Origin of the sequence: Rhizobium sp. Root1334, from assembly GCF_001426665.1 — a bacterium.
Classification (GTDB): domain Bacteria; phylum Pseudomonadota; class Alphaproteobacteria; order Rhizobiales; family Rhizobiaceae; genus Pararhizobium.
Map to the genome: position 1 here is coordinate 1,248,883 of NZ_LMEY01000001.1, position 53,962 is coordinate 1,302,844.

The window sequence follows — 53,962 nt, forward strand, 5'->3', positions numbered from 1 at the left end:
CGGCACATCGGCGATTGAATTCGCCCTTCTCGCCTTGCCATTCATGATGGTCATCTTCGCCTCGCTTGAGACATTTACGGCGTTCACGGCCGAACAACTCCTCGCCAATGCGACCGAAAACATGGCCCGCAAGGTGCGAACCGGCCAGATTACCGCCACCAACACCACCAAAGAAGATTTCCGCAAAGCCTTCTGCGCCGAGATTTCGGTGATCATGACCTGCTCGGCGACCGAGGCTAAGACGCCGTCAAAACTGTTCATTGATGTGCGAAGCTTTGCGGATTTCTCCAAAATTCCGAACGCTCTCCCGCGAAAGAACGGCGATCTCGACACATCCGGCTTCCAGTTTACACCGGGTGGGCCGACGACAATCACTATCGTCCGTGCCTATTATCGCTGGGAAGTCATCACCGATCTCGTCCGCCCCTACATCACCAATTTACGCCCCGCCGGAACCAGTATGCCGAACGACTACCTGATGGTGGCAACATCGGCCTTCCGCACCGAAAGCTACTGAGGAGCAGGCCATGCGTTACCATAAGGCATTGTTCTGCTGGAAACTGGAGGCCTTCAGGGCGCTTTGGCGAGACCGGAAGGGAACCGGTGCAATCGAATTCGCGATCATCGCGCCGTTGTTGATCATGGCCTATATCGGTTGCTTCGAAATCTCGGTCGGCTTTAATGTCTCCCGGAAAGTGGCGCGCGCCTCAAGCACCGTGGCCGACGTGCTGACTCAAATGCCAAGCGTCGACAAAACCACTCTCGAGGGCATGAAAGCCGTCGCGAATAGCGTCATGTCTCCTTTTGGAATGGCCAATTACAAACTGAAAATGACTGGTATCAAGATGACCGGCCCCGGCGTCGGCAAAGTGGCCTGGTCTTATGATCAGGCGGGCACTGCCCCTTACAAGAAGGACTCTGTCGTCACCATGCCGAGCGATATCTCTGCCGTAGATACCTTTATCGTGCGATCGGAACTGGTCGTTCCACATGAGATCCTGCTCTTTGCACCGGGGCTCTCCGCAAGCGCGGTCAATAGCATCGATATTTCCAGCACCGCCTATTTCCGCCAGCGCGTCGGTGCCGAGATAACATGCGGCGATTGCCCGGTCTTCAAGTAAAAACACGCCGCTCCAATCTTAACCGAAATCCGCCAGCGATCTGGCCAATTGCAATATGTGCCGCGCCGGAGTATTTCTGCGCGGTTTCAGTCCCGCTGTGATCGCGTGGAATGAAACCATATATTTGTTCTGTCTCTCCGGCAGCATATTGGGTGGTTTATGGCGCGTGCCTTTCTGTTCGTACTAGATTCCTTCGGCATTGGCGGGGCGCCGGACGCGGTCGAATTTGGTGACGATGGCGCCGATACGCTCGGCCATATCGCCGAGTTCTGCGCGGCTGGCGCCGGTGACCGCGAGGGCCTGCGCGAAGGGCCACTGACGCTCCCCAACATGTCGGCGCTCGGCCTGCTGCATGCGGCAAAGCTCGCCAACAAACGCCTGCCTGCCGGCATGCCGTTGCCGGAGCGCGTGTTCGGACTTTACGGTGCTGCAAGCGAAGTCTCGCGCGGCAAGGATACGCCCTCCGGCCACTGGGAAATTGCCGGGACACCGGTGAGATTCGACTGGGGGTATTTCCCCGCCGAAGGTGACGCCTTCCCGGTCGAACTGGTCGAAGCGATCTGCCGCGAAGGCGGTGTCCCCAGTATTCTCGGCAATTGCCATGCCTCCGGCACCGACATCATCGAGCGATATGGCGAAGAGCATATGCGGACCGGCAAGCCGATCTGCTACACTTCGTCGGATTCCGTCTTCCAGATCGCCGCGCACGAACACTCCTTCGGCCTCGAACGGCTCCTGGAATTCTGCCAGGTCGTGCGCCGGCTGCTCGACGATTACAATATCGGCCGCGTCATAGCCCGGCCCTTCGTCGGCAGCACGCCAAAGGATTTCGTCCGCACCGGCAACCGCCGCGACTACTCCGTGCTGCCGCCCGAGCCGACCCTCCTCGATCGCCTGAAGGAAGCCGGGCGTACCGTGCACGCTGTCGGCAAGATCGCCGATATCTTCGCCCATCAGGGCATTGGCCGCACGATCAAGGCCAATGGCAATATGGAGCTGTTCGAGGCGACACTGAAAGCCATGGATGAAGCTGAGGACGGCGATCTGGTTTTCACCAATTTCGTCGATTTCGACATGCTCTACGGCCATCGCCGCGATGTGCCGGGTTATGCCGCCGCCCTTGAAGCCTTCGACCAGCGGCTGCCGGATCTGGACCGCAAGCTGAAACCCGGCGACATCGTCATCCTGACCGCCGACCATGGTTGTGATCCGACCTGGCGCGGCACCGATCATACGCGTGAACGCGTGCCGATCCTCGTCTTCGGCCCCGGCATCCGCACCCGCTCGATCGGCGTTCTGCCGAGCTTTGCCGGGATTGGAGAGACGATCGCCAAACATCTGGGCCTTGCCCCGGGTCTGCATGGGAGAAGTTTTCTGTGACCGCATATCTGAAGAAGGCCGAACTGCATTGCCATATCGAAGGCGCCGCGCAGCCGGCACTCGCTTTGATCATGGCGAAAAAATACAATGTCGACATCAGCGGCATCATCAAGGACGGGGCCTATGTCTGGGCCAATTTCAGCGAATTCCTGAAATGCTATGACGCCGTTGCCGAACTTTTCCGCACGGAAGAGGATTATGCGCTTCTGGCCGAGACCTATCTGACCGAGCTTGCACAGGCGGGCACGATCTACAGCGAGATCATCGTTTCGCCCGATCACGGCAACACGATCGGCATCGGCAGCGATGCCTATATCCGCGGGCTTGCCGCCGGTATTGCCGCAGCCAAGGAAAAGACAGGCATCGAAGGCCGGATGATCATCACCATCATCCGCCACATGGGGCCGGAGGCCGCCGAGCGGACAGCGCTCTATGCGGCCAAGCGCGAACATCCGCTAGTCACCGGCTTCAACCTCGCCGGCGACGAGCGCATGCACACGGTCGCCGATTTCTCTCGCGCCTTCGATATTGCCCGAGATTGCGGTCTCGGCCTGACCATTCATGCCGGCGAAATGGCGGGCGCCTTCAGCGTGCGCGATGCGCTCGATCATGTCCGCCCATCGCGCATCAGCCACGGCGTCCGCGCCATCGAGGATGCAGATTTGGTCAGGCGGATCGCAGACGAAGGCGTGGTGCTGGAGACCTGCCCGGGCTCCAACGTGTCGCTGCAGGTCTTCCCGGATTTTGCCGCGCATCCGTTGCGCGCACTTCATGAGGCCGGATGCCGGGTGACGCTCAACTCCGACGACCCGCCGTTTTTCCATACATCGCTGAAGCAGGAATACGAGATCGCCTCGCAGGTGATGAGCTTTAGCGACGAGCAGATCAATGGCATGACCCGCACGGCGATCGAGGCGGCTTTTGTCGATGAGCCGACACGCGCGCGTCTCCTGGCTTCTCTTTAAAGCCCCGCGCCGCTCTTTGGACCGCTCGGGCTGGGGATGACGCCGTAAAGCGCCGTTCTGGCCTTGCGGCGTCTCGCCTTTCCGTGAAAAAAGGATTTAAAATCCAGATCCCGCAGGAGGGCTTGGCCATGGACGGCGTTACAGTCATCAATCACCCGCTTGTGCAGCACAAGCTGACCATCATGCGCAAGAAGGAAACCTCGACAGCGGGGTTCCGCCGCTTGCTGCGCGAAATATCCACGTTGCTCTGCTACGAGGTTACCCGCGACCTCGAGCTGACGATGGAAACCATCGAAACGCCGATGCAGACCATCCAGGCGCCGGTTCTCGAAGGTAAGAAGCTGGTTTTTGCGTCCATCCTGCGCGCCGGAAACGGCCTGCTCGAAGGCATGCTGGAACTGGTCCCCTCCGCCCGCGTCTCGCATGTCGGCGTCTACCGCGATCATGAAACGCTGGAAGCGGTCGAATATTACTTCAAGGCGCCGGAAGCGATGTCCGAACGTCTGGTGATCGTCGTCGATCCGATGCTGGCGACAGGCAACTCGTCGATTGCAGCCATCGACAAGCTGAAGGAGCGCGGCGCGAAAAACCTGCGGTTCCTCTGCCTGCTGGCGGCCCCTGAAGGCATCAAGAATTTCCAGACCGCGCACCCGGATGTGCCGATCTTCACCGCGTCGATCGACAGCCACCTCAACGAGCAGGGCTATATCGTGCCGGGTCTCGGTGATGCCGGTGACCGGATGTACGGCACGAAGTAAGCCAAACGGCCGGTCTGACACAAACTCGGCAGACGGCAGGGCTGACCGGGCATTGCGGATTCCTTAACCAGATTCAAAACTCGACAGGCGGCCGCCGGAAAACCCGGCGGCTTTTTGCATCCTGTTAGCGAGCTTCGTGCTTAGCTGTGGAGAGGTTTCACTTACGGGGGTCGATCGATGCTGGTTCGTATGGCTGTCTTTGCAGGAGGCATCGCTGCCGCCGCCATGATAGTGCCGAACCTTGCCACGTCCTATCTCGATCGACCGCAAACCGGCACCGCCGTTAAACCGGCCCAGGTAAGCCCGGCGAAGTATGCCGGTGGCAAAGGTGTGATCCTGCAGCCGGGTCCCGGCGGGCATTTTTCAGGAACATTCACCATCAATGGCCGCAAGGCGGACGGACTGGTCGATACGGGCGCCAGCGTCGTTGCCATCAATGTATCGACGGCACGGAGGCTGGGCGTCTCCACAGCTTCATTGTCCTTTGACGCCAGGGTTAATACCGCCAATGGCATCGTCAAGGCTGCCGTCGTCATGCTGGATCGTGTCGAGATCGGCACGATTGCGGTCAAGGACGTCCAGGCGATGGTCCTGCCCGACAAATCGCTGTCAGGCATGCTGGTGGGCATGAGTTTTCTTACCAAGCTCTCGTCCTACAAGGTCGAGGACGGTGCGCTGCACCTTACCCGCTGATCTTGGAAACAATCACCGGCCGTTCCGGCAACGCGTCGCTGCCGATCCTGTAGATCTCCTGTAGCCGGGCACGCGCCTTCAATGCCTGATCTTCGCTGGCCGCATGAACAAAGGCGAAAGGTTCACGCTTCTCAACCCTTGTCCCAAGCGGTTTCAAGCCGCTGAAACCGACACGATGATCGACCGCCTCGTCCGGCCGTGTCCGGCCTCCCCCGAGTGCAATGACCTCCATCCCGACATCGCGGGCATTGCAGGATTGAAGATACCCCTCAATTGGCGCTTCGACGGGCAGAATGACCGGCGCTTTCACCAGGTAAGCATGCGGCCGGCCGATGAAATCAGCCGGACCGCCGAGCAAGTGAACCATTTGGCCAAACCGCTCCAGCGCTGCACCGGTGCCCAGCGCCTGGCGAGCAAGATCAGTGCCCTCTGCGGGACTGGCCGCGAAACCGGATGTCATCAGCATCTCCGCCGCGAAGGCCATCACCACCGCCTCAAGGCGGGTCCCGGCTTTTTCGCCGCGCAGGAAGGCGACGCAATTTTCGATTTCCACCGCGTTTCCAGCGGCATCGGCCAGGGGTTCGTTCATATCGGTGATCAGCGCCGTCGTCTTGACGCCAGCGCCATTGGCGACACCCACCAGCGAGCGGGCCAGCGTCTCCGCCTCCTCCTGCCCGACCATGAAGGCGCCATTGCCGATCTTGACGTCCAGCACCAGCGACTGCAGTCCCGCTGCCAGCTTCTTTGACAGTATGGAGGCGGTGATCAGCGGCACGGAATCAACCGTCGCCGTTACATCGCGGATGGCGTAGAGCCGCCGGTCGGCCGGTGCCAGATCGGCCGTCTGGCCGATGATGGCGCAACCGGCCTGCTGAACGGTCCGGCGGAAAAGTGCTTCCGAGGGCTTGATATCGTAGCCCGAAATCGATTCCAGCTTGTCGAGCGTGCCGCCGGTATGGCCAAGGCCGCGCCCGGAAATCATCGGCACGGCCAGTCCGCAGGCGGCGACGATCGGTGCCAGCATCAGCGATACGTTATCGCCAACACCACCTGTCGAGTGTTTGTCGGCAACCGGCCGGCCGATATCGACCCAGGACAGCACGTCGCCGCTGTCGCGCATGGCAAGGGTCAGCGCCACCGTTTCCTCAAGGTTCATGCCGGAGAACCAGGTGGCCATGGCAAAGGCCGCTACCTGTCCTTCGGAGATCGATCCGTTCGTGAGGCCACGGATAAAACCGGCGATATCGGCTTTGTCGAGCGTCTCGCCGTTCCGCTTTCGCCGTATGACCTCCTGCGGGATCATGATCAATAGGCCGTCGCGCCGGCCACCGGCTCGCGACCGTCCAGTACCGAGAGGATATCACCGAGCAGGCCGGAGGCACCGAAGCGGAACGTCGAGGGCATCGGCCAGTCCGGGCTGTGAATCGTCGCAGCAAGATTGAGGTAGAGGCGGGCATCGCCAACGGTGCGAACCCCACCGGCCGGCTTGAAGCCAACCTTGCGGCCGCTTTCGCGGATGCAGGTGAGCATGATATCCGCCGCCTCGAGCGTTGCGTTGACAGCAACCTTGCCGGTCGATGTCTTGATGAAATCAGCGCCCTCCTGGATGGCGATATGGGATGCGTTGCGGATCAGACCGCGATCCTTCAACTCGCCGGTTTCAAGGATAGTCTTGAGCACGACAGGCGCCGGGCAAGCTTTCCGCACGGCGGATATCATCGTGCGGACGGCCTGTTCGTCGCCCGCCATGAAGGCGCGGTAGGGGATGACCAGATCGATCTCGTCGGCGCCATCGGCAATCGCCTGCTGCGTTTCGGCGACAACGGTTTCGACAGGCAATTCACCCGAAGGGAAATTGACGACCGTTGCGATCTTAACAGCGCTGCTGGACCCAAGAATTTCTCGCGCCTGGGCAACAAAGCGCGGCCAGATGCAGATTGCTGCCGTATGTCCATGCGGCGTACGGGCAGAGGCGCAGAGCTTTTCAATCGCCTCGGGTGTGCAGTCGTCCGTCAGGTCGGTGAGATCCAACAGGGACAGCGCTAGTGCGGCTATCTGGCGATTGGAAGCTTCAAGCATCATGGTGTCCGTCCATTTCTAGATCGCGATCAATCGTGAGCGGAGCTGCGACCGGTCACGAATGGTTGTTCTATACGCTTGAGACGGCCGCGCAAACCCGTCTTGCGCGCCACTGCAACTGTGAAAGCCTGGTCAGGCTAAGCGGAGATCATTTCCGCAAGGATTGAAGCCAGCCGTTTGCCGCCGATGGGGGCCATGTCCTTGGTCTCGTGATGGCTGAGTTCGCCGCCCGTCATGCCCGCTCCGAAATTGGTGATAACCGAGGCGGCTGCAACCTTCAGACCGAAAAACCGGGCAAGAATGACTTCCGGTACGGTCGACATGCCGACGGCATCCGCACCAAGAATACGGGCCATGCGGATTTCGGCCGGCGTTTCGAAATTGGGGCCGGAAAACCACATATAAACCCCTGAGCCCAACGGAATATCCAGTTTGATCGCCGCAGCGCGCATGCGCTCGACAAGGCCCGGATCGTAAGCCGACGTGAGGCCGACGAAGCGATCATCGCTGTCGATACCAATCAGCGGGCTGGTGCCGGAGAAATTGATATGGTCGGTGATCTGCATCACCGAGCCCGGCGGCAAGTCTTCCCGCAGAGATCCGGCCGAATTGGTGAGGATCAACGTTTCGACGCCGAGCGCCTTCAATGTCTCGATCGGCGTGCGCATCGCATTGGCATCGCCACGCTCGTAGAAATGCACCCGGCCTGAGAGGACGATAACCGGAACGCCGCCGATCCTGCCAGCAACCAGCTCGCCGGCATGGCCCGATACGGCGCTGATCGGAAAGCCCGGTATATCGGCATAGGATATCCGCACGGGATCCGTGACCGCATCAACCAGCGATCCAAGGCCCGAGCCGAGCACGATGCCGTAGCGTGGCGACAGGCCGGCAAGCCTGGCCTTCAGCATATCTGCAGCGGCCGTCATCCAAAAACCTCGGTCTCGAAGGAGTGCGGCAGAAGATCCGACATCGACAAGGTCTTCTTCACACCCGTTTCATCGCAAAGGAAAATAAGGGTGCTGGCCCCGGAAAACTCCGCAAGCCGCTGGCGGCAGCCGCCGCAGGGGGGGCAAAGTGCCAGCTTCTCGGCGATGACAGCGACTTCGACGATCTTGCGCTGTCCGGCCATCACCATGTGGCTGATCGCAGTCGTCTCGGCGCACCAGCCCTCCGGAAAGGACAGGTTCTCGATATTGGCGCCGGTATAGATCCGGCCATCCTCGGCGCGGATGGCAGCGCCGACGGGGAACTTCGAATAGGGCGCATGGGCTTTTTCCATCGCCTCGCGGGCTGCCTCGAAAAGTTCGTTCTCCATGGTCAGCGCTCCTTCACATAGGGTACACCACCTGCCTTGGGCGGGATGGCCTTGCCGATGAAACCGGCAAGCAGGATGACCGTGAGGATATAGGGCAGCGCCTGCATCAATTGTACCGGTACCTGACCGATCAACGGCAGCGGATTTCCCTGCAGGCGAATCGACAGCGCATCGAGGAAACCGAACAGCAGGCAGGCAAGCATGATGTTGACCGGCCGCCACTTGGCAAAGATCAGCGCCGCAAGCGCGATATAGCCCTTGCCCGCCGTCATACCCTTGACGAAGCCCGCACTCATCGCCAGCGACAGATAGGCCCCTGCGAAGCCGCAGAGAATGCCGCAGCAGATGACGGCGCGGTAGCGCAGCCAGATCACGGAAATACCGGCAGTATCGACGGCACTCGGGTTTTCGCCGACGGCACGCAGGCGAAGGCCGAAGCGGGTGCGATAGAGCACCCACCAGCTGAACGGAACCAGGGCGAAGGCGACATAGGTCAGGATGAAATGGCCGGACAACAGTTCGGAATAGATCGGCCCAAGAAACGGCACGTCCCTGACCGCATCGGCAAACGGCAGTGTTATCGTCTGGAAGCGGGCATCGCCTGACAGTGCGGGTGTGCGGCCGCCCTGCCGGAACCAGGCTTCGCCGAGAATGACCGTGGACCCGGCAACGATGAAGTTGATGGCGACGCCGGAAACGATCTGGCTGCCGCGCTGGGTGATCGAGGCATACCCATGCACCAATGACAACAGGACAGAGATGAGGACGGCGGCCATCAGGCCCATCATCACATTGCCGGTGACCGCAGCAACCGCACCGGCGGCAAAAGCGGCACCGAGCATCTTGCCTTCAAGGCCGATGTCGAACACCCCTGCCCGCTCGGTGAACAAGCCGGCCAGCGCCGCAAAGATCAAGGGTACGGAAACACGGATGGTCGATTCAAGGATCGCGATGATCGTGTGGAAAAAATCCATGGCTCAGGCTCCCCTTGTCTGGGCTGCAACTGCGGAGCGGCGGCCGATACCGGCAAATGCTCGGCCGATGGCCGGGCGGAACATGTTTTCGAGCGCGCCGGCAAAGAGAATGACCAGGCCCTGGATGATGACGATCATGTCCCGCGAAATGGACGGCATTTCGAAGGCGATTTCGGCTCCGCCCTGATAAAGCATGCCGAACAGGACGGCTGCCGGAATGATCCCGGCCGGATGCGACCGGCCCATCAGCGCCACTGCGATGCCGACGAAGCCGGCGCCCTGCACGAAATCCAGCTGCATGCGATACTGCTCGCCCATGATCGGGTTCAGCGCCATCATACCGGCCAGACCACCCGAGATCATCATGACGATGACGGTGATGCGCGCCTCGCCAATGCCGGCATAGCGCGCCGCCGAGGGGCTATGGCCCATGGTGCGCATCTCGTAGCCGAGCTTGGTGCGCCAGATCAGCACCCAGACCCCGAACGCGGCCAGAAGCGCCAAAAGGAAGGAGACGTTGAACGGCGAATTGCCGAGATTGAGCCCGAAGATCGACATAAGCCAGTCCAGCTTCGGCAGCTGCCCGCCCGCCTCAAAAGTACGGGTCTGTGGCGCCATCTGGCCGAGAGGCTTCAGAACGCGGGTCAGCAGATAGACCATCAGGCTGGCGGCGATGAAATTGAACATGATGGTGGTAATAACCACGTGGCTGCCGCGCTTGGCCTGCAGCCAGCCGGGCAGGAAGGCCCACATGGCGCCAAAAGCGGCCGAACCGATGATCGCCAACGGAAAGACCACGAACCAGGGCATGGTCTTGTCGAGCCAGAGGCAGGCAAGCGCCACGCCGATGCCGCCGATATAGGCCTGGCCTTCACTGCCGATATTGAACAGCCCGGCATGGAAGGCGACTGCGACCGAGAGGCCGGTGAAGATGAAGGTCGTGGCATAATACAGCGTGAAGCCGATATATTCGCCGCGGCCGAAGGCGCCGTTGATCATATGGTAGGCGGCATTCAGCGGGTTTTCGCCGACCAGAAGCACGACGAGACCGGCCACCAGAAAGGCGACGACAAGGTTGATCAGCGGGATCAGGCCATATTCGGCCCAGGCCGGCAGTTTTGCGTATGGATTGCTCATTCGGCGGCCTCCTTGCGGCCTTCGACACCGGCCATCAACAGGCCGAGCTCCCCTTCGGTCGCATCCGGATCGCGCTCGCCAACCACACCGCCGGCGAACATGACGATGATACGGTCGGACAGGGCACGGATTTCATCGAGTTCGACAGAGACGAGCAAAACAGCCATGCCCTGGTCGCGCATCTCGATGATCCGCTTGTGGATGAATTCGATGGCGCCGACATCGACACCGCGTGTCGGCTGGCCGATGATCAGCACATCCGGGCCGCGCTCCATTTCGCGCGCCAGCACGATCTTCTGCTGGTTCCCGCCAGAAAAATTGGCGGTCTTCAGCCGTGGATTGGGCGGCCGGATGTCGTATTTCTTGATCTTCTCCTCAGCATCCGCCTGGATCGCCTTGGTGTTGAGAAACACCCCGTTCAGGAAGCGCTTTTCATGGTGATAGCCGAGAATGCCGTTTTCGGCCTCCTCGAACTTCAACACCAGCCCGACATGATGGCGATCTTCCGGAACATGGCCGAGGCCGCGGTCGCGCAGTTCGCGCGGGTCGACATGGCCGGTCACGTCGATCGGTTTGCCGTTCAGCAGCACCTTGCCGCTGACCGCCCTGCGGATGCCCGAGATTGCTTCCAGAAGTTCCGACTGGCCATTGCCGGCAACACCGGCAATGCCGACGATTTCACCGGCGCGCAAATTGAAGGAAACGTTGTCGACCATGGTGACGCCGCGACCGTCACGCACCGTCAGGTTTTCCACCGCGAGTTTCACCTCACCCGGATTGGCCGCGCCCTTTTCGACGCGAAGCAGCACGCGGCGGCCAACCATCAGTTCGGCCAGTTCCTCGACCGAGGTTTCCTTGGTCTTGCGCGTCGCCACCATCTCGCCGCGGCGCATGACGGAGACTTCGTCAGTGATCGCCATGATCTCGCGCAGCTTGTGGGTGATGAAGATGATCGTCTTGCCCTGGTCCTTCAGCTGGCCAAGGATGCGGAACAGATGGTCGGCTTCCGGCGGCGTCAAAACGCCCGTCGGCTCATCGAGAATGAGGATATCGGCCTTGCGATAGAGGGCCTTGAGGATTTCGACGCGCTGCTGCAGGCCGACCGGCAACTGCTCGATCAGCGCATCCGGATTGACCTCCAGCGCATATTCCTTTTCCAGCCGCTTCAGCTCGACGCGGGCCTTGGAAATACTGGTGTTGAGGATCTGGCTTTCTTCGGCGCCGAGCATGACATTCTCGAGCACGGTGAAATTTTCGACCAGCATGAAATGCTGGTGCACCATGCCGATACCGCTGGCAATCGCCGCGTTCGGATCCTTGATCGTCACGGTCTTGCCATCAATGATGATATCGCCCTTGTCGGCCTGGTAGAAGCCGTAAAGGATCGACATCAGCGTCGATTTACCGGCGCCGTTTTCACCGATAATGCCGTGAATGGTGCCCTTGCGGACGGTCAGGTTGATATTCTTGTTGGCATGGACAAGGCCGAAGCTCTTGTCGATACCACGCAACTCAATGGCAATATCGCTCATATTGACCCATGTTCCCCAAGTCGGCCCGGTTTCCTCCGCCTTGAGAGCGGTAGTCCGGGCATCGATTTTTTTACCAATTGGTATAAGTTTAGCATCGAATTCCCGACGCGTAAGTCAAAAAATCGAAAGCCCATCTACTCTTCCCAGTTCATTCGGGAGAGTCCAGCGCGATTTACGCACTTCCGGACGAAACGCAATATAGCCGGACCGCAGACTGTATCGATCATGTGGATATGATAGGGAATGCATCGAACACGAGGCTGCCTTAAGGAAAAACCATGAGCAACGACAGCGAACGTATCACCCGCCTTGAGGAGACGATCGCACACCAAGCGAAGACGATCGAAGAACTGTCCGATCAATTGACGCAGCAATGGACTGTGGTCGAGCAAATCCGGGCCAAACTCGACCGGCTGACCGAGCGCTTTCTCAGCCTTGAAGAGCAGAGCCTGGAAGCGCCGGCGAATACCCGGCCGCCGCATTACTGAGCCGGCTACTTACCTTCCTCATGACACGAAAAAGCCGCCAGCCCAAAGGACCGGCGGCTTCTTTCATTCAATCACACGAGATCAATAAGGGCAGGCTTCATCCGACATGTAGTCGTGAACCTGAACCGTGCCGGCAATGATATCAGCCTTGACCTTGTCGACCGCAGTCAGCATGTCCGGGGTGATCAACGCCTTGTTGTTGTCATCGAGCGCAAAGCCGACGCCATCTTCCTTGAGGCCGAGGTTCGACGTGCCGAACTCGAACTTGTCATCCTTGGCAGCCTTGAAGGCTTCATAGACGGCAACATCGACGCGCTTCAGCATCGAGGTCAGGACCTTGCCCGGCTGAAGGCCATTCTGGTTCGAATCGACGCCGATGCCGAGCTTGCCAGCATCTGCGGCCGCCTGCAGCACGCCAACGCCGGTACCGCCGGCAGCGTGATAGACAACATCAGAACCCTGATCCATCTGCGACTTGGCGATTTCGCCACCCTTGACCGGGTCGTTCCAGGCATCCGGCGTGGTGCCCGTATAGGCTTCGAGCACCTTGACATCAGCGCCGGTGGACTTGGCGCCACCGATGTAGCCGCAGGCGAACTTGTGGATCAACGGAACATCCATGCCGCCGACGAAGCTGACGGTCTTCGACTTGGAAGCGAGACCGGCGAGAACGCCGACGAGATACGAGCCTTCCTGCTCCTTGAAGACGATCGACTTGACGTTCGGCTTCTCAACGACGGTGTCGATGATGGCGAATTTGGTGTCCGGATATTCAGCCGACAGCTTTTCCAGCGGCGGCGCCCAGTTGAAGCCGACAACCACGATCGGGTTGTTGCCGTCGCCGGCGAAGCGGCGCAACGCCTGTTCGCGCTGGGCGTCGTTGCTGATTTCGAACTCGCGGTATTCAATGCCGGTTTCGGTCTTGAACTTTTCCGCGCCGTTGAAGGCTGCTTCGTTGAAGGATTTGTCGAACTTGCCGCCGAGATCGAAAATGAGCGCCGGCTTAACGTCGGCAGCAAGAGCCGTGGCCGACATCATCGAAAAGGCAAAGAGACCGAGGAGGGTTTTTTTCATTGTGCAGCCCTGTTGTTGCTATTGATCTTGTTGGGTCCTCCCGCAAGCTCCTCTTTCGGGAGCATGTCTGCGGAACCACCACTCCCTTTTTAGGGGATGTTTGGCTGGGGCGCATCCTTGCATGCCTCAAATCAAAATTCACCCGAAATTTTTCAATTGGTAAAAAAAGGTAAATGGCTCAAAAAACCGGCAAAATCATCAAATTGGCTGGTGGGCAATCTCCGTCCGTAGGCCGTCCACGCCTGCCGTAAACGAAAAAGCCGCGGCACCCAGGCGCCGCGACTTTCAATATTTTCTCTCTGGCCTGCGCTACCAGGACTTGCTGAGCTTCAGCGTCACTGTCCGCTGGTCGCCGTAGCCGCAGGTGAACAGGCCCTGGCAACCCTTGACGTATTCCTTGTCGAACAGGTTGGTGACGTTGAGGGCTGCACCCCAGCCGTTCTTTTCGTAGCGGATCGCAGCGTCCGCGACGACCGCGTCCGGAACCTTGGCGGTGTTTGCCATATCGGCGAAAGACTCGCCCTGATAGCGTAGGCCACCGCCGATGCTGACACCTTCCATCGCGCCATCGGTTACCAGATATTCGACCCAAAGAGCCGCCTGGTGTTCCGGGATCAGATACGGCCGGTTGCCGATCAGCGCCGGATTGAGATCTTCGGTGACCTCCAGATCGTTATAGGTATAGGAGCCGATCAGCCTCCAGTTCTGATTGAGATTGACCTTGCCTTCCAGTTCCAGACCGGTGGAGGTCACTTCGCCAAGCTGTTCCTGCAGGAAATCGGGACGGGTCAGCGCCACGTTCTTCTTGACGATATGATAGACGGAGGCCGTGAACAGGCCATCGATAAAGGTCGGCTCGTACTTGATGCCGCCTTCGATCTGGTGGCCATCTTCCGGCTCAAGCGCCCCGCCGGTGAATGCCGTTCCGACCAGAGGATTGAAGAAGGTAGCCGCCGAAACATACGGCGTCAGGCCGTTGTCGAACTCATAGGCAAGGCCGGCACGGCCGCTCACCGCGCTATCCGTGGTGCTGTAGGAACCTGTCGCAAGCCAGGAAGCATTGTCGATATCGACATAGTCGTAGCGGCCATTCAGCGTGACCAGCCAACCATCGCCAAACCGGATCTGATCCTGCGCATAGACGCCAGTCTGCTTCATCCGCGTGACACCGTCGAGATAGGTGAAGTACGCAGGCAGAGTGCCACCGTAGACCGGGTCGGTCGGGTCGAGGTCCGGGCCAGGAAATGCTGAAGCCTGGGTCTGGTCGATTTTGAAATTCTTGTAATCCAGGCCGAGTAGCAGCGAGTGATTGAGCGGTCCGGTCGAGAATTCCTTCTCAGCGCGGTTGTCAACACTGAAGCTATCGACTGACGTATCATGCTTGAAGCCAAGCCGGGCCAGATCATAGGTCGGGGTATAGGCGTAGGGATAGACCAGCTCCTCAGCCTTATCGAGATGGCTGTAGCGCAGGTTCTGCGAGACCTTCCATCCATTGTCGAACTCGTGGGAGAATTCGTAGCCGAACATCTGCTGGTCGTAACGGCCAAAATCGTGATCCGGCTCGCCGGTAAACAGGTCGCGGTCGATCTTGCCGAACGGCGCATTGGTCACCGTGCCCTCGTAGGGCAGAAAACCGTTGCCGACATGGGTCTGATCGAAGGCGGAGGCGATCGCATACACCGTCAGCGATGTCGCATCGTCCGGCGCATAGGTGATCTGCGGCATGATGAAGCCGCGCAAATCCTCGGAGAAATCCGAATAATTATCGCCACCAGCAATCTTGCCGGTAATGCGGTAAGTGATCGTTCCGTCGGCATTCACCTTGTCATTGGCATCGAAGCCGAAGAAGGCGTTGCCGAAATTGTTGATGCCGATCTCGGTGGAATAGGCAGGCTCCGCCTGCGGGCGCTTGCGCACGAGATCAACGATACCGCCGGGGTTCGAGCCGCCATAGAGAACGGAGGCCGGGCCTTTCAGGATCTCGACACGTTCCATCATGTAGGCATCCGTCTGGAAACCGCCGAAGCCGTAGGAATAGAGGTTCAGACCATCAAGAAAGACGCCGGTCTGGGTCGCATCGAAGCCGCGGATATAGAACCAGTCGGTGTCGGGGTCGCTGCCGAAGGGCTCGGTCGAAACGCCAGCGGTGTAGCGCAGCGCCTCGTCGATCTTGGTGACGACGCCGCGATCGTCCAGTTCCTTGCGTCCGATAATCGACACTGATTGCGGAATTTCCGAAACCGGCGTTGCGGTCTTCGATCCCGTACCCGTTGCCTTCGGCACGTAGCCATCAACGGGGCCGGTTGCCTCGCCCTCGCTGGGCTTGCCGCCCTTGCCGCCTTCAACGGTCAGTCGCTCCAACGCCGTGGCACTGCCCGTTGCCGCGTCCTGTGCATGTGCCGGCTGTACTCCGGTGATCGCCGCAACAGCCGCGCTCGCCATCAACACCCGATAGAGACCAGTCCCCTTGATCTGCATGAATTCGTCACCCCAGCTTGAAACCGGGCGTCTTCGCCCCCGTCGGCGGCACGTGATCCGGCATGTCCATGAATATAAGCGGAGTCTTTAGCTCAACTATGATGAGTTCGGATTGTCTCTGGCTGCGGTTCTTGAACGTTTCTGGTCCATATTCCGCATTATGCCCAGGCAAAGCGCAAATGCTCAAAACCGTTGGCTTTTTGCCCACATGGCGGGCGTCGCACCGACCGATTTGCGGAACACACGGGTAAAGTGCGCCTGATCGGCAAAGCCCGTTTCCGCAGCAACCCCGCTCATCGGCAATTCGCCTTTCAGCATCAACTGCTTGGCCCGCTCGATACGCGCCTTCATCTGCCATTGATACGGTGGCAGGCCGGTCGAAGCCTTGAAGGCATGGCTGAAATAGGACTGGGACAGGCCCGTGAGGGTTGCCAGTTCCTCCATCCGGATACCGCGCAGGCAATTTTCCTCGATATACTCGATGGAACGGCGCAACTGCCAGGATGCCAGTTCGCTGCGCTTGCGCGTTCGCACCGGGCCAAGCTTCATCACGTCGACGAACAGCGCAACGGACAGGCCATCGCCATAGAGATCGTGCAACGGTTGCGGGTTCGCGCATTCGGCAGCGATCAGCTCGGCCAGAACCAGGAAACGCGGTTCGGAAAACATCAAGCGCGGCGTATCCAGCTTGCGCGTATCGACGTCCTCCATCAGCCTGCGGCTGAGGACCTCCGCGTTAAAATGCAGATCGAGATGGCGGACGTAGTTCACATCGACCATCTCGGCCCACAACTCCATGCCGGCCGGAATATAGGAAATCATCTGCCGGCGGCTGTCTTCCGCGACAGCCTGATGCGCCTGACGCAGCCGGATATTACGCCGCCCGCCGCCCTTGGCATCAAGCACGATGAACAGCCGCGGATCATCTGCCACATAAAATCCGCCGGCGGCCGGCGCGCATTCGACGTCCCAGAGATCCGCAACAATACCGTTCCACTCGCGCCGGTTCAGGCCGCCAATGACGGAAAACCCGGAAATCCTGTTGTTCATGCGCGGTTGAAAGGTCATGAGGTCTCGGTAGAATCGGCTGTCGCTACAGGTCGGAGTAAAACCTACTTTTTATATTCAAGTTTTACTATTCGAAATCCAGCATCTTTGCAATTGCTGAAAAGCCCGCAACCCCATCGTTTGTCGGGCGTTGTGTCCTTTTCACCATGCCGGGCGGGGGATTAGAGGTGACAGACCGGCAGACGCACGCTCGGCGCGTAGAAAACAACGCTAGCGGAAAGAGAACTGACTTTTTTGCCGGTTCACACTCGGCTTTGCTTACTCAAGCCGAGAACCGGCCGGCAACGGACCGCCGCTTGTAGGCTATTACCCAAAGGATCAGCGCGATCAGCAGGAAGAAGGCAAAAGCCGGTTGCTGCAGAGACCAACGGATCAGCGGATCGAGAAACGCACCATTCGCATGCGGCCGCTCCAGGCTCTGCACCAGCGACTGCGTCGAGGACCCGCCTGCCGCAAGCGCCGCCGCCAATGGCGTCAACACCGGTTGCGATGCCGAGACCGACTGGATGGCATCGACAGATGCAACGAGAACCCCCATGACAAGCGCCAGAAAACTCGCAAACCGCAGCAAAAACCGCATTCCGCCTCCACTCTACCGCCGTATTGGCCGGGCTCAGCAAGCAATAAGCACAGGCTGGAGCAAGCGCAATCCCACCTTTTCGCAGGCGCGGATCGCAAGAAGTCAAAAAACTGTCAGAAATCAGTTGATCCCACCGAGTTCCTCGGTATATATCGCGCCGGTCCGCAGGTTTTCGCCCGCGGCTCACCCGGTTTGGCCCAGCCGAACGGGGTTCTCAGGAGAAAGCAAGCGCTTGTCTCTAATCCACCGGCCCCAACCGCCGGTGCGATTGACAAAACGGACAGGTGGCCGAGTGGTTGAAGGCGCACGCCTGGAAAGTGTGTATACGTGAGAGCGTATCGCGGGTTCGAATCCCGCTCTGTCCGCCATTCTCTTTTTCAAGTGATTGATTTTCCATCTTATTCACCTTCCTTTTGTCCAACTTTTTGGGATGGTTGGACAGAATTTGTTCTCTTTTTCTTCCCGGCAATGGCCTTGAGACCCTTCTCGGCAAGGGTCGCCTGATTGGCTGCGGCGGTGTAAACCGAAACCTGCTTCAGATCGGTGTGGCCGGTGACGGCCTTGATCACATCACCGCTCATGTTGCCTTCTGCCATGCGCCGCGCAGCCGCTTTGCGGAGCCCATGGGCTGAACAATTGACCAGCCCCGCCTCATTGCAGCGCTCACGGAACCAGTTGCCGAAACCGGCCGGTGTGAACGGCTTTCCGAAGTCGGTGGTGAGGAACGTGGGCTTGTCGCGTGGAAGCGGGCGAATTGCGTCCAAGAGTGCAGGGAGCATGAACAGATCAAGCTCCGCGTCAGTCTTGACCTGTTTGACCTGAATGTGTTTGCCCTTGATCTTTTCCCAGCCCATCGCAACCACATCGCTGCGGCGCTGCGCCGTGTAGAGAAGCAGCGCCAGCGCCAGCCGCGCACGGGAGCCTTCCGGGTGTCGCGCTTCATAGGCAGCGATTTCAACTTCCGACCAGGTGTGAAAGCCCTTCGTCTTTTTGGCGAAACCTTTGATACCCGTCGCCGGATTGGCCGAAACCCAGCCATTATCAAGCGAGTGATCAAGCATGATTTTGAGAAGGGAAAGGAGACGGTTTGCCGCCTGCGGCCGATCCGACATGTCGCCAATGATGGCTTTGACGTGCTCGCGCCGGAGATCGCGCATCATGCGCGTGCCATGCTTCTCACGAAACCTCTCGATAATGCGGCGATAGGTTTGCTTCGTACTGTCACGTAGCCCCTGAAACTCAGGAGAGCGGTAATACGAAACCGCCAGCGCATCGAAGGAGCCTGCCTTTGTGCGGCTCGCGCCGACATTCGCACGCCACTCGACTACGCCCGACAAGGCCTCCGCATAGGCCTTTTCAAACTCCACTCCGGTCGGAGGATAAGGCAGATAGGTATCAACACCTTTCACCCGAAAGCGGATGCGGCGTTTCTTATGCCGGTCAATGACCAGCGAACAATGCTTTGGCAGACCGTTGCGGCGCTTACCCTTCATTTCAGTACATCATCCCAGGTATTGCCGCCGTTCGTGTTGACGGCAGCTTCAGAAAATGAGGCGGTCGCTTCGATCCGCCCATCAGGGTGCAGCGTGATCTTCGCAGCCCCAAAGCCAGCATCGAGAGCGGCTTTGAAGAGACGTTTGGCGTCTGCCTGTTTTATTGCAGCGGCACGGTTCGCCATCGATCAATCCCCCGATTTCGCGGTGATTTCGATGAAGCGGCGACGGCCGTCGCGAGCTTCCTTGATGCCGTCGATGTTCCATTCGATGCCCTCATGGACAAGGGTGTCGGTATGAGAGAGCGTCCGGGCGATCTCGCTGGAGCGGATAACAAAACGCGAAAGCAGCACATTGCCAGTGGTGGCCGCTGCATAACGTTCGGCGTCTGACACATCGGTGCGGCTGGCCCATGCCGTCAGCAAATCGGCCACTTCATAAATCGGCTCATTGAAAGGATCGCGGCCGATTTCCATCATGCGGCGGATGGTAATGCGTCGGTCAAGGTCTCCGGTCGCGGTCATTCCTTCACCTCACCGGCCCCGGCCTCGGTCATGTTCAACGGCGAGAGGTATTCGTCGCCACCGTCGATCTTCGGCATGTTTTCCCAGCCGCGAATTTCGTTGACCGAGAGCCACCCGCCGTTACGGCCGACGCTGTAGGCATCGTAACGCGCCTTCATGTCGCCGCGCAGCAAGCCCGCCAGATCATGCTCCACGAACAACGTCTTGCGTCCTTCGGTGGTCAGCAGCGATGCGTTCATGGCCTGCTCGACGCGCCGCGCCATCGGTGCCAGGCACCGCACGACGAGAGCGCGGCTCTCCTGATCGGCGTTCGAATAGGTGGCGTTATCGGTGATACCCGCGACGGTGGGCGGCACGCCCCAAATCCGGCAGATATCCATGTTGGTGAGCTTGCGGCTTTCCAGAAACTCCGCATCTTTCGAAGAGAAGGAGAAAGATTTCCAGTCCGTCCCGCCGTCTAGCACCAACACGCCGCGTGTTGCGAGGTCGGAGTTGACCTTGGTTTCCAGCTTGTCGAGAACGGTCTGGCGCTGATCCTTTCCGATCACGTTCGGGAAAACCAGCGCTCCCTCCGGCAGGAAGCTTTTCGCGGCCTGCTTTCCGGCAGTGTCCTGCTGGGTCAAGGCGAGGTTGAACGTTTCGCGTGCGATCTGGATAGGCGAAAGGCCCATCACACCGTCGCGTGCGAGGCGATAGCGCAGATGAAGCATTTCTTCCTGCAGGTAGATGCGAACGCCGCCGGAGGAACCGGAAACCCGGTAGCGGAGCCGGCCGCTCTCCAGCTTCTCGACGGCCACGTTGCCGGGATCAAGCGGGAACAGTGCGGACACCTGCCCACGTCCGTTCCATTCGAGGCGGGCGAAGGCGTTACCTGCCACCATGAGCGAGGCCAGCAACGCCTCGCGGGCTTCGAAGGCCGTCATGCTCGGGTTAGCCATATCGTGCAAGACGCTGTAAAGCGGGTGATCGGTTGCCCGCTCGCGCCCACCGTCGTCGCTCCGGCGATAAAGGTTCAGCGGCATGGCCGCAAGGTTCTGGCTGACGATGGCGATACAGGCATGGGCCACCGCAATGCCAGTAGCGCGGCCCGGATCAACATAGCCGCCGATACCGCCGCGAAGGCCGAACCACTCCGCGAGATAGGGATCATCAGATTGGATGGCGGCACGCTTCTCGCGGCCAAGGATGCGATCAATCAAGCTCATTTGGAAAGCTCCAGCAGACGCAACGCACGATCCGCATAGCAACGGAACGGCGACGACAAGAGAAGGGAACGTGCCTGAATGACCGTGCCATCATAGGCGGGCCACGCCAGCACTACGCTGATTTCGTGAAGCTCAACGGCCCGCAGCTCGCGGCGGTCGCCGTCGCGCTTTTCATCAAGTGCCGTGAAGCCGAAGGACATACCGCCAAGGTCGCCGCGTTCGGCAAGCGCCAGTACATCGCGACCCGCCGCCGTGTCGGGAATGTCCAGGTCGAAGGCGAGACCCCGGCTGTCTTCGGAAAGACGCAAAGTGCCGGAGCGCGTGCGGGCCAACATGCGGCCCGGATCGTGATCGACCAGCGCCAGAACGTCGGTCTTGGAACGCAGCGAAACGGAGAAGGCACCCGGCGCGATGGTCTCGACAAACCGGCCGCCGATATCGGCGGATTTGGAGAAGGTCGCCGCATAGCCCTCAAGGCGACGGCCTTTCGCGCGGACTTCCATAACGAAGCCGCGTTTTTCAAAATTGCTCATATGCCGTGCTCCCGATGCGGGGCAATCAGCCGGTCCACGCCGAAATCGACAGCGGCATTCGTGGACGGTCCAGTTGCTTCGCGATTTTGATAGAAGTGGACAAGCAGGAAATACTGCGCCTGTTCGACCGATGGAGGCAGCGGCGCGGCTTCCATGTCCACGCCGATGGAGGTCAGGTGGTCGCTCGCCGCCGCGATAAGGCGTTCAACCACCGCGTCGTCATCATCGAAGTCGATATGGAGATACGCCTTTGCGTCAGCGAGCGAGACCATTTGCTTAAATCTCCGCGTAGGCGAAAGCCTTCGGATGGCGCACAGCCACGTCGGCATCGAGGAAGGCATGGAGGAGAGCGCCGCCGTTCGAAGCCACGTCGGGGTGGTACGGGTTGATCAGGATATCCACCGCGCTCCAGTAGCCCAGGTACAGCTCGCCCCACTGGCCGTAGATCAGGGCGGACTTGTCGTCGGTCGCGCCGATATCGGTCGGAACCTGCGTCGAAACATCGACGCGGCCGTTGTGGAAAAGCTCGGCGGCGGGGATCACATGTGCATCGGCGTCCTTCATCTTGCGAACCGCCTTCATCACCGTCGGATTGGTGAGGAACGCGGCCGTGCCGCTCACGTCATCCAACTCCAGCTCGGAAATGAGGTTCGCCGTGGTGTCGGAGAATGCCGTTTCCGTCGTGACCTTCGCCACGCCTGCGGTATTGAGGATGCCTTTCGGGATCGGCGCAACGCCGCTACCCGCGATAGCCGCTGCATCGAGCGACTGCGCCAGAAGGAAACCCAGATCGCGGCGAAGCAGGTCTTCGATAGCCGTGTTGGACTGGAGCATGAGACGGCGGGAGAGGCGATATTCCGCTGTAACTGTCTTCGGTGCCATCGAAACCTTTTCGAAAGTTGCGGCCGAGCGGGTGGCGTTGCCATTTTCCGCAACCCACGTCGCCGTGCCGCTGGTGGCAAGGTTCGGCAAGTCAAGGAAACCGGTCAGACCGCGCAGAACGGTTGCGCCCATGCCCTCGACCTTGAGGGCCGGGCGAAAGCGATCCGCAACGGCGGCAAGATTTGTCGCAACGGTGTAACCACCCGCCGCAGCCGTGCCGACAGTCTGGTTGCGCTGTTCGCGGCCACCAAGCAGGATTTCGGACGGAACAGCCAGGTGGATACCGGAAGCGCCCGAGCGGCTTTCGCGGCCGCGCTTCAGCTCCTGATCGATTTCGGCTTCGCGGCCGGTCAAACGGCCGGAGAGAGCGCCATTGATGGCAGCGGCCAGCGAATAGTTGCGCAACTCGCGGTCAAACTCGCCGCCGCTGACCGTTTCGCCGCGCTGTTCTTCGCGCTCGAAAGAGGCCATGCGCTCCTCGCGGGAAATCTGCCCGTCGATGTCGGTGACTTCGGTTTCCAGCGCCTTGAAGCGCTGTTCTTCCGTGTCCTCCATCTTGTCTTTCTGATGGAGGGTGCGCATTTCGGCCACCTTGGCAGCACGCTTTTCGCGCAGTTCGATAAGCTTTTTCATTTGTCGTTCCTTTGGGTTTGAAGCCGTCCGGAACCAAGTTCATGAGTAAGGTTGTATGCTTTAAAAGATGCCCTTGATGGGCGGGAATTTCGCCAGCGCACAGCCCTTGTCCGGTGGTTCTATCGGTCCCGCGCCCCGGAGAGCTGCTTGTCGTTATTGGCCCGCTGGCGGAGCCTCAATGAACGGCGCGGGGAATGGCGTTAGTGCTCGGTCGGGGCCTCCAAGCTATCGGAAGCATCGCGAAATGCCGAAGCGATCGCTTCGAACTGCATCGCACCGAAGAAACGTTCGAAACCGATGCCCCGCCCTGTGCACTCGGCGACGACGCGAATAGCGCCAGCGAAGCTTTCAATCTCGCGCTCATCACCTTTCTTCTGCGCTTCGATCAGAAGGGCAAAGAAGCGGTGTACGAACGTGATTTCCTTCTCCCCCAAAAGCGGCTCGACATCATGTCCTTCTGCCTTCAAACGATCCAAAATGGCGTGGGAAAGCATGAAGCGGATACCGGCCGCGGGGGTCGGCCCTTTGATGCGGGCTTCGATATGCGGCCCCTCATACACCACATCATCGCCGTGAAAGCCTTCTGGGTCGGGGCTGTAAAACACGACGCGATCAACTTCATTGCTGATATGGAGCGAAAGAAGCGCCGCAAGGAAGTCGAGGAACCCGGCATCTTTCGCCAGCCCCATCTCGCTCATGACGAGCTTTACCCACGGTTCGTCAATGATGTTCGGCGCAACCACCAAATTCGCGTAGTCGAGGAAGAAGCTTTCGACGCCGTTTTCACGGTTCGCCAGCTCGCTGGGACCGTTGGCGAGGATCGCAAGCAACAGCTTGGCGCCGTCCATAACAGAGCGCGGCGATGCGCCGCGACCGCGTTTGCTCGCACTCCACCAACCGAATTTGCTCAGAGCGAGGCCATATGCCTCGATGCTGGAGAATGGGCGATTGAGGCTTTCCGAAAGTTTTTCGAACATTTTTGCGGCCGTCGTCATTGGTGGGTCCTAACTACAACGCACATAACCTAACCTACAAGGTTATGTGCGTCAAGGATTTACCCAGCACGCCATGTTTATGGCAATCTATCCACATATTACCGCTGGCCGTCACGCCGTGGAAAATTTGGCAACAGGTTTTTCGTGGAGGTCGATAACGGCTTGAAGCTGCTTCTCGACAATTTCTGCTACGCGCCGGATCGCGGCTTGGTGAGCAGGTTCATCGAGATCGGCAGCCATCATCCAGATCGCACCAACCAAGTCGCGGGCGTCAGCTAAGTCATCAAAGACAGAAACGGGGATCATAGCACCGCCTCTTCAAGCTCTTCCGGCTCTGCGTCGCCGCCGTCCTCGTCATCAGCGGTATCAAGCTCGCGGTCGTACCCGTAAACGTAATGATGCAGATCGCCCGCCCCATAGCGGTCAAATCGCGCCTGCATTTCCGCCCAGCCGAGCGACGGTTCATCGTCTCCACCCGCTTCCGGGGCGTCATCCTCTTCAAGACTTTCGTCACCGTCGAAATGGTCGAGCACAGAAAGCAGGTGCTCAATCGTATGCTCGATCTGCTTCCGCATCGCGGGCGTCAGCTCCACAATGCGGACATAGCTGTCCTGTTCGCGAAAATGGTATCCCATCGCGTAGCTCCTTGATTGCATTCGATTACAATGATATATTCCGCTCAAGTTGAGCGCTTGTCAATAGATTGCTATCAAATTGAGTGAAACAGATCAAATTTCAGGACGACAAATCGCAGCTGCGCGAGCCCTTGCTGGCATCGGGCAAGAGGCCTTAGCGAAATCAGCAGACATCTCTGTGCCGACATTGCGTCGAATGGAAGCGAGCGACGGGCCTGCATCCGGGCTCCCCAACAACGTGCGCGCAGTCAAACAGGCGCTTGAAGCGGCGGGTTTAATTTTTGTTGCAGAAAACGGCGAAGGCCCAGGCGTAAGACTTAGGAAAACCTACAAATGATTTTAGGCAAAAAGGTCGAAATAGATCAGGAAATTTTCTTACGCGTAGTTCAACGAACTCCAGCCGCACTCAATCTAAAAATCCAACATGTCCAGCCTCGTTTTTTGAAAGGAAGTCTTTACACGGTAAGCTTCGATATTTTGCAGGCTGACGGCGAAACCACAAACTACGTTAATAGAGTTTATGTGCATGGACGTAGTATAGATGTCTATGGTTTCGATGATCAGCTATTGGCTATAGTTGGAGAAACCCACACAGACAGTTGGATAGATAAAATAACGTCTGCAAACTTCGTCTCAACATTTATCGCAGTCACTATGACAATATTTATAGCGGCGTCTTACATTATCAATTTTTTCGCTGATAGACAGATCGAAATCCCCGACTTTATTTCCAGCGGCTGGCTGCTGATTTTAGGTTTCTATTTCGGGAAAAGCACATCAAAGGGACCGGACGAATAGCGAAATAGTTTAGTCCAAAAGCTCCAAAAGGCATGAAGGCATCGCTTCCGGCTCATGACGGCCGGAAACCTGTAGTGCCATTGCCAAAGCCACCAGCCCATCAATGCGGCCGGTGGCCTTGCTCTTATCGAGCTTCCGGCTTCCGGCCGGATCGCGCGTCACCACGGCATTGGCGGCGCACATGTTGAGCACCGGATTGCCGCCATGCCGGAGGAGCCTTTCGGCCACGCTACGCTCCAGCATATCGACGGCAGGCGACATATCCTTAAAGCCCTGCCCGAAGGGCTCCAGCGGCACGTTGCCGCCGAACAGGCCCAGCTCGCGCTTCAAGTCCTCGATACGCCAGCGATCATAAGCGATGGTTCGCAAGTCATAGGTCTGCGTCGCGTTGAAGACGTTCATAGCGACGAAGCTCGGATCGATGGTCGAGCCGGGAATAAGGGTGATGAAACCCTGCTTCGCCCAGAGATCGTAAGGCACGCGGTCTTCGTTCGATCGCTCTCCAATGTTCGCCTCCGGCATGAAGAACTGGCAGACGATATCGAAGCTGCGGCCCTCGCCGGGGAACGCCAGGACGAACGCTGTCAGATCGCGCGAGCCGGAGAGGTCAAGGCCACCATAGCACTCGCGGCCAGCCAGGTACGCCAGATCGGGAGCCGCCTTGCAGCGGTCCCATTCGGCCTTGTGGATGAAGCGGGAGACCGCAGAAACGCGCTGATTGAGGATCAAGTTGCGGAAGGCGCTTTCCTTCGACGGTACAAGCCGCGCCTGTCCTGCCTGCCGCTGCACGTCATCCTGTGAACGGAAATCGCCAAGAGCGGGATTTGCCGCAATCCATGCCTCGCGGCTCCATGGGTCCGCGTCCTGCGGCGCGGCATAGAGGGTGAGGTGGAAGCTCGGATCATCGATATCGCCGGAGTTTACGCGCTCGCCATAGTCGATCAGCTCGGAAAAGACATGATGGTCGGCGGCGGCTTGTGTCGAAATACACATCATGAGCGGGTTGTCGCGAGCGCCGGTCGCTGTATCGAGGGCGTCGAAAAGATCGCGGTTCGGCGCGCTGCCCAGCTCGTCATAAACGACGAAGGAAGGCGAGAGGCCCATTTTCGAACCGGCATCAGACGACAGCGCGGCATAGATGGAACCCGCGCCGTCGCCGGTCAGGACTTCGATTTGCTTGTTGAACTGGATAACGTTCGCCCGGTCGTCAAGCTCCGGGTGCGCCGTCAGGATCGCCCGCATTTCCTGAAACAGCTTCGCCGCCTGATCGCGCGTAAGCGCGGCGGAATACACCTCGCCGCGCGGCTCCGCTTCCGGCCCCATCAGGTGGCAGAGCGCCAGACCGGCCGCGAGCTGGGTCTTGCCGTTCTTGCGGGCCATCGAAAGGACGGCCGTGCGGATCGGTCGCCGCCCTTCCGTATCCTCGGCGTAGACCGCCTCGAGGAATTTTCGCTGCCAAGGCCGGATTTCCATCGTGGTTCCGGCGAGCTTTCCGGCCGTGATCGGCAGATCCTGAAGGAAGGCGACGACACGGCCGGCGCGGGTCAATCCCGGCTCATCCCAGGGCATGACCGGGCGAACGTCAATCTTGCCGCGCTCCGAAAGAGCCTTAGCGCCTATGCCTCTTGTCGCCATTATGAAAATCCTAATTCATCATTTTCGTCAGACACTTGACTGCCTGAAACTAAGTATATTTTGTTCTCCCACATCGGTCCTGAAGAGAGGCGTTTCTCGTGATTTTGACCGCCCCCCCGGTGCCAGCCATCCGAATGATCGACCGGATTGCCCTGCGCATCGACGCCTTTGATCTTCCGAGCAAACGGCTTCTTGTGCTTCCTATCATTGGCTGCGGTCTTCTCGTTGTGGCATCGCTCGCACATCGACATGAGGCCATCGAGCGGCGGGAACGGATCACCGCCAGCGTTGACAGGCGTCATGTGATCGACGGCATTGGCAAGCGTGGCGTTGCCTCGCACGCGGCATGGTTCGCACATCGGGTCAGCCGCCAGCTTTGCCAGCCGGAGCTTCTGCCATGTGCTGGTGTTGTACGGCCAGTCAGCCATAGGCCCGCATCCTCTCGCTCTGCATGGTCGCCACGATGAACGCCAGTCCGGCGCCCTTTCGCTGCTTCTCGGCTTCAGTCGTGGCCTCCTGCCGATCCCACGTCATCCATTCCAGCACCTCTACCTCTGCCTTCAAGCCAAGAGCATGAACATCGGCATACCAGCGCCGTTCGGCTGCTGCGCGTGCTGCATCGCTATGGCTGGGGCTTCTGCCTCCATTGATGGGCAAGAGCATGGAACGCTGCGCTACCGGCTTGTTCCCTTTCCAGAGCCCATTCTGCCCTTTGGGCGGGCTCTGCTGTTGCGGCTTTTTCGCCTGCATTTCCACACGTTCACCTTCGACGGGTTTATTCGATGGGTTACTTCGAAGGGTTTGTGTCGCAGCGCTGCGACCTTTAACGTCGCATTCCTGCGACCTTGAACGTCGCACGCTTGCGACCTTGGGTGCCGGTGTGTCGGCAGGGGTGCCGGTGGACAGGCAGGGGGTACCGGGTGCATTGCCGGTCTTCATGCGTGCATCCCAATCTTCCACGATGGCGCGAAAACGGTCCCAGTTCGGCAGGTAGGCTGCACGATGAGCCTTGCCGCCGTGGCTGATCTTTTCGATGAAGCCGAGTTCATCAAGCTTGTCAGTGGCGCGCATGACCGTTGCTCGATCGATGCCTAGCATAGTCGCCAGCCGTTCAATGCTGGGATCGCATTGGCCGGTGCGCTTGTTGAAATGATCGATGATTGCCCCGGCTACGCGCTTCGTCGCCTCGGTAACGCCCGCCATGACGTTGAGCGCCTTGTGGGCGAACAGAATATCGTTCTCTTCGAGGATCGCCATGTCACGCCCCCGAATAGGCGAGCGCATGGGCCTGTTTCATGGCCTCGATTGCTTCGAGGTTGGAGAGGTCGAACAACTTGCGGAGAACGGGGATTGCAGAGCCGACGAGGTCAGAACGATGCTGGTGAAGCCAGAGCGCAGCACGATTTACAGGGTTGGGAACGCCGCCGATTTCGCCAATAGTTTCAATGGCGGGATTGGCCGCTGTGGACAAGCTAAGCGTTTGTTTCGATTGCCCAACCACAAAACCGCTCTGTCCGCCATTCATCCCTTTGACGTGACGTGACGTGACGTGATCGCCACCAGATTGGACACTGACTGATCCATCGTGGGATAGTTTCTCCGTAATCTTATGCACAGCCGGCGTGCGAGCCGTTTACAGCCGCTCCTTGCCGGAGCGCCCTCGACTGCATCCCGGCCACTCGCTCAAATGATGTTCCAGTACCGCTATTTCGGAAACAGGAATGTCACCGCGAGCCGGACACCCAAGCCTTCCGGTCCATTTTCAGGAGCTTCCGCCCAGTAGCGAAGTCCAGCGGTGAAGCTGATTGGCTGCTTGTCGATGGTGACAAGCTTGGAGACGGTGAAATTTATCGGAACCGACCACTGTTCAGCCTTCCAGTCATACGTTGACTCCGTATTCAGGGCGAACGTCCAGGCGTCGGATGTCGTGTAGGAAAGGAAGGGCTGCAGGAAGGTGCTGCTGACATCGCTGCGATCACTGTTGCCCGCGAACGACCAGATGTGGTTGGCAAGGATGCCGTAAGTCCATGGCCCATCTTGCCTGAGCGCTACGATTGTCGGGCCGGCTCCCCATTTTTCGCCGCCAAGCAGATCGTCTGTCGCTGTCGGAATCAGGAACACGGGACCGGCCCCCCATATGATGCCGCTTTCGGCCGGTTTCGCGGGAGACAGAAAGAAGCTCTGGACGATGTCACCGAGGCCGAACTGGGTTCCCGAAGGCCCCGCGATGTCGTCCTGCCACGTCACCGGGAGGATGGTTCGGGATATGAGGTTCCAATCCTCGTTCAGTGAGATCGGTATGACGGGCTGGATGTTGAGCGTCGCCTTGTCGCCATCGAGCGGGCCATAACCATGATCATAGTTGAACTGGAATGGAACGCTGATGAGCGACGCAATCGGGTTGGAGAGTTTCTTGGCGAGGTCGGCTCCCGAATCCTGTGCCGTCGCCGGGGTGACAAACGGCGCCATGGCAGCCAGTGCGAGGAAAATCTTCAATGTCATTGGGAGACTCCTGGAAAGGCTACTCGACAGCGCTCTTGGCTTCAGTGGTGTGCTTGTCGCCCATGTGCGCATGTTCGGCCAGCATGTCGTAGGCGATGTAGTACTTGTAGATATTGCTGACATATTGAACGGTTTCCCGTCCAACGATGGCGGCGGCACCGTTTTCGACATTGCCGAACCAGCGGTTCGGATCGAGGCCCATCTCGGCTGCCTTGGCGCGGAATTTACGCAGGTTGCCCGGCCCGGCATTGTAGGCCGCAAACGCGAAGAGCAATTGTTCGCGCGGCGGCAGGGCTGGATCGGCGATATAGGTATCGATCAGGTGGCGAAGGTACTTGTTGCCGGCCTCGACGTTTCGGTCAGCGCTTGAAATATCCTTGATGCCGACCGCCTTGTCGGCGGCAGTCGTCGGGAGCAGTTGCATGATGCCGACAGCGCCACGCGGGCTGCGCCGCGACTGGTCCAGCTGCGATTCCTGATAGCCCTGGGCGATCACCATCAGATAGTCGAAGGAATATTCGCCGGCATGCTTGCGAAAGATATCGACGAGCTTGGTGAATTTCTCCATCTCCGCGGGCGAATAGGCACGGCGCACCATCTTGTCGCTCTTGTAAAAGCGGTTCTTCAGGATATTGCCGAAGGTGGTGCCGATCTTGTGATCGTTGGCGAAAGCATCGAGCTTGGCCTTCAGAAGCGGGCTATTCTTGCGGATCGCCCAGGCAATCTCGCCATCGGTATTGACGGCGATATCCGGATGCACGGTGAGATTGGGAAACACGTTCTTCCAGATCGTCGCCTTGTAGTCATCGACCACCGTCCAGGGCAGAAGTCCCGCGTCGACCATTTCGAGCAGGTCTTCGTCTTCCAGATTTTCGTCCATCGCAACCAGCGTGATTTCCGGCTTTCCCTCCGCCTTCCGCTTTTCATTGATCGCCGCCAGATGCTCGTAATAGCTGCTGGAAGGACGAAGGCGGATTTCCTTGCCGGCGAGATCATCCAGGCTTTTGACGCCCGTTGCGCCGGGACCTGTCACCAGAACCTCCGAAGCCTTGGCGTAAAGCGGTGCAGAGAAATCGACCTCCACCTGTCTTGCAGGCGTGATTGTCAGATTGGCCATGACGATATCGCCACGCCCCTCGTTCAAGGCGGTGATCAGCTCGTCGCGCGCTACCGGAACGAAGGCGACGCGCATCTTGTCGATCTCCTTCTTCGTCTTGGCGTTGAGGACCTTCTGGAACTCGGTGCCGAAATCGACCGCGGTGCCGTATTGAGCGCCCTTGTCGATGAAGTAGATGGTCTTGCTGAAAGGCACGATGATGCGCACCAGCCGACGCTTTTCCATCGCGTCGAAATCATCCGTGAATTTGCCCAGCAGCGAGGCGTGGTCCTGGCTCAAGGCAGGCCCGGAACCAAATACAATGCCGGCCGATCCGCACAGCACGAGAAACATCACGAGAAGCCGGTTTGCCATAAGGAGCGCCTCTTAAACGGCGGTCGCCGTCCGGGTTGAGTGTCTCGATTCGGATGCAACGCTACTGTACTTCAACTTCTTCACGCCAGGCAGCACCCAGAACGCGCCGAAAACGCTTTGGCTAGCCCATGATACCGGAAGGAGCCATTCTGAAAATGGAGCATTCCGATCCGGGTGTCGAGAGTGTCCAGCGATCAAAAATACCACTTAGAATTTTGTCATCTTCACTGGATCGACATCTTCCCGGCTTTCAGGTTTTCATCCCTACCCGGCAGTGAACGACACTATGGCTCGCAGCAAGTTCAGCTTTGCGCACGCACGCGCCTGCGCTACACCATGACGGCAATCGACAGTCTGCTTTCAACGCAAATTTCCAGTACGGCCTCGACGCCACCGCCAAGGAGAAATGAGCATGACTTATATCGCATCCCCCAAACGCCCGATTGGCCATCCGGAACGCGCGCTCGACTGTGAAGAAGCGCTGCAGGTGGCACTCGAACACTTGTCGAAAGAGGAAGCGCTGACGGAAGCGGATGTGGAGGCACAGCTGATCGAGGGCGGCCTGGCGGCAGGATGGGAAGAGGCCGAACTGAGGACCGCGATCACGGACCTGCGCCAGAATGCGGCACTGGGGTTACAGGGTCTATCCGGATAAGCGGTGGACTGCCGGGTCAAATTGGCCCGGCAACGCCGATGTCACCCGGCTGTGTCAAAAATACAATACGAACCTGTGTCATGGATCAGCTGGACCGCCCAAGTTGTCCTGTTCAGTCTTGACGGCGAGAGCCGACTGTGGACTGAGTTGAAGTCACAATTCCAGGCTGCCTTGTCAAATCTTGTGTTCTTGTCGGAAGCGTATCCATGACCTCTGTACTAATCGGCATGCCTGTTACGTCTTCATCCCGGGGTTTCCTCGGGCGCGTGACCATCACCCTGTCTCTGGTTGCAACGCTTACCGCCTGCGGTGGCCACGCTAAAGGCGTTATGCAGCCGCTCAATCTGGCTGCCGAGCCCAAGGGCAACGCTGTCGTGGATATGCTGGTGGCAACCAGCCGGCTTCCATCTGACGATCCGGCAACGCTATTTACCGGGGAACGCAGCCCGCACCCAACGATCACGGACGTTGCCGTTTCCATTCCATCCGACAAGGTTCGCGCCTCCGGAACAGTGCAATGGCCGAAGAAGCTACCGCCGAATCCGGAGACTGACTTTGCCGTCGTGCGCGTCAAGCCACTGGAAACTATTGAGGATGGACATGAATGGGTGCGCAAGCACTCCAACGGCGGCCATGCGATGGTCTTCATCCATGGCTTCAACAATACCTATGAGGATTCGGTCTTCCGTTTTGCTCAGATCGTCCATGATTCCGGCGCGAACGTGACGCCTGTCCTTTTCACATGGCCGTCCCGTGCCAAGGTGTTCGACTACAATTACGACAAGGAAAGCACAAACTACTCACGCACCTCGCTGGAAAACACGCTGAAGGCACTGGTCGCGGACAAAAACATCAAGGACATCACCATCCTTGCCCACTCGATGGGAACCTGGCTGGCGATGGAATCAATCCGCCAAATGGCGATCCGCGACGGTGGTCTTCCGAAGAAGATTGAAAACATCGTTCTCGCCTCTCCGGATATCGATGTCGACGTCTTCTCAAGGCAATGGACCGAGCTCGGCGCAAACAAACCCAATTTCACCATCTTCGTCTCGCAGGATGATCGGGCTCTGGCGCTGTCGCGCTATATTTCCGGCGATGTGCAGCGGCTCGGACAGATCAATCCGGCGGAAGAACCCTACAAGACCAAACTTGAAGAGGCCGGCATCACGGTGGTCGATCTGACGAAGGTGAAATCCACCGATCGCCTCAATCACGGGAAATTTGCCGAGAGTCCCGAGATCGTTCAGCTCATCGGCCAGCGGCTGGTGACCGGTCAGACCCTGACGGATTCCGATGTCGGCATTGGGGACGGCATCACGGCAATCGTAGCCGGTACGGTAAACACCGTGGGCAAGGTCGCCGCAACGACCGTTGCTACACCGGTCGATCTTATTTCCGGAAACCTGACGACACCTCCGAAGAAAAAGAAAAAGGCGGATGTCGGTGGGAATTTGCAGAGTGAAAAAGCTCCCTTGAACTAGGAACAGCGGCCCTCTCGGCCGGACATATTTGCACTCCTTCGCGAAACAGTTTGATGTCCGACTTCCGGAGCAAACTCTTTTTGGAACCATCCACCGCCGGGCATCGTTTTACTCCGACAAAGGAGAATGATCATGCCGACAACAATCCTCGTGCCAGAAGACGACGGCCCGCGCGGACCGCAATCCAGCCCCGGACTTCCTGATCGTTCCCAGGAGAAACCTGTAGCGCCGCCAGTGATCGATAAGGGCGACACGAAAAATCCCAACGACCCCGTGTTGAATCCCGCCCTTTTGCCGGCCGGCGACCCCGCTGGCATGGCGTGAGGACGCTTTGATGTCCACCGACGATAGCAACGTAACACCGGAGCAGAAGAAGCCCCGCGATGTTCACCGGCCGCCGGGCAAGCCTTCGCATGCCGACGAAAAATCAAAAGCGCCGCCGATGATCCAACCGGCGGGTAGCAAGGACGAAAGCGAAAGACCGGTAGTCAACCCGGTAACCGGTGGCGCGCTCTGAGCACAATTTCATCTAACCGTCAGCGAAAACGAGACACCGGCTGCCGATCGCGAGCCGGCTTTTATGCGCCTAAGGAATTCCCGGAACATGCCAGGTTTCCTCGGCAAAGCCGGTCACCGGCGCTGAAAACACCCGCTCAACGTTGCATCACCTCGACCGTATTCTCGACGAGGTGCACGCCGATTACGGACGCGGCCGCCTGCTCGATGCAGCCGACTTCGGCTGCACAGGACACGTAGCCACTGAGAATAACCGTGCGACCCACAGCCATTACAGACAGGCCCGACGTATCAATCAGCACCGAGTACTGAATATAGCGCATGACCTTGCTGGCCAGTTCGTCATCGGTAAGGTCCGAATGATCATCCTGGTGAATGTAGATCTGCTTGTGCATGGCAATTGTCCTTCCGGGGGGACAACGCGAGCTTTTCCCGAATGTTCCGCTTTTTGAAGAACTCTCGAAAGGGTCTTCAGGCGCCCGGCTGCACATGAATGAAGGCCTCGACGGCCGCAGCGATGAAGTCCTGACGGGCATAGTCCACCGGCTGCTCGCCGCGTAAAACATAGCGGCACGTCTGGACCGCCGCCTTATAGGCCGTACCGTCATGAACCGGCCACTTGTCGAGAAGGCATTGCGCTGCTTCGCGCGTGTTACGAATGACGCGGTAACGTCCTATCCCGTCGAGTTCGAGAATGACCGGGTCCTGCCACCATTTTTCAATCATCTGGCAACCTCCTTCTGCACTCTGGCACATGAGGCTTGCGTGAAGTATGCGCCTCATCCGATAGTTGCACCGTGCCGGGTTGCGACAGCCGGGTGAATGGGTCTATGGCGAACATTCACTTTGCCAAGAGGCTACGCCTGATGTCCGATGTCTTCCTGAATGTCGTGCCGATTTTCGTCCTGATCCTGCTCGGCTGGCTGATCGTCCGGATGAATTACCTGAAGGCATCCGTGGGAGACGCGCTCGGCGATTTCGTGTTCCGGGTCGCGGTGCCAGTTCTGTTGTTCCGCACCATTGCCGAAGCCGATTTCAAGGATGGCTCGCCTTGGCCGCTCTGGGTTGCTTACTTCTCCGGTGTCGCCGTGACATGGACGCTGGGGCATTTTGCAGCGACGCTGTTTTTCAAGAAGGATGCGCGCATTGGCGTGCTGGCCGGAGTTTCCTCCGCCTTTGCCAATACAGTTTTCATCGGCCTGCCGCTGGTCTCGCGCAGCGTCGGTGAGGAAGGAGTCGTCGCCTTGTCCATTCTGCTGTCGGTGCATCTGCCTGTCATGATGATCGCCGGAACGGTCCTGATGGAGCGAGCCGAACGCAAGACCAGCGGCAAGCCGGGGCAGAGCCCGCTCAAGCTCCTCAAAGGCATATTGCGTAATCTTGCGCGCAATCCCCTGGTCATCGGGCTGGCGCTTGGGGCGCTGTTTCACCTCACCGGCATGCCGCTCGACGGCCCGGTCAAGGTCGTTGTCGATCAATTGGCAGGCGTGGCCGCCCCGGCGGCTCTGATCTCGATCGGCATGGCGGTCGACAAATACGGCCTCGCCGGCAATACCGGCCTTGCCTCGGTCACCAGCACGCTGAAGCTGATCGTCCTGCCAGCAGCGGTCTACGGCGCCTGCCAGCTGCTCGGGCTCAACAGCAACTGGACGGCAGCACTGGTGCTGACCTCATCGGTACCCACCGGTGTCAATGCCTGGCTGATTGCCAATCATTTCAACGTCGGTCACGGCCTTGCATCATCGACGATCACCATCACCACCGCACTCGGCGTCATCTCTGTTTCTGCCTGGGCCTATATCCTGCTTTAGCGGCAGCGGCCCTACCGGGCCGAGAAACCTCTGACATGAAAAAGCCCGGCGCATCGGCCGGGCTTTGTTCAATCTACTGCTGCCCTGGACATGCCCTTATGGCGCAGGCGCGGTCTCGGTAGCAGGCTTCGTTGCCTCACCTTCAGTTGCCGGCTTTGCAGCTTCGGCTTCCGTTGCAGGCTTGGCGGCCTCGGCTTCGGCAGCCGGCTTTGCAGCTTCGCCTTCAGCGGCAGGCGCTGCTGCAGCGGTTGCGGACGGCAGCGCCACCGGCGTATCGGCATGCTCACGCAGCCAGGCAATCAGGTTGGCGCGCTCATCCGGCTTCTTGACGCCGGCAAAGCCCATCGCGGTGCCGGGAACGTGCTTCTTCGGCGCTTCGATGAAGAAGCTCAGGTGATCGTAGGTCCAGGTCTTGTTGGATTCGGCAAATGTCTTCATGCCCGCCGAATAGGCAAAGCCTTCATGCGAAGCGATCGGACGTTCGACAAGACCCCACAGGTTAGGACCAACCTTGTTGGCCCCTCCCTTATCTACGGTGTGACAGCTTGCGCATTTCTTGAAGACGGTCTCGCCGGCCGATGCATCGGCCGTTGCCAGCAGCGGCTTGATATCCACTTCGACCTCTGCCGTGGCGCCAGCGCCAGCTTCCGAACCGCCCTCTTCGGCGATGATGGCGAAACCTTCCTTCTCGGGAACTTCCGAATGGAAGATGCCTTCCGATGCAATCGACACGGACATCAAAACAAAGACCGTACCGAGCAAGGCACCCACGCCCATGTTTACATATGAGTTCATCCGCAAATGCTCCCCTTGCAACCGGCGCGAACAAAACGCCAGCCTCTCTTGAAATCGCGCGGAACCTATGTCTTTTGGCTTTGCGTTGCAACAGACATTATAAGCCCCGGTCTTGAGTCCTTTTGACACTTTTCCGGCACGTTTTGAAGGCCTAAGCATGAACAGCGACAATTTGGACAAAACCCTGATTCTGATCCCTGCGCGCATGGCCTCGACGCGGCTGCCGGGCAAGCCACTGGCCGACATCTGCGGCCTGCCGATGATCGTCCAGGTCGCCATGCGAGCGAAGGACGCGCAAGCCGGCCGGATCGTTGTCGCCGTCGATCATCAGGACGTGTTCGATGCTGTGACCGCTGCAGGTTTCGAGGCAGTCATGACCCGCATCGACCATCAGTCCGGCTCAGACCGCATCCACGAGGCGCTGTTGAAAAGCGACCCGGAGCGCAAGGCCGAGATCGTCATCAATGTGCAAGGCGATCTGCCGACCATCGAACCGGAAACCATTCGCGCTGCGCTCCGGCCGCTGGAAAACCCGGATGTCGATATCGCCACGCTGACTGTCGAGATCGAAGACGAGGACGAAAAGACCAATCCCAACGTCGTGAAGGTTGTCGGATCGCCGCTGTCGCAGACGCGGCTGAAGGCGCTCTATTTCACCCGCGCTACCGCGCCGCATGGCAACGGCCCGCTCTACCATCACATCGGTCTCTACGCCTACAGGCGTGTCGCGCTCGAAAAATTCGTCTCGCTGCCGCCTTCAACGCTGGAAAAGCGCGAATCGTTGGAGCAGTTGCGGGCGCTTGAGGCCGGCATGCGCATCGATGCAGAGATCGTCAAATCGATACCGCTTGGGGTCGACACCCCCGCCGACCTGGAAAAGGCCCGGCGTTTTCTTTCTGTCAAAGCCTGATTGGACATTGCGATGATCACCAAGACGAACAGGATTTCCTTTCAGGGCGACTACGGCGCCAATTCCGACATGGCCTGCCGCGACATGTTCCCGGACATGGAACCGTTGCCCTGCCAGACCTTCGAGGATGCTTTTCTGGCAGTCGAGAACGGTGAAGCCGACCTCGCGATGATCCCGATCGAGAACACGATCGCGGGCCGCGTCGCCGACATCCATCATCTCCTGCCCGAATCCCGGCTGCATATCATCGGCGAGTATTTCATGCCGATCCGCTTCCAGCTGATGGTGCTTCCGGGTGTCTCGCGCGACGAGATCCGCACCGTGCATAGCCATATCCATGCGCTTGGCCAGTGCCGCAAGATCGTGCGGGCCAATGGCTGGAAGCCGGTGGTCGCGGGCGATACCGCCGGCGCGGCCAAGCTTGTGTCCGAAATGGGCGACCGGTCGATGGCTGCGCTTGCCCCAAGGCTTGCCGCCGATCTCTACAAGCTGGACATTGTCGCCGAGAATGTCGAGGACACGGAAAACAACGTAACGCGCTTCGTGATCCTTTCGCGTGACCCGAAGCACATCAAGCGGCAGGCGGACAGCGAAGTTATCGTGACCACATTCGTCTTCAATGTCCGTAACATCCCGGCCGCTCTCTACAAGGCGCTCGGCGGCTTTGCCACCAACAGCATCAACATGACCAAGCTGGAAAGCTATCAGCTCGGCGGCAAATTCATTGCCACCCAGTTTTATGCCGATATCGAGGGGCATCCGGACGACGCGAATGTCCGCCAAGCGTTGGACGAGTTGCGGTATTTCTCCGAAAAGGTTCGGATACTGGGTTCCTATGCAGCCCATCCAATGCGCTTGGTTCTGTAAATACCCCCCGAGAATTAGCGGCTGGAAATGAAAGCGAAAACGTGATTGTTTTGTGGCGAACTTGTTCGTCGCATGGCGCGCTGTCTGATTCGAAGCCCGCCATGCCTTCCCGGTAACGACAGGCGCCCCAAGCAAAGGCGCGGCAAAGGTCGATAATGGCAATCAGAACTCTTCTTCTCTGCTCTTCCGCCGCTTTGATGATCTCCACCGGGGCGCAGGCCGCCGATGCCATCGTCGCCGCCGAACCAGAACCCATGGAATATGTTCGCGTTTGCGAGGCTTTCGGGAAAGGCTATTTCTATATTCCCGGAACCGAAACCTGCCTGAAGATCGGCGGCTACGTCCGCTTCGATTCCAACTATGGTGAAAGCCCCTATTCGGGCGAGAGCAACGGCTGGGATGCCTTCACCCGCGGCACGCTGACGTTTGATGCGAAGTCCGACACAGAATACGGAACTCTGGAAAGTTTCATCGAACTGCGCAGCGACGCAAACAACATCAACGATGTCGATACCTATCTCAATGCCGCGTTCATCCAGATTGCTGGCTTTCGTGCCGGCTACGGCGACTCGCGCTACGATATCTGGCTGAACTCCGCGGGCAATATCATCAACGACGATGTGATCGACTATACGGGCGACCGGACGAACCAGATCAGCTATGTCTATGGCGGCGATATCGGCTTTTCCGCCCTGATCGGCCTGGAAGAAGGGGCCGGCAGCTACGATACCGGCTTTGCTCCCGAACCCACGGGCTTGTATCACGGCCATGACTTTCCGCACATCATCGGCGGTCTGCGTTATTTCCAGAATGAAGGCACAGGCATCGCCTTCATCGGCGGTTACGATACCAACGCCGAGGCTTTCGGCGGCAAGATTCGCATCGATGTCGCTTTCAACGATGTGTTTTCCGCCTGGGTGATGGGCGGCTACCAGTCAGATTGGGACAATGACAAGGGTCCCGGCGGCACACGACGGCTGAATTATTACGGCCCGTGGCTCGGTGACTGGGCCGTATGGGGTGGCTTTGCTGCCAACTTGACGGACAAGGCTTCGCTGAACGTCCAGGGTGCCTACGAGGATGACGGTACATTCGCGGCCGCTCTGAACATCGATTACGCGGTTGTGGAGGGCCTGAAATTCCAGCCTGAAATCAACTACACCGAGTTCGACGGCGAGCGCGGCCATGGCAGCGCCATTGGCGGCACGATCCGTCTGCAACGCAACTTCTGATTCGAGTTATGAAATTGAGACCGCCGGCGTCCGCGATCAGCGGGCGCCGACTGCGTTTCAGCGCGGCCAGTCCAGCCAGTCGCGCATCAGCTGGTGAGCGATAGCGCCCTTCGGCGGCGGCCCCAACTCCCCTGCCGCCAGCGTCACGCCGGTATTGCGTGCCAGCATCGCGGCCGTTTCGTCGCGCGTGAACCAGCGGCAGTCTTCCAGTTCCTGATCATCGGCATGAATATCGCGGGATTTGGCCTCCGCATAACAACCGATCATCAGCGTATGCGGCATCGGCCAGGGCTGCGAGGCGTGATAGCGCACGCGGCCAACGCGAATGCCGGACTCCTCCAGCGTCTCGCGCCGGACAGCGTTTTCGATGGTCTCGCCCGGCTCGACGAAGCCCGCGAGACAGGAATACATGCCTTCGGGAAAATGCGGGCTGCGGCCCAGCAGGCAGAGGTCACGCTCCAGATCGATCGTCAGCATGATGACGACAGGATCGGTGCGCGGGAAGACCATGTGCTTGCAGGCGCTGCAGACGCGCCGGTAGCCACCGGCCTTGCCTTCCATCACCGAGCCGCATTTGCCACAAAAGCGATTGGTGGCGTTCCAGGTGAGCAGGCTTGAGGCCTGCGCAAACTGGCCAAGCAGCTCGTCCGTCAGCATCTGCTGGCGATAGAGTGTGCGGCCATCGGCGAGTTTGAAGGGTTCCGGCAGCGTCTCTTCGGTGAGGCTGATGGGAACCGCCAGACGCGGCTCACCGTTGGGCAGGAAACCGAGCAGGATGGCATCGTCGAGAACCGGTTCCAGACCGGCCAGTTCATAGGGGGCAAACAGCGGGTCGATGATTTTTTCGTCATGCTTGACGACCAGTTTGCCGCTGGAGAAAGCAAAGACATGAGCGCCGTCCTTGCGGAAAGCCACTTCGACGCAATCGTCGGGACGATGTTCCGATTGTCTGTCCAGGTGATTTTCGGAAAAGGCGACGAGCGTGCTCGGCTCGGGATGCGGGCTGTGCAGATCGAAGATCGATTTCGTCATGGTCAGAGATTTTCCACTATCCGTGCTGCGAATGCCTTGCGCGCCTCGCCGTCCCAGGGTTCAGCCGAACCAAAGCCCCAGACCGGCCCCGGCCAATTGGCATCACCCTCGTTGCGGGCAATGACATGAACATGAAGCTGACGGACGATATTGCCAAGAGCGCCGACATTGATCTTCGCTGCCCCTGTCGCTTTTTTCAATGCGGCTGCCACCATGTTGGTTTCGAAAGTCAGCATCGCCTGATCGAGCGGCGTCAGATCGAAGATTTCCGACACGCCATCACGCTGCGGAATGAGCACAAGCCACGGCCAGCGGCAGTCATTGTTGATCCGCAACTGGCAAAGGCCGAGCGTCGTGATCAGCAATCCATCGCGCTGAAGGCGTTCATCAATCTCGAAGGCAGGCAAGTGGGTCTCCCGGGAACAGTGATTTTTCTTTTGTTTCAACAACGATAGCAGTTTTTTGAAGGCGTGGCTTGCATTTGGTTTCGATATTGCCGATATGAGAACCGGGAGGTTGGTGGTGGACGAGCCACTCGCCAACCGGGTCAGGTCCGGAAGGAAGCAGCCCCAACGAGCCAGGCACGGGTCATCGTGCCAGCCTCCCACCCTTTTCTTTCTGTCCTTCCTGGACACGATTTGCAGCCAAGCGGCCCCGTCTTGGGGAAAAAAGGGCGATGAGCGAAGATAGTCTGATCCCGGCATCCGAAAAACCCGCCGCCTACCGCGTGCTTGCGCGCAAATACCGGCCCAAGGATTTCTCCGACCTGATGGTCGGCCAGGAACCGATGGTGCGCACGCTCACCAATGCGTTCGAGACAGGCCGGATCGCGCAGGCCTATATGCTGACCGGCGTTCGTGGGGTCGGCAAGACCACCACCGCCCGCATCCTTGCCCGTGCGCTGAACTACAAGACGCCCGAGATCGACAAGCCGACGATCGACCTGCGCATTCCCGGCGAGCACTGCCAGGCGATCATGGAAGGCCGCCATGTCGACGTGATCGAGATGGACGCCGCCTCGCATACCGGTATCGACGATATCCGCGAGATCATCGAGCAGGTGCGCTACCGTCCGGTTTCGGCACGCTACAAAGTCTATATCATCGACGAAGTGCACATGCTCTCGACCCAGGCCTTCAACGGCCTGTTGAAGACGCTCGAAGAGCCGCCGGAGCATGTGAAGTTCATCTTCGCCACCACCGAAATCCGAAAAGTTCCGATCACGGTCCTGTCGCGCTGCCAGCGCTTTGACCTGCGCCGCATCGGCGCGTCCGATCTCGTCGGCCTGTTCACCACCATTCTCGGCAAGGAAGGCATTTCGGCCGATCCGGATGCCATGGCGATGATTGCCCGCGCTGCCGAAGGCTCGGCGCGCGACGGCCTGTCGCTGCTCGACCAGGCCATCGCCCATGGTGGCGGCGTGGTCGAGGTCGAAGCCGTGCGCTCGATGCTCGGCCTTGCCGACCGCGCCCGCATCGTCGATCTCTTCCAGCACATCGTCAAAGGCGACGTGGCTGCCGCCCTCAATGAATTTGCCGGGCAATACGAGGCGGGCGCCAGCCCTTCCGTGGTGCTGACCGACCTCGCCGACTTCACCCATCTTGTCACCCGGCTGAAATATGTTCCCGATGCAGTCGACGATCAGTCGCTGAGCGAAATCGAGCGCACCCGGGGCGCGGAATTTTCGTCCGGCATCGCCGTGACCACGCTGTCGCGCATCTGGCAGATGCTGTTGAAGGGCATTCCGGAAACGGAAAGCTCGTCGCGCCCGGCCGGTGCCGCCGAGATGGTGCTGATCCGGCTTGCTCATGCCGCCCACCTTCCCTCCCCGGAAGATGCAGCCCGGCGTTTGCTCGAACTTTCCAGCGGCGATGCTCCGCGTCAGCCATCTGCCCCGAACGGCGGCAATGGCGGCGGCGCGCAGGCCTTTGGCGGAAACTCCATCCAGGCGCGTGGCAATGACATGCCGCCGGCGCAGCGGGCAACCGGCAATGGCGCAACCATGCTGCGCGCCGTGCCGGACGTCGCACCACCACAGGCCATGCCTGTCGGACAGATCGAGCAACGGCCCATCGAAGCGCCGGTTGCCAAAGCCGAACCCAAGGTCGCCCTGCGTTCGGTCAGTGACATCGCCGAACTCTGCGGCACAAACCGCGATATCAAGCTGAAAACGCTGGTGCGCGGTTTCGTGCGGCTGGTCAATCTGGAGCCCGGACGGCTGGAAATCAACCTGCCGGAAGACGCGCCGAAGACGCTGGTTGCCGAGCTGCAGAAGAAGCTTGAGGACTGGACCGGCATCCGCTGGATGGTCATCCTCAGCCGCGAGCCCGGCGAGCCGACTCTCCTTGAGGCCGAAACGCGAGCGCAGGAAAAGCGCGTCAGCGACGCACGCCAGGATCCGGACGTTGCCGCCATTCTCGCCAAATTCCCCGGCGCCAAGATCACCGACGTGCGGATCAAGGGACCGGAACCGGAAGAGGAAAACGAGCCGGTGGCCATGGCCGCTGCCGAATCCGCAGATGGCGACATCCTTCCCGGCGACGATATCGAGCACTAGTTTTAGATTTATCGAGACATTCAGAAGAGGACATGACGATGCGCGACATCATGGGCATGATGGGCAAGGTCAAGGAAATGCAGGCCAAGATGGAGAAGATGCAGGAAGAGATTTCTGCGCTTGAAGTCGATGGTTCTTCCGGCGGCGGTCTCGTCACCGTGCGCATGGACGGCAAGGGCAACCTCAAGGGCCTGAAGATCGACCCGTCGCTGTTCAAGGAAGACGATGTCGAAATCCTCGAAGACCTGATCGTTGCCGCTCACAAGGACGGCAAGGACAAGGCGGAAGCCATCACAGCCGAAAAGACCAAGGCGCTGACCGCCGGCCTGCCGATCCCGCCCGGCATGAAGCTGCCTTTCTAGGCGTTTAGCATCGCCTCATTCTTCAGGTAGAAAAGCCGCGCCGACGATGCGGATTTTGCGCGGCGGCGCGGGCACGAAGGTTGTTGTGCCACGAAGGCTGGTATCGCCGAGCAGCGCCACATCCATGACGGCATCTTCTGCCGATTGCGCCGCCTCGACGATCCCGGTGCCTGAAACAGCGGCGCCGGTAACCGGTGTCTTTGCCAGCACTGTCTTGTAGAACCGGTTCATGTCGCAGGTCTTGAGCGGCGATGCCGTCCGGTAGGCTCCGGCATGCGGCAGTTCGGCATACCGTGCACCCGTCGTTACCGAGATCATCTCATCGGTATTCCCAGCACTCGTTATCCTGTAAACATCCATCGCCGGATCATCGCAGATGAATTTGCACTGTGCCGCGATCGCCTCCATATCGCCGGCGGTGTTGTAACCGGAATTGGGTGTCGGAAAAGAATAGCCGTCCGAGAGCCGGACACATCGTGTTTCGATCTTGGCGCTGATCCTTGGCAGAGCGTAGCCTGCCATTACGCCACGGGCCGCAGCCGGAACCGGCCGACGAAGCGGAGCGCGCTCGGCGACGGCCTGCTTCGCGCAAACCTGCTGAGAAACGCCAGACAGAGCGGCCAGGCGGGCGCTCGTTTCCGCGATGCGGCCAGCAATCTCGCGGCAGGCAAAGGTTTTGCTGGCAGCACAGCTATATTTCACCTGGAACGCCCGGTTGGCCGCGATCTGCCGTTGCAGCCGCGAAAATTCGGGACCGCCCGAGGTTCTTGACGCGGAACACTGTCCGGCCTCTGCGCCGCTCACATCGGCCGCCAGCATCAGGAAGGCGGCCGCAACGATCGCGGTCGTTCGTCCCAAGCAATCTGCAGTTCCTGTGAACCCGCTCATGTGGAAAACCCTTGCCACGTTCCAGCCATAGACGCAGCTGTCCCGGCGCCCCTGTCATTGCCAAGTTCGCTGTGTTCTCGCTGTGTCTGTACAGGCATCGACCTCTCGCATCAGGAAAAATGCCCTGCGCGACAAGGGTTCTCATAGGTTGAGGCCGGGTTGAAAGGAAGCGGAACTTCAGCGAATGGTTAAGGTCGCAGGCAGTAGCACGAACGCGGCTCAACCGCTAATCATGGCTCTCAGCTTGTAATGGATCGGCGCCGCGATGTAGCGGGCGCGGTCTTCATCGGAGAGGTTCTTGCCGTATGTGTGCAGCAACTCCGGCATCAGCACCGGCATACCGGAATAGGCGTGATAGGTGACGGCGTCCCCTGCCTGAACGACGCCATCCTTGAGAACGCGGCAATAGAACCCTGGCCGTCCTGCCCTGGCAAAGCGCTTGGCAAAGCCGGGATCGTCCATGCGACCAGCCAATGTGGCGCAGGGGATGCGGGCTGACGTGACCTCAAGCTCGACCGTCTCGATGACAAACCGGTCGCCGACAGAAATCTTGCGGCTATCGGCACCGTCGATCACCAGATTTTCGCCGAAAATTCCCGGTTCCAGAGCGCGGCCAAGTTCCTTCGACCACCAGTCAAGATCGATGGAGCCCAGCGCATAGACGGCCTGATCGACGCCGCCATGGTGTTTGCGATTGCAGATCTTGTCGCCGATCAATCCCTCACGGTCGATCATGATGCCTGCCTCTACCGGATGCTTGAAGATGCCGGTCCGGTAGGATTTACCGGGCAGGATTTCGGCATTGCCGGTGCAGACGGCGACGATTTTCATGGGCGGCACTTTCTTTTCAGCGATTCCGTTCCCGGGAGATATGGAGTAGAACCGCCGCATGGCAAAGCGAGTCACCGGTCCCGAAATTGAAAAACTCATCCAGCTCCTGGCAAAGGTGCCCGGGCTCGGGCCGCGTTCGGCCCGGCGCGCCGCCCTTCATCTGGTCAAGAAGAAGGATCAGCTGTTGGGTCCCTTGGCCGACGCCATGGGCGAAGCCCACCGCAAGGTGCGCATCTGCTCGTGCTGCGGCAATGTCGACACGATCGATCCCTGCAGCGTCTGTTCCGACGACCGGCGCGACAATTCGGTCATCATCGTCGTCGAGGACGTCTCCGACCTCTGGGCGTTGGAGCGCGCCAGCGCGATGAACACGGCCTATCATGTGCTTGGCGGTACGCTGTCGCCGCTCGATGGCGTCGGGCCCGACGACCTGAACATCAAGGGTCTGGTCGAGCGGGTGAGCAAGGGCGGCGTGCGTGAACTGATCATCGCCGTCAACGCCACCGTCGAAGGCCAGACGACAGCCCACTACATTACCGACCAGCTCGACGGCCTCGGCGTCAAGATCACCCGGCTTGCCCACGGCGTGCCGGTGGGCGGCGAACTGGATTATCTGGATGAAGGCACGCTGACAGCGGCCTTGAGGGCGAGGACGGCGATTTGAGGACGCTTTTGAATGTGCCGAGCCCTACCCCTCTCTGTCACAGAGCCGGTCCTCGGGCTTGCCGCAGGCAAGACCCGGAGGTGACATCTCCCCCACAAGGGGGGAGATCATTCTTTTCCCTCGCATCCTCGGTGGTAAGGCGGGCAATAAGTCCGAGGCCAATCTCCCCCCTTGAGGGCGAGATGTCGGCGCCGACAGAGGGGGGTAAGGCGCAGCGAACACTGACGATGATAGTTGCGGCAATCCTCGCACTCTCCCCGATCCCCGTCCTCGCGGCCTCCAAAGCCGAAACCGAATCTCAATTCCGCCAATGGCTGCAGACCGATCTGTGGCCGCAGGCGCAGAAATCGGGCATCTCCGCCGCCGCCTTCAAGGCTGCCTTCACCGATGTGAAGCTCAACTGGGACCTGCCGGACCTTGTGCCTCCAGGCAGCAAGCCACCCGGCGAACAGAAGCAGAGCCAGGCGGAGTTCTCTTCGCCCGGTGCTTATTTTTCCGAACAGCGGCTACAGGGCCTGGCGGCGACCGGCCGCGCCCTTGCCAAGGAAAATGCTGCGACGCTCCGGCGGATCGAGAAGACCTATGGGATTCCAGGTCCGATCGTCGTTGCTATCTGGGGCCGCGAATCCGGCTTCGGCCGGGCGAAAATCCCGCATCCGATTATGGATGTGCTTGCCACTAAGGCCTTCATGTCGACCCGCGGCGATCTGTTCAAGCGCGAGCTGATCGCGGCGCTGCACATTCTCGACAGCGGCGACGTGAAGGAGGCCGACATGCGCGGCTCCTGGGCCGGCGCCATGGGCCAACCACAGTTCCTGCCGACCAGTTTCCTCAAATATGCCGTCGATTTCGATGGCGACGGCCGCCGTGACATCTGGAAATCGACGCCCGATACGCTGGCCTCGATCGCCAATTACCTGTCGAAAAAAGGCTGGCAGCGTGGCCGCGACTGGGGTTTCGAGGTCTATATTCCTGCGAACGTCACTTGCGCGCAGGAAGGCCCAGACCTGGCCAAGCCGATCTCGCAATGGGCATCCGATGGCATCGAACGCGCCTCCGGGAAGGCGTTTCCGGCCAGCGAAGCCAAGGCCGATGGCATGATGCTGGTCCCGGCCGGCCGCCATGGCCCGGAATTCATCGTCACGCCCAACTTCTACGTCATCAAGGAATACAACAACTCCGACCTCTATGCGCTGTTCATCGGCAACCTGGCCGACCGGATCGCCTCGGGTGGCGGCGCTTTCAGGCGTGAGTTCGGCGATGTCGGCAAGATGCTCCGCTCAGACGTCCTGAAGATGCAGAAATCGCTGGAAAAACAGGGCTATGATATAGGCAAGGCCGATGGTCTGGCCGGTTACAAGACCCGGCGCTCGATCGGCGCCTGGCAGGCAAAGAACGGCATCGAGCCGACATGTTTCCCGCAAAAAAGCCTGTTGGGAAAACTATAGCGGGCGAAACCGTGTTCAATTTCGTCCGGCATAATTGTCAGGCGGCGGAGAGGCTGGTTTCGAGCAGATTCAGGATCGCCGTCCAGCCCTGTTCGTGGCCTCGCCGCGCTTCCTCGGATTTGAATTTCACCTGTTTCAGGGTGATTTCCGTCGTGCCGGTATCGACTTCAGCGAGATCGATGGTGACGACGCTGTCGTCGAGCGAGTACGGCGACTCCCAGGTGAAGGCAAGGCGTGAGAACGGGTCTATCTCAAGATAGATTCCCGCATGTGGGATGTCTTTCTCGGCCGTCACCATGACGATCGAGAAACGGCCGCCCTTCACCGGATCGTTCGTGACTTTGGACTGCGCGGCTCCCCCCGAAGGCACCGCCATGAATTTTGCCAGCATCACCGGTGAAAGCCAGGCGTTGAACACTTTTTCGCGCGGTGCCGCGATTGTGCGGCTGACCGTCAGCTCAAGCTCCTTCATTGTCTTCATCCTTTGAAACGAGTAGGTTTTCGAGCGCCGTCAGGCGCAATTCCCAGATGGACTTCAATTGCGCGAACCAGTTTTCTGTCAGCTTCAGCGGATCGAGTTCGGCTGCGATGAAATGCTCGCGGCCCAAGGTCCGGCGGGTGACAAGTCCGGCCTCCTCCAGCACCTTGATGTGTTTGGAGACGGAATTCAGCGACATGTCGAAATGGGCGGCGAGCGCCGTCACTCTCAATGCACCTTCCTGAACAAGCAGCGTCAGGATGCGTCGCCGGGTCGTATCGCCGGCGGCCTTGAGAACCCGTGACAGATCATCTTCGTCCATTCATTCACCCTAACAGTTGAATATACAAAACAAGGGCTATAGTCAACCATACGGGTGAATATTATCAGCTTTCCCGGTTTTTGGACCTGATGGAGCAAGTGAAGAAAGGCCGGTATGCGGGTTGCAAACCGGCCTTTCGAGCAATAACGGACACTGCAGAGCGCTCAGTGCATGTCCATCTGCTGCTTGTAGCGCTCATATTCGTAAGGAAGAATCGTCTGGCGCTCGATCATTCTGTGCACGCGGGGGGCGGTATCACCGCGATGCAGGGCGAGCAGGCGGTCGCCAATCTCAGCATCCGCCTGTGTCCGGCGCTGGTTGTGGCGGACATATTCCACCCAGGTCGGTACGTGATAGGTTTCGGTCCATGTGGTCGGGTTTTCCAGATCCCGCATCAATCCCCATTGGCCGGCGCCGTCGCGGATGCGGATACGCCGGCGCTCGGCCATGGCGGTGAGGAATTCCGGCACGTCGCCGTCGGCGATCTCGTAATCGATCATCACCACGATTGGGCCGCTGCGCGGCTTGAGGTCGAGCTTCAAAAGCGGCTCGGAAAACCGGTTGAGAGGATCGAGATTGAGCGACTGGAACTCCGGCAGCGGCAGGCGCAGCCCGATGGCAGCGCCGACGATCATCAGACAGGCCGAGACGATCAAGGCATTTGCCGGGCCGTGGCTTTCGGCCAGTTGCCCCCACATCCAGCTGCCTGAAGCGATGCCGCCGAAGGTGGTGGTCTGGTAGAGCGACAGCGCGCGGCCAACCACCCAGCGCGGCGTCGAGAGCTGCACGGTGGTATTGAACAGCGACAGCGCCAGTACCCAGCCGGCGCCCGACAGAAGAAGCGCAAGGCTGGTGAGCCAGCCATAGGGGCTGAGCGCCGTCACCACGCTGCTGACGGCAAAACCGGCAAAGGCGATGCGCACGATCCATTCGCTCGACAGGTGCTCCCGCAGCCGGGCGCTGAGCAGAGCCCCGCCGATGGCGCCAAGGCCGAAGGCACCCAGCATGATGCCGTAGGTCAACGGTCCGCCGGCGACCAGATCGCGGGCAACCAGCGGCAGAAGAGCGAGAATGGCGCTGGCGGACAGACCGAAGACGAAACCACGCACCAGCACCTTGCCGATATTCGGCGACATGGCGACGTAACGCAGACCGGCGGAGATCGCCCGGCCCATCGATTCGCGCGGCAGCGCCGACAGCGTTTCTTCGCGGCGCCAGCGCAACAGTGCGTAGATGATGGCAAAATAGCTGAGCGTATTGGCAGCAAAAGCCGCGGCGGCCCCGGCTGCCGCGACGATCACGCCGCCGATCGCCGGGCCGACCGAGCGGGTGATGTTGAACCCCATGCTGTTCAGCGCGACCGCAGCCGGCAGTACGTCGCGCGGCACCATATCGCCGACCGAAGCCTGCCAGGAAGGGTTGTTGAGCGCCGTGCCGCAGCCGATCAGGAAAGTGAATAACAGCAGCAGCCAGGGCGTAATAATGCCAAAATAGGCACAGAGCGTCAGAAGTGCCGAGATGCAGAGCATGAAACACTGGCCAACCAGCATGATGCGGCGCCGATCGAAATTATCGGCAAGCGCGCCGGAAATCAGCGAAAACAGCATGATGGGCAGCGAGGTCGAGGCCTGCACCAGCGCCACCATGTTCACGGAATCCGTAATCGAGGTCATCATCCAGGCGGCGCCGACGGCCTGGATCAGTCCGCCAAAATTGGAGGCAAGACTTGCCACCCAGATAACCCGGAACGTATCGTGCTTGAACGGCGCCAATGGCGATAGTCTGTGCGGCAACGCGCTTTCCCACCCTAGTCTGTGATTTGAATCGTCTTTGTGACGCCCAATCTAAGCCAGATGACAGGCCGGGCAAGTAAAAGCGCTGCCATCGGCAGGATTTCACCACTTCACGGTCTGAATCCGCGTTTTGCAGGCCTGACAGCGGGATACCTTGCATTTGCCGACAATCGAGCGTATATGACCCTCAAATTCTTGATCGGTTGATGAAGAGTGGGCCCGTCAGGACCCGCTCTTTTTTATTACCGATGTTTTGGGAGAGCATCGTTTGTCCGATACGACAACGGCAGAAAACACACAGGAACCACGCCTGGTCACCGAGACCGGGATCGATCGGCGCATCGCCGACATCGTCGAGCCCGTGCTCATTCCGATGGGCTATCAACTGGTGCGCGTGCGCCTGTCCTCGCAGAATGGCGCAACGCTGCAGATCATGGCCGAGCGGCTTGACGGCACTATGACCGTGGACGATTGCGAAGCGATCTCGACGGCGATCTCGCCGGTTCTGGACGTGGAAGATCCGGTCGATCGGGAGTATCATTTAGAAGTATCGTCGCCGGGAATCGACCGGCCGATGGTGCGCAAGTCCGATTTCACTCGCTGGTCCGGCCACCTGATCAAGTTCGAAACGTCGGTCCTGGTTGACAGCCGCAAGCGTTTCCGCGGTAAAATCGTGTCGGCCGACGACGAAAGTTTTACGATCGAGCGCGATCAACCGGCCCCCGGCGAAGAGCCGCGCGTGGTCATTCCCTTCACGGCGCTGGCCGAAGGCAGGCTGATCCTCACGGATGACCTGATCCGCGATGCGCTGACAGCAGACAAGAAGGCAAAGGCAGCCCAGGCTGCCAACGAAAACTTCGAAGACGAAGATTCGCCGATCAATTGAGTTCATGGGCGTGGGACGCTTCCAAGTGAGGCCCCGGCAATCAGACGGAGACTTTAATATGGCAGTGAGTGCTAACAGGCTCGAACTTCTGCAGATCGCGGATGCCGTCGCGCGCGAAAAAGTGATCGACCGCGAAATCGTTCTGGCCGCCATGGCCGACGCGATCCAGAAGGCCGCCCGCTCGCGCTACGGTTCGGAGAGCAACATCCGCGCCGACATCAATTCCAAGACCGGCGAAATCCGGCTTCAGCGCCTGCTCGAAGTCGTCGAACACGCCGAAGACTACTCGACCCAGATTCCGCTGGAACTGGCCCGCGACCGCAATCCGGACGCCATTCTCGGCGACTTCATCGCCGACCCGCTGCCGCCGATGGATTTCGGCCGTATCGCCGCCCAATCGGCCAAGCAGGTCATCGTCCAGAAGGTGCGTGAAGCCGAGCGGGACCGCCAGTTCGACGAATTCAAGGATCGCATCGGCGAAATCGTCAACGGCACGGTCAAGCGCGTCGAATATGGCAATGTCATTGTCGATCTCGGCCGTGGTGAAGGCATCATCCGCCGCGACGAAATGATCCCGCGCGAAAACATGCGCTACGGCGACCGCGTCCGCTCGTATGTCTACGACGTGCGCCGCGAACAGCGCGGCCCGCAAATTTTCCTGTCGCGTACCCATCCGCAGTTCATGGTGAAGCTGTTCACCATGGAAGTTCCGGAAATCTACGACGGCATCATCCAGATCCGTTCGGTTGCCCGTGACCCGGGTTCGCGCGCCAAGATCGCCGTCATCTCGAACGACTCGTCGATCGATCCGGTCGGTGCCTGCGTCGGTATGCGCGGTTCGCGCGTTCAGGCCGTTGTCGGCGAATTGCAGGGCGAAAAGATCGATATCATTCCGTGGTCCCAGGATCCGGCATCGTTCATCGTCAACGCGCTGCAGCCGGCTGAAGTCTCCAAGGTCGTTCTCGATGAGGATGCAGAGCGCATCGAAGTCGTGGTTCCGGATGAACAGCTCTCGCTGGCCATCGGCCGCCGCGGCCAGAACGTCCGCCTCGCATCGCAGCTGACCGGCTGGGATATCGACATCATGACGGAAGCCGAAGAATCGGAACGCCGCCAGAAGGAATTCAACGAACGCACCGCGCTGTTCATGGAAGCCCTCGACGTCGACGAGATGGTTGGCCAGGTTCTGGCTTCGGAAGGCTTTGCCGCCGTCGAAGAGCTTGCCTATGTCGAACTCGACGAAATTGCCTCGATCGAAGGCTTCGACGAGGACACAGCCAACGAACTGCAGACCCGCGCCCGCGAATATCTCGAGCGCCTGGAAGCCGAAATGGATGCCAAGCGCGTCGCCCTCGGCGTTTCCGACGACCTGCGCTCGATCAACGGCATGACCGGCCAGATGCTGGTTGCGCTGGGTGAAGACGGCATCAAGACTATGGAAGACTTTGCAGGCTGCGCCGCTGACGATCTCGTCGGCTGGTCGGAACGCAAGGACGGCGAGACGAAGAAGTTTGAAGGCCTGTTCTCCAAGCTCGAAATCTCCCGCATCGATGCCGAACGCATGGTCCTGCAGGCGCGTCTTGCCGCCGGCTGGATCACCGAAGAAGACCTGGCACGCGAAGAAGAAGCGCTCGAAGTCGTGGAAGGCGCGGAACAGGACGCCTGAAGGCGTTCTGACCGTGAATCAAGCTGATGCTGCTTGAAGATCGCCATGTTGATTGAAGACAAGGACCCTGCCGGGGACATCGATGGTGAAGCAGTGAATGGCCGCATGTGCATCGTGACACGGCAGAGCGGAACACCGGAAACGCTGATCCGCTTTGTTGCCGGGCCTGATGGCCGGGTGGTGCCGGATTTGAAGAAGCAGCTGCCGGGTCGCGGCTGCTGGGTAACGGCGGAGCGGGCGGTGCTGGAAAAGGCAATCGCCAGGAAGCTGTTTGCCCGCGGGCTCAAGAAGGCGGATGTGACCGCCGGACCGGAGCTTGCCGATGAGGTGGACCGGCTGCTGTCGATGCAGCTTGGCGGCATGATGAACCTGGCGCGCAAGGCGGCACAGTTCATCACCGGCGCCTCGAAGGTCGAGCAAGCCGTGCGTGGACTGGCGGCGCTCGCCACATTCCATGCGGTGGATGCCGCAGCCGATGGGGTGCGAAAGATAGACCAGGCGCGCAAAGCGATGAGCTTTGTCGTCGATGATGGACAGGAAATACCCTCCTTTCGCTTCTTTACCGAGGCTGAAATGGAAGGGCTTTTAGGCCAGAATGCTTTTATCCATGCCGCAGCGCTTGCAGGGCAGGCGGGTGAGGGTGTAGTGAAGCGCGCAAACATGCTCGAACGATATCGGGGAACCGTCCCTGCTCGAGCCGTTGGCGCCGAATCTGGCTTGCCGACACAATGACGGGGGTCACCGGCGAAGGCCGGCACAACCGCGATTGCAAAACAGAAATTGAACGGCGGGGTCTGGTGATACGCATCCGGCCCTGATCTTAGGAACGGAACGGAATGACCGACAACAACGACGACAAGACATTCGGCGGAGCCAAGAAGACGCTTACCCTGAAGCCTTCCGGGGTGAGTCAGGGAACTGTTCGCCAGGACATGGGTCGCGGCCGCACGAAGGCTGTCGTGGTCGAAACGCGCAAGCGGCGGCCTATGCGGCCGGAAGACGAGAAGCCGGTCGTTCCGATCGCAACACCTGCTGCCCCTGTGGCACGCGTGGTCGAACCGCAGCGCCCGGCACCTGTGCCGCAGCAGCAACAGCCTGCGCGCCCGGCCCAGCCACAGCAGCAGCCGCGTCAGCAGGACAATCGCCAGGATAACAGCAACCGTCCGCGGGTCGGTGTAGTTCTCAACCAGCTTTCTGCTGGTGAGATCGACGCCCGCCGCCGTGCGCTGGCCGAAGCCCAGATCCGCGATGCCGAAGACGCCAAGCGCCGCGCTGCCGAAGAGGCACGCCGTGCCGCTGAAGAAGCCGAGCGTCTGAAGGCCGAACAGGCTGAAGCAGCCCGTCTCGCCGCCGAAGAGGCAGCCCGAACCCCTGCAGAACGCGAAGCCGAAAAGGCCGCAGCTGAAGCGGCAAAGGCCGCCGAAGTGGAAGCCGCCGCCGTTGCTGCGCGCAAGGCGGAAGATCAGGCCCGCGCCCAGGCAACAAAGCCTGCAACTACAACAACAGCAGCCACCCCGGCCGCTGGTGCCCGCCGCAAGACGGAAGGCGAGGATGACGAAGCTCGTCCGAACCGTGGCGCCACCACACCGGTGCGCGGCAAGGTCGTCCGTCCGGAGCCTGCCAAAGCTCCTGCCCGTCCGAAGACGGAAGAAGAACGCCGCAAGGGCAAACTGACACTGACTGCCGCTCTCGATGACGACGGCAATCCGCGCGGCCGCTCGATGGCTGCGACGCGCCGCCGGCAGGAAAAGTTCCGCCGCAGCCAGATGCAGGAAACCCGCGAAAAGGTCATGCGCGAGGTTATCCTGCCGGAA

62 protein-coding genes, 1 tRNA gene and 1 other RNA gene (2 of these 64 running past the window's edge) are annotated in these 53,962 nt (G+C 59.6%); 28 read left to right on the top strand and 36 right to left on the bottom strand.

Features of this window, described 5'->3' with window-relative positions; translation table 11 throughout:
• From ASD36_RS06040 to ASD36_RS06065, 6 genes are all read left to right on the top strand, one after another.
• Window positions 1-517, top strand: partial view of a TadE/TadG family type IV pilus assembly protein gene (locus ASD36_RS06040; RefSeq protein ID WP_060501041.1) — the 3' portion only. 95 nt of this gene lie to the left of the window's left edge; only the last 517 of its 612 coding nucleotides appear in the window; its start codon lies beyond the left edge, outside the window; its stop codon occupies window positions 515-517.
• A 10-nt stretch (window positions 518-527) separates the two neighbouring features.
• Window positions 528-1,121 carry a TadE/TadG family type IV pilus assembly protein gene (locus ASD36_RS06045; RefSeq protein WP_060501043.1) on the top strand — a complete coding sequence of 198 codons (594 nt, stop codon included), beginning with the start codon at window positions 528-530 and terminating at the stop codon, window positions 1,119-1,121.
• Window positions 1,122-1,280: 159 nt separating this feature from the next.
• Window positions 1,281-2,501 (top strand): phosphopentomutase, encoded by a 1,221-nt coding sequence (locus tag ASD36_RS06050; RefSeq protein WP_060501045.1) that lies wholly within the window; start codon window positions 1,281-1,283, stop codon window positions 2,499-2,501.
• Entirely contained in the window at window positions 2,498-3,466 is a 969-nt protein-coding gene (locus ASD36_RS06055; protein WP_060501048.1) for an adenosine deaminase, read from the top strand. The genes ASD36_RS06050 and ASD36_RS06055 overlap by 4 nt, the downstream gene beginning before the upstream one ends.
• A gap of 128 nt (window positions 3,467-3,594) precedes the next feature.
• Window positions 3,595-4,224, top strand: a complete 630-nt coding sequence (gene upp / locus ASD36_RS06060; RefSeq protein WP_060501050.1) for a uracil phosphoribosyltransferase — start codon at window positions 3,595-3,597, stop codon at window positions 4,222-4,224.
• A 177-nt stretch (window positions 4,225-4,401) separates the two neighbouring features.
• The gene (locus tag ASD36_RS06065) at window positions 4,402-4,917 is read left to right on the top strand and encodes a TIGR02281 family clan AA aspartic protease (RefSeq protein WP_060501052.1); all 516 of its coding nucleotides are present in this window, start codon (window positions 4,402-4,404) and stop codon (window positions 4,915-4,917) included.
• Here ASD36_RS06065 and deoA read toward each other — a convergent pair.
• The 7 genes from deoA to ASD36_RS06100 form a co-directional block, all read right to left on the bottom strand.
• Window positions 4,907-6,226 carry a thymidine phosphorylase gene (gene deoA / locus ASD36_RS06070; protein WP_060501054.1) on the bottom strand — a complete coding sequence of 440 codons (1,320 nt, stop codon included), beginning with the start codon at window positions 6,224-6,226 and terminating at the stop codon, window positions 4,907-4,909. The genes ASD36_RS06065 and deoA overlap by 11 nt on opposite strands.
• Complete coding sequence (gene deoC, locus ASD36_RS06075; protein ID WP_060501434.1) at window positions 6,223-6,996, bottom strand: deoxyribose-phosphate aldolase; 774 nt, start codon at window positions 6,994-6,996, stop codon at window positions 6,223-6,225. Before deoC ends, deoA begins: the two co-directional genes overlap by 4 nt.
• A gap of 137 nt (window positions 6,997-7,133) precedes the next feature.
• Window positions 7,134-7,925 (bottom strand): purine-nucleoside phosphorylase, encoded by a 792-nt coding sequence (locus tag ASD36_RS06080; RefSeq protein WP_060501056.1) that lies wholly within the window; start codon window positions 7,923-7,925, stop codon window positions 7,134-7,136.
• A complete protein-coding gene (locus ASD36_RS06085) occupies window positions 7,922-8,314 on the bottom strand; it encodes a cytidine deaminase (protein WP_060501058.1) in 393 nt (130 codons plus the stop codon). The genes ASD36_RS06080 and ASD36_RS06085 overlap by 4 nt, the downstream gene beginning before the upstream one ends.
• Before the next feature lie 2 nt (window positions 8,315-8,316).
• On the bottom strand, window positions 8,317-9,288 hold the full coding sequence (locus ASD36_RS06090; protein WP_060501060.1) for an ABC transporter permease: 972 nt from the start codon (window positions 9,286-9,288) through the stop codon (window positions 8,317-8,319).
• A gap of 3 nt (window positions 9,289-9,291) precedes the next feature.
• A complete protein-coding gene (locus tag ASD36_RS06095; protein ID WP_060501062.1) occupies window positions 9,292-10,425 on the bottom strand; it encodes an ABC transporter permease in 1,134 nt (377 codons plus the stop codon).
• Window positions 10,422-11,957 carry an ABC transporter ATP-binding protein gene (locus ASD36_RS06100; protein ID WP_060501063.1) on the bottom strand — a complete coding sequence of 512 codons (1,536 nt, stop codon included), beginning with the start codon at window positions 11,955-11,957 and terminating at the stop codon, window positions 10,422-10,424. The genes ASD36_RS06095 and ASD36_RS06100 overlap by 4 nt, the downstream gene beginning before the upstream one ends.
• A gap of 278 nt (window positions 11,958-12,235) precedes the next feature.
• Between ASD36_RS06100 and ASD36_RS06105 the strand changes: the two genes are divergently transcribed.
• Complete coding sequence (locus ASD36_RS06105; protein ID WP_060501066.1) at window positions 12,236-12,445, top strand: SlyX family protein; 210 nt, start codon at window positions 12,236-12,238, stop codon at window positions 12,443-12,445.
• A gap of 81 nt (window positions 12,446-12,526) precedes the next feature.
• On the opposite strand, the gene ASD36_RS06110 is transcribed toward ASD36_RS06105, so the two are convergent.
• The 4 genes from ASD36_RS06110 to ASD36_RS06130 form a co-directional block, all read right to left on the bottom strand.
• Window positions 12,527-13,519: a BMP family ABC transporter substrate-binding protein gene (locus ASD36_RS06110; RefSeq protein ID WP_060501069.1), complete on the bottom strand. Its 993-nt coding sequence runs from the start codon at window positions 13,517-13,519 to the stop codon at window positions 12,527-12,529.
• 309 nt (window positions 13,520-13,828) lie between these two features.
• Entirely contained in the window at window positions 13,829-15,997 is a 2,169-nt protein-coding gene (locus tag ASD36_RS06115; RefSeq protein ID WP_060501071.1) for a TonB-dependent siderophore receptor, read from the bottom strand.
• A 183-nt stretch (window positions 15,998-16,180) separates the two neighbouring features.
• Window positions 16,181-17,065, bottom strand: a complete 885-nt coding sequence (locus ASD36_RS06125; RefSeq protein WP_060501075.1) for an AraC family transcriptional regulator — start codon at window positions 17,063-17,065, stop codon at window positions 16,181-16,183.
• A gap of 262 nt (window positions 17,066-17,327) precedes the next feature.
• Entirely contained in the window at window positions 17,328-17,645 is a 318-nt protein-coding gene (locus ASD36_RS06130) for a hypothetical protein (RefSeq protein ID WP_060501077.1), read from the bottom strand.
• A gap of 278 nt (window positions 17,646-17,923) precedes the next feature.
• On the opposite strand from ASD36_RS06130, the gene ASD36_RS06135 reads away from it, so the two are divergent.
• Window positions 17,924-18,013 (top strand) — tRNA-Ser (locus tag ASD36_RS06135).
• A gap of 30 nt (window positions 18,014-18,043) precedes the next feature.
• Here ASD36_RS06135 and ASD36_RS06140 read toward each other — a convergent pair.
• The 10 genes from ASD36_RS06140 to ASD36_RS06185 form a co-directional block, all read right to left on the bottom strand.
• Window positions 18,044-19,138 (bottom strand): site-specific integrase, encoded by a 1,095-nt coding sequence (locus ASD36_RS06140; protein WP_060511966.1) that lies wholly within the window; start codon window positions 19,136-19,138, stop codon window positions 18,044-18,046.
• A complete protein-coding gene (locus ASD36_RS06145) occupies window positions 19,135-19,323 on the bottom strand; it encodes a hypothetical protein (protein WP_060511969.1) in 189 nt (62 codons plus the stop codon). Before ASD36_RS06145 ends, ASD36_RS06140 begins: the two co-directional genes overlap by 4 nt.
• Window positions 19,324-19,326: 3 nt before the next feature.
• Window positions 19,327-19,662 carry a phage head closure protein gene (locus tag ASD36_RS06150; protein WP_060511971.1) on the bottom strand — a complete coding sequence of 112 codons (336 nt, stop codon included), beginning with the start codon at window positions 19,660-19,662 and terminating at the stop codon, window positions 19,327-19,329.
• Entirely contained in the window at window positions 19,659-20,867 is a 1,209-nt protein-coding gene (locus tag ASD36_RS06155; RefSeq protein ID WP_060511973.1) for a phage portal protein, read from the bottom strand. Before ASD36_RS06155 ends, ASD36_RS06150 begins: the two co-directional genes overlap by 4 nt.
• Window positions 20,864-21,400, bottom strand: a complete 537-nt coding sequence (locus ASD36_RS06160) for an HK97 family phage prohead protease (protein ID WP_060511975.1) — start codon at window positions 21,398-21,400, stop codon at window positions 20,864-20,866. The genes ASD36_RS06155 and ASD36_RS06160 overlap by 4 nt, the downstream gene beginning before the upstream one ends.
• Window positions 21,397-21,672 (bottom strand): head-tail connector protein, encoded by a 276-nt coding sequence (locus tag ASD36_RS06165; RefSeq protein WP_060511977.1) that lies wholly within the window; start codon window positions 21,670-21,672, stop codon window positions 21,397-21,399. Before ASD36_RS06165 ends, ASD36_RS06160 begins: the two co-directional genes overlap by 4 nt.
• Window positions 21,673-21,676: 4 nt before the next feature.
• Window positions 21,677-22,915 (bottom strand): phage major capsid protein, encoded by a 1,239-nt coding sequence (locus ASD36_RS06170; RefSeq protein ID WP_060511979.1) that lies wholly within the window; start codon window positions 22,913-22,915, stop codon window positions 21,677-21,679.
• Between the two features lie 200 nt (window positions 22,916-23,115).
• Window positions 23,116-23,910: a hypothetical protein gene (locus ASD36_RS06175; RefSeq protein ID WP_060511981.1), complete on the bottom strand. Its 795-nt coding sequence runs from the start codon at window positions 23,908-23,910 to the stop codon at window positions 23,116-23,118.
• Between the two features lie 111 nt (window positions 23,911-24,021).
• The gene (locus ASD36_RS06180) at window positions 24,022-24,216 is read right to left on the bottom strand and encodes a hypothetical protein (RefSeq protein ID WP_060511983.1); all 195 of its coding nucleotides are present in this window, start codon (window positions 24,214-24,216) and stop codon (window positions 24,022-24,024) included.
• Window positions 24,213-24,545 (bottom strand): hypothetical protein, encoded by a 333-nt coding sequence (locus tag ASD36_RS06185; protein WP_060511985.1) that lies wholly within the window; start codon window positions 24,543-24,545, stop codon window positions 24,213-24,215. The genes ASD36_RS06180 and ASD36_RS06185 overlap by 4 nt, the downstream gene beginning before the upstream one ends.
• Window positions 24,546-24,624: 79 nt before the next feature.
• Between ASD36_RS06185 and ASD36_RS29755 the strand changes: the two genes are divergently transcribed.
• Together ASD36_RS29755 and ASD36_RS06190 are read left to right on the top strand one after the other, a co-directional pair.
• Window positions 24,625-24,882, top strand: a complete 258-nt coding sequence (locus ASD36_RS29755; protein WP_082562693.1) for a helix-turn-helix domain-containing protein — start codon at window positions 24,625-24,627, stop codon at window positions 24,880-24,882.
• Window positions 24,879-25,343, top strand: a complete 465-nt coding sequence (locus ASD36_RS06190) for a hypothetical protein (RefSeq protein WP_060511987.1) — start codon at window positions 24,879-24,881, stop codon at window positions 25,341-25,343. Before ASD36_RS29755 ends, ASD36_RS06190 begins: the two co-directional genes overlap by 4 nt.
• A 9-nt stretch (window positions 25,344-25,352) precedes the next feature.
• Here the strand turns inward: ASD36_RS06190 and ASD36_RS06195 are convergent, their stop codons facing one another.
• From ASD36_RS06195 to ASD36_RS06205, 3 genes are read right to left on the bottom strand one after another with little or no spacing between them, the layout of a single operon-like run.
• The gene (locus ASD36_RS06195) at window positions 25,353-26,978 is read right to left on the bottom strand and encodes a terminase TerL endonuclease subunit (RefSeq protein ID WP_060511989.1); all 1,626 of its coding nucleotides are present in this window, start codon (window positions 26,976-26,978) and stop codon (window positions 25,353-25,355) included.
• Window positions 26,978-27,406, bottom strand: a complete 429-nt coding sequence (locus ASD36_RS30475; RefSeq protein ID WP_112834704.1) for an HNH endonuclease — start codon at window positions 27,404-27,406, stop codon at window positions 26,978-26,980. Before ASD36_RS30475 ends, ASD36_RS06195 begins: the two co-directional genes overlap by 1 nt.
• Entirely contained in the window at window positions 27,399-28,235 is an 837-nt protein-coding gene (locus tag ASD36_RS06205) for a helix-turn-helix domain-containing protein (RefSeq protein ID WP_060511991.1), read from the bottom strand. The genes ASD36_RS30475 and ASD36_RS06205 overlap by 8 nt, the downstream gene beginning before the upstream one ends.
• Window positions 28,236-28,260: 25 nt before the next feature.
• On the opposite strand from ASD36_RS06205, the gene ASD36_RS30480 reads away from it, so the two are divergent.
• Window positions 28,261-28,521 carry a hypothetical protein gene (locus ASD36_RS30480; protein ID WP_156393808.1) on the top strand — a complete coding sequence of 87 codons (261 nt, stop codon included), beginning with the start codon at window positions 28,261-28,263 and terminating at the stop codon, window positions 28,519-28,521.
• A 161-nt stretch (window positions 28,522-28,682) separates the two neighbouring features.
• Here ASD36_RS30480 and ASD36_RS06215 read toward each other — a convergent pair whose 3' ends face one another.
• The gene (locus tag ASD36_RS06215) at window positions 28,683-29,447 is read right to left on the bottom strand and encodes a transporter (RefSeq protein WP_244481818.1); all 765 of its coding nucleotides are present in this window, start codon (window positions 29,445-29,447) and stop codon (window positions 28,683-28,685) included.
• 52 nt (window positions 29,448-29,499) lie between these two features.
• Complete coding sequence (locus tag ASD36_RS06220) at window positions 29,500-30,951, bottom strand: transporter substrate-binding domain-containing protein (RefSeq protein WP_060501081.1); 1,452 nt, start codon at window positions 30,949-30,951, stop codon at window positions 29,500-29,502.
• A 412-nt stretch (window positions 30,952-31,363) separates the two neighbouring features.
• Between ASD36_RS06220 and ASD36_RS06225 the strand changes: the two genes are divergently transcribed.
• The 4 genes from ASD36_RS06225 to ASD36_RS06240 all read left to right on the top strand — a co-directional run bounded on the left by ASD36_RS06225 (window position 31,364) and on the right by ASD36_RS06240 (window position 33,607).
• Entirely contained in the window at window positions 31,364-31,606 is a 243-nt protein-coding gene (locus ASD36_RS06225) for a hypothetical protein (RefSeq protein ID WP_060501083.1), read from the top strand.
• A 227-nt stretch (window positions 31,607-31,833) separates the two neighbouring features.
• Complete coding sequence (locus ASD36_RS06230; RefSeq protein WP_060501085.1) at window positions 31,834-33,090, top strand: alpha/beta hydrolase; 1,257 nt, start codon at window positions 31,834-31,836, stop codon at window positions 33,088-33,090.
• A 126-nt stretch (window positions 33,091-33,216) separates the two neighbouring features.
• A complete protein-coding gene (locus ASD36_RS06235) occupies window positions 33,217-33,414 on the top strand; it encodes a hypothetical protein (RefSeq protein WP_347360118.1) in 198 nt (65 codons plus the stop codon).
• Window positions 33,415-33,424: 10 nt separating this feature from the next.
• A complete protein-coding gene (locus tag ASD36_RS06240) occupies window positions 33,425-33,607 on the top strand; it encodes a hypothetical protein (protein WP_060501089.1) in 183 nt (60 codons plus the stop codon).
• 136 nt (window positions 33,608-33,743) lie between these two features.
• Here the strand turns inward: ASD36_RS06240 and ASD36_RS06245 are convergent, their stop codons facing one another.
• Together ASD36_RS06245 and ASD36_RS06250 are read right to left on the bottom strand one after the other, a co-directional pair.
• Window positions 33,744-34,001, bottom strand: coding sequence for a BON domain-containing protein (locus ASD36_RS06245; RefSeq protein WP_060501091.1), 258 nt, complete (start codon window positions 33,999-34,001; stop codon window positions 33,744-33,746).
• Window positions 34,002-34,077: 76 nt separating this feature from the next.
• On the bottom strand, window positions 34,078-34,332 hold the full coding sequence (locus ASD36_RS06250) for a DUF982 domain-containing protein (RefSeq protein ID WP_060501093.1): 255 nt from the start codon (window positions 34,330-34,332) through the stop codon (window positions 34,078-34,080).
• Between the two features lie 140 nt (window positions 34,333-34,472).
• On the opposite strand from ASD36_RS06250, the gene ASD36_RS06255 reads away from it, so the two are divergent.
• The gene (locus tag ASD36_RS06255; protein ID WP_060501436.1) at window positions 34,473-35,417 is read left to right on the top strand and encodes an AEC family transporter; all 945 of its coding nucleotides are present in this window, start codon (window positions 34,473-34,475) and stop codon (window positions 35,415-35,417) included.
• A 96-nt stretch (window positions 35,418-35,513) separates the two neighbouring features.
• Here the strand turns inward: ASD36_RS06255 and ASD36_RS06260 are convergent, their stop codons facing one another.
• Complete coding sequence (locus tag ASD36_RS06260) at window positions 35,514-36,212, bottom strand: cytochrome c family protein (protein ID WP_060501095.1); 699 nt, start codon at window positions 36,210-36,212, stop codon at window positions 35,514-35,516.
• Window positions 36,213-36,369: 157 nt separating this feature from the next.
• Here ASD36_RS06260 and ASD36_RS06265 point away from each other — a divergent pair, with 157 nt between their 5' ends.
• The 3 genes from ASD36_RS06265 to ASD36_RS06275 all read left to right on the top strand — a co-directional run bounded on the left by ASD36_RS06265 (window position 36,370) and on the right by ASD36_RS06275 (window position 39,221).
• Entirely contained in the window at window positions 36,370-37,122 is a 753-nt protein-coding gene (locus tag ASD36_RS06265; protein ID WP_060501096.1) for a 3-deoxy-manno-octulosonate cytidylyltransferase, read from the top strand.
• A gap of 12 nt (window positions 37,123-37,134) precedes the next feature.
• Window positions 37,135-37,989, top strand: coding sequence for a prephenate dehydratase (locus ASD36_RS06270; RefSeq protein WP_060501438.1), 855 nt, complete (start codon window positions 37,135-37,137; stop codon window positions 37,987-37,989).
• Window positions 37,990-38,144: 155 nt separating this feature from the next.
• Complete coding sequence (locus ASD36_RS06275; protein ID WP_060501098.1) at window positions 38,145-39,221, top strand: porin; 1,077 nt, start codon at window positions 38,145-38,147, stop codon at window positions 39,219-39,221.
• Window positions 39,222-39,278: 57 nt separating this feature from the next.
• Here the strand turns inward: ASD36_RS06275 and nudC are convergent, their stop codons facing one another.
• Together nudC and ASD36_RS06285 are read right to left on the bottom strand one after the other, a co-directional pair.
• Window positions 39,279-40,253 carry an NAD(+) diphosphatase gene (gene nudC / locus ASD36_RS06280; RefSeq protein ID WP_060501100.1) on the bottom strand — a complete coding sequence of 325 codons (975 nt, stop codon included), beginning with the start codon at window positions 40,251-40,253 and terminating at the stop codon, window positions 39,279-39,281.
• A gap of 2 nt (window positions 40,254-40,255) precedes the next feature.
• Window positions 40,256-40,660 (bottom strand): HIT family protein, encoded by a 405-nt coding sequence (locus tag ASD36_RS06285; RefSeq protein ID WP_112834706.1) that lies wholly within the window; start codon window positions 40,658-40,660, stop codon window positions 40,256-40,258.
• Window positions 40,661-40,764: 104 nt separating this feature from the next.
• On the opposite strand from ASD36_RS06285, the gene ffs reads away from it, so the two are divergent.
• From ffs to ASD36_RS06300, 3 genes are all read left to right on the top strand, one after another.
• Window positions 40,765-40,861, top strand: an RNA gene (gene ffs, locus ASD36_RS06290) — signal recognition particle sRNA small type.
• A gap of 68 nt (window positions 40,862-40,929) precedes the next feature.
• Window positions 40,930-42,810, top strand: a complete 1,881-nt coding sequence (locus tag ASD36_RS06295; RefSeq protein ID WP_060501102.1) for a DNA polymerase III subunit gamma/tau — start codon at window positions 40,930-40,932, stop codon at window positions 42,808-42,810.
• Window positions 42,811-42,848: 38 nt separating this feature from the next.
• Window positions 42,849-43,172 carry a YbaB/EbfC family nucleoid-associated protein gene (locus ASD36_RS06300; RefSeq protein WP_060501442.1) on the top strand — a complete coding sequence of 108 codons (324 nt, stop codon included), beginning with the start codon at window positions 42,849-42,851 and terminating at the stop codon, window positions 43,170-43,172.
• Window positions 43,173-43,187: 15 nt separating this feature from the next.
• Here the strand turns inward: ASD36_RS06300 and ASD36_RS06305 are convergent, their stop codons facing one another.
• Window positions 43,188-44,030, bottom strand: a complete 843-nt coding sequence (locus ASD36_RS06305) for a DUF2865 domain-containing protein (RefSeq protein ID WP_060501104.1) — start codon at window positions 44,028-44,030, stop codon at window positions 43,188-43,190.
• A gap of 249 nt (window positions 44,031-44,279) precedes the next feature.
• On the bottom strand, window positions 44,280-44,891 hold the full coding sequence (locus ASD36_RS06310; protein WP_060501106.1) for an MOSC domain-containing protein: 612 nt from the start codon (window positions 44,889-44,891) through the stop codon (window positions 44,280-44,282).
• Window positions 44,892-44,949: 58 nt separating this feature from the next.
• Here ASD36_RS06310 and recR point away from each other — a divergent pair, with 58 nt between their 5' ends.
• Together recR and ASD36_RS06320 are read left to right on the top strand one after the other, a co-directional pair.
• A complete protein-coding gene (gene recR, locus ASD36_RS06315) occupies window positions 44,950-45,555 on the top strand; it encodes a recombination mediator RecR (protein ID WP_060501108.1) in 606 nt (201 codons plus the stop codon).
• Window positions 45,556-45,782: 227 nt separating this feature from the next.
• Window positions 45,783-47,003 carry a lytic murein transglycosylase gene (locus ASD36_RS06320; protein WP_060501444.1) on the top strand — a complete coding sequence of 407 codons (1,221 nt, stop codon included), beginning with the start codon at window positions 45,783-45,785 and terminating at the stop codon, window positions 47,001-47,003.
• Between the two features lie 37 nt (window positions 47,004-47,040).
• Here ASD36_RS06320 and ASD36_RS06325 read toward each other — a convergent pair whose 3' ends face one another.
• The 3 genes from ASD36_RS06325 to ASD36_RS06335 form a co-directional block, all read right to left on the bottom strand.
• Window positions 47,041-47,475, bottom strand: a complete 435-nt coding sequence (locus ASD36_RS06325; protein WP_060501110.1) for an SRPBCC domain-containing protein — start codon at window positions 47,473-47,475, stop codon at window positions 47,041-47,043.
• The gene (locus ASD36_RS06330) at window positions 47,462-47,803 is read right to left on the bottom strand and encodes a metalloregulator ArsR/SmtB family transcription factor (RefSeq protein ID WP_060501112.1); all 342 of its coding nucleotides are present in this window, start codon (window positions 47,801-47,803) and stop codon (window positions 47,462-47,464) included. Before ASD36_RS06330 ends, ASD36_RS06325 begins: the two co-directional genes overlap by 14 nt.
• 164 nt (window positions 47,804-47,967) lie before the next feature.
• The gene (locus ASD36_RS06335; protein ID WP_060501114.1) at window positions 47,968-49,596 is read right to left on the bottom strand and encodes an MFS transporter; all 1,629 of its coding nucleotides are present in this window, start codon (window positions 49,594-49,596) and stop codon (window positions 47,968-47,970) included.
• Between the two features lie 268 nt (window positions 49,597-49,864).
• Here ASD36_RS06335 and rimP point away from each other — a divergent pair, with 268 nt between their 5' ends.
• The 4 genes from rimP to infB all read left to right on the top strand — a co-directional run.
• Window positions 49,865-50,482 carry a ribosome maturation factor RimP gene (gene rimP, locus ASD36_RS06340; RefSeq protein WP_060501116.1) on the top strand — a complete coding sequence of 206 codons (618 nt, stop codon included), beginning with the start codon at window positions 49,865-49,867 and terminating at the stop codon, window positions 50,480-50,482.
• Between the two features lie 58 nt (window positions 50,483-50,540).
• A complete protein-coding gene (nusA, locus tag ASD36_RS06345) occupies window positions 50,541-52,148 on the top strand; it encodes a transcription termination factor NusA (protein WP_060501118.1) in 1,608 nt (535 codons plus the stop codon).
• Between the two features lie 45 nt (window positions 52,149-52,193).
• Window positions 52,194-52,880, top strand: coding sequence for an RNA-binding protein (locus ASD36_RS06350; RefSeq protein ID WP_060501119.1), 687 nt, complete (start codon window positions 52,194-52,196; stop codon window positions 52,878-52,880).
• Window positions 52,881-52,984: 104 nt separating this feature from the next.
• Window positions 52,985-53,962, top strand: partial view of a translation initiation factor IF-2 gene (gene infB, locus ASD36_RS06355; RefSeq protein ID WP_060501121.1) — the 5' portion only. Its footprint extends 1,731 nt past the window's final position; the window shows 978 of its 2,709 coding nt (coding positions 1-978); its start codon is at window positions 52,985-52,987; its stop codon lies off the right edge, out of view.

What these genes read in the sequence shown, in the direction of transcription:
- ASD36_RS06045 (WP_060501043.1), top strand. Translation starts at nt 528, where the DNA reads ATGCGTTACCATAAGGCATTGTTCTGCTGGAAACTGGAGGCCTTCAGG.
- ASD36_RS06050 (WP_060501045.1), top strand. Translation starts at nt 1,281, where the DNA reads ATGGCGCGTGCCTTTCTGTTCGTACTAGATTCCTTCGGCATTGGCGGG.
- upp (WP_060501050.1), top strand. Translation starts at nt 3,595, where the DNA reads ATGGACGGCGTTACAGTCATCAATCACCCGCTTGTGCAGCACAAGCTG.
- ASD36_RS06065 (WP_060501052.1), top strand. Translation starts at nt 4,402, where the DNA reads ATGCTGGTTCGTATGGCTGTCTTTGCAGGAGGCATCGCTGCCGCCGCC.
- deoC (WP_060501434.1), bottom strand. Translation starts at nt 6,996, where the DNA reads ATGCTTGAAGCTTCCAATCGCCAGATAGCCGCACTAGCGCTGTCCCTG.
- ASD36_RS06080 (WP_060501056.1), bottom strand. Translation starts at nt 7,925, where the DNA reads ATGACGGCCGCTGCAGATATGCTGAAGGCCAGGCTTGCCGGCCTGTCG.
- ASD36_RS06085 (WP_060501058.1), bottom strand. Translation starts at nt 8,314, where the DNA reads ATGGAGAACGAACTTTTCGAGGCAGCCCGCGAGGCGATGGAAAAAGCC.
- ASD36_RS06090 (WP_060501060.1), bottom strand. Translation starts at nt 9,288, where the DNA reads ATGGATTTTTTCCACACGATCATCGCGATCCTTGAATCGACCATCCGT.
- ASD36_RS06095 (WP_060501062.1), bottom strand. Translation starts at nt 10,425, where the DNA reads ATGAGCAATCCATACGCAAAACTGCCGGCCTGGGCCGAATATGGCCTG.
- ASD36_RS06100 (WP_060501063.1), bottom strand. Translation starts at nt 11,957, where the DNA reads ATGAGCGATATTGCCATTGAGTTGCGTGGTATCGACAAGAGCTTCGGC.
- ASD36_RS06105 (WP_060501066.1), top strand. Translation starts at nt 12,236, where the DNA reads ATGAGCAACGACAGCGAACGTATCACCCGCCTTGAGGAGACGATCGCA.
- ASD36_RS06110 (WP_060501069.1), bottom strand. Translation starts at nt 13,519, where the DNA reads ATGAAAAAAACCCTCCTCGGTCTCTTTGCCTTTTCGATGATGTCGGCC.
- ASD36_RS06115 (WP_060501071.1), bottom strand. Translation starts at nt 15,997, where the DNA reads ATGCAGATCAAGGGGACTGGTCTCTATCGGGTGTTGATGGCGAGCGCG.
- ASD36_RS06125 (WP_060501075.1), bottom strand. Translation starts at nt 17,065, where the DNA reads ATGACCTTTCAACCGCGCATGAACAACAGGATTTCCGGGTTTTCCGTC.
- ASD36_RS06130 (WP_060501077.1), bottom strand. Translation starts at nt 17,645, where the DNA reads ATGCGGTTTTTGCTGCGGTTTGCGAGTTTTCTGGCGCTTGTCATGGGG.
- ASD36_RS06140 (WP_060511966.1), bottom strand. Translation starts at nt 19,138, where the DNA reads ATGAAGGGTAAGCGCCGCAACGGTCTGCCAAAGCATTGTTCGCTGGTC.
- ASD36_RS06145 (WP_060511969.1), bottom strand. Translation starts at nt 19,323, where the DNA reads ATGGCGAACCGTGCCGCTGCAATAAAACAGGCAGACGCCAAACGTCTC.
- ASD36_RS06150 (WP_060511971.1), bottom strand. Translation starts at nt 19,662, where the DNA reads ATGACCGCGACCGGAGACCTTGACCGACGCATTACCATCCGCCGCATG.
- ASD36_RS06155 (WP_060511973.1), bottom strand. Translation starts at nt 20,867, where the DNA reads ATGAGCTTGATTGATCGCATCCTTGGCCGCGAGAAGCGTGCCGCCATC.
- ASD36_RS06160 (WP_060511975.1), bottom strand. Translation starts at nt 21,400, where the DNA reads ATGAGCAATTTTGAAAAACGCGGCTTCGTTATGGAAGTCCGCGCGAAA.
- ASD36_RS06165 (WP_060511977.1), bottom strand. Translation starts at nt 21,672, where the DNA reads ATGGTCTCGCTCGCTGACGCAAAGGCGTATCTCCATATCGACTTCGAT.
- ASD36_RS06170 (WP_060511979.1), bottom strand. Translation starts at nt 22,915, where the DNA reads ATGAAAAAGCTTATCGAACTGCGCGAAAAGCGTGCTGCCAAGGTGGCC.
- ASD36_RS06175 (WP_060511981.1), bottom strand. Translation starts at nt 23,910, where the DNA reads ATGACGACGGCCGCAAAAATGTTCGAAAAACTTTCGGAAAGCCTCAAT.
- ASD36_RS06180 (WP_060511983.1), bottom strand. Translation starts at nt 24,216, where the DNA reads ATGATCCCCGTTTCTGTCTTTGATGACTTAGCTGACGCCCGCGACTTG.
- ASD36_RS06185 (WP_060511985.1), bottom strand. Translation starts at nt 24,545, where the DNA reads ATGGGATACCATTTTCGCGAACAGGACAGCTATGTCCGCATTGTGGAG.
- ASD36_RS06190 (WP_060511987.1), top strand. Translation starts at nt 24,879, where the DNA reads ATGATTTTAGGCAAAAAGGTCGAAATAGATCAGGAAATTTTCTTACGC.
- ASD36_RS06195 (WP_060511989.1), bottom strand. Translation starts at nt 26,978, where the DNA reads ATGGCGACAAGAGGCATAGGCGCTAAGGCTCTTTCGGAGCGCGGCAAG.
- ASD36_RS30475 (WP_112834704.1), bottom strand. Translation starts at nt 27,406, where the DNA reads ATGGCTGACTGGCCGTACAACACCAGCACATGGCAGAAGCTCCGGCTG.
- ASD36_RS06205 (WP_060511991.1), bottom strand. Translation starts at nt 28,235, where the DNA reads ATGGCGATCCTCGAAGAGAACGATATTCTGTTCGCCCACAAGGCGCTC.
- ASD36_RS30480 (WP_156393808.1), top strand. Translation starts at nt 28,261, where the DNA reads ATGGGCCTGTTTCATGGCCTCGATTGCTTCGAGGTTGGAGAGGTCGAA.
- ASD36_RS06215 (WP_244481818.1), bottom strand. Translation starts at nt 29,447, where the DNA reads ATGGCGCCGTTTGTCACCCCGGCGACGGCACAGGATTCGGGAGCCGAC.
- ASD36_RS06220 (WP_060501081.1), bottom strand. Translation starts at nt 30,951, where the DNA reads ATGGCAAACCGGCTTCTCGTGATGTTTCTCGTGCTGTGCGGATCGGCC.
- ASD36_RS06225 (WP_060501083.1), top strand. Translation starts at nt 31,364, where the DNA reads ATGACTTATATCGCATCCCCCAAACGCCCGATTGGCCATCCGGAACGC.
- ASD36_RS06230 (WP_060501085.1), top strand. Translation starts at nt 31,834, where the DNA reads ATGCCTGTTACGTCTTCATCCCGGGGTTTCCTCGGGCGCGTGACCATC.
- ASD36_RS06235 (WP_347360118.1), top strand. Translation starts at nt 33,217, where the DNA reads ATGATCATGCCGACAACAATCCTCGTGCCAGAAGACGACGGCCCGCGC.
- ASD36_RS06240 (WP_060501089.1), top strand. Translation starts at nt 33,425, where the DNA reads ATGTCCACCGACGATAGCAACGTAACACCGGAGCAGAAGAAGCCCCGC.
- ASD36_RS06245 (WP_060501091.1), bottom strand. Translation starts at nt 34,001, where the DNA reads ATGCACAAGCAGATCTACATTCACCAGGATGATCATTCGGACCTTACC.
- ASD36_RS06250 (WP_060501093.1), bottom strand. Translation starts at nt 34,332, where the DNA reads ATGATTGAAAAATGGTGGCAGGACCCGGTCATTCTCGAACTCGACGGG.
- ASD36_RS06255 (WP_060501436.1), top strand. Translation starts at nt 34,473, where the DNA reads ATGTCCGATGTCTTCCTGAATGTCGTGCCGATTTTCGTCCTGATCCTG.
- ASD36_RS06260 (WP_060501095.1), bottom strand. Translation starts at nt 36,212, where the DNA reads ATGAACTCATATGTAAACATGGGCGTGGGTGCCTTGCTCGGTACGGTC.
- ASD36_RS06265 (WP_060501096.1), top strand. Translation starts at nt 36,370, where the DNA reads ATGAACAGCGACAATTTGGACAAAACCCTGATTCTGATCCCTGCGCGC.
- ASD36_RS06270 (WP_060501438.1), top strand. Translation starts at nt 37,135, where the DNA reads ATGATCACCAAGACGAACAGGATTTCCTTTCAGGGCGACTACGGCGCC.
- ASD36_RS06275 (WP_060501098.1), top strand. Translation starts at nt 38,145, where the DNA reads ATGGCAATCAGAACTCTTCTTCTCTGCTCTTCCGCCGCTTTGATGATC.
- nudC (WP_060501100.1), bottom strand. Translation starts at nt 40,253, where the DNA reads ATGACGAAATCGATCTTCGATCTGCACAGCCCGCATCCCGAGCCGAGC.
- ASD36_RS06295 (WP_060501102.1), top strand. Translation starts at nt 40,930, where the DNA reads ATGAGCGAAGATAGTCTGATCCCGGCATCCGAAAAACCCGCCGCCTAC.
- ASD36_RS06300 (WP_060501442.1), top strand. Translation starts at nt 42,849, where the DNA reads ATGCGCGACATCATGGGCATGATGGGCAAGGTCAAGGAAATGCAGGCC.
- ASD36_RS06310 (WP_060501106.1), bottom strand. Translation starts at nt 44,891, where the DNA reads ATGAAAATCGTCGCCGTCTGCACCGGCAATGCCGAAATCCTGCCCGGT.
- recR (WP_060501108.1), top strand. Translation starts at nt 44,950, where the DNA reads ATGGCAAAGCGAGTCACCGGTCCCGAAATTGAAAAACTCATCCAGCTC.
- ASD36_RS06320 (WP_060501444.1), top strand. Translation starts at nt 45,783, where the DNA reads ATGATAGTTGCGGCAATCCTCGCACTCTCCCCGATCCCCGTCCTCGCG.
- ASD36_RS06325 (WP_060501110.1), bottom strand. Translation starts at nt 47,475, where the DNA reads ATGAAGGAGCTTGAGCTGACGGTCAGCCGCACAATCGCGGCACCGCGC.
- ASD36_RS06330 (WP_060501112.1), bottom strand. Translation starts at nt 47,803, where the DNA reads ATGGACGAAGATGATCTGTCACGGGTTCTCAAGGCCGCCGGCGATACG.
- nusA (WP_060501118.1), top strand. Translation starts at nt 50,541, where the DNA reads ATGGCAGTGAGTGCTAACAGGCTCGAACTTCTGCAGATCGCGGATGCC.
- ASD36_RS06350 (WP_060501119.1), top strand. Translation starts at nt 52,194, where the DNA reads ATGTTGATTGAAGACAAGGACCCTGCCGGGGACATCGATGGTGAAGCA.